Below are 57,671 nucleotides of genomic sequence, written 5' to 3' on the forward strand. Positions count from 1 at the left end.
TCCGCATAACGTCTCAACTCCATTTTATGCGTTACCAGCGGGCTAAAAATTCCGTCCAGACCGTTCTTCAATGCCAAGGCACGGACAGCTTCACGGTCATTTATCGTTTGCATGTGGTGCCCCCTCTATTGCTTGCTCAAATAAGTGTAATTTAGAATACCCCACAAAAAAAGGACATATGTCCTTTTTTGAAAATATAAACCGCATTAAAAATTGCATCGTCCAGCCGATTGATGGCAGCATTTACAACACGAACGAGGTGATTGCGAGGAATATCTTCTTCTAAATCCATAGGCAGGAAAAGTTGATCCATGGTATATTTAATGTACAAAAAAATCGCTCCTTTGGAAATGGTTGGGTGGTACCTTCATTTTACCAAAACGGGCGATTTTTTTGTTTTTTTTTTGAAAGAATGAAGAGACTATTTCCGCTTAAACAGCGGAGAGAACGGACTGATTGTGGAAGAGCGGAGCGTTCGCCTTGCTCTCCGGATTTTCACCGCTAAGAGGAATAAAAAAATCTGGGGAGCACAGCGATTGTAACAATAGTCCGTTCGCGGAGCGTCCACCTAACCGCCCACAATAATCCTAGATAAAAAACGAAGCTGTCCCAAGTAGCCATTTTCATGGCTTTTGAGACACCCCCTTATACTCGTAAGGATTTCCTAAAATACCTTACATCACAACAGAGTCCACACTATATCGGATCATATTCACTTTCTGATCTTGTAACCAAAATTCTAAATTCCGATGATTGATTTTATCCACATACCCGATAATATCTGTCCCTTGTTCCCCTCTTTTATAATAAGAAGAGCCGTAAGCTTCAATCAAATCATCGGCAGAAGACCCCACATGAATACCTCTCGTAGTGCACTTCTTCTGATCGGAATAGACGCTGATTAGAATGATTTTATCATCACCACGCGCTGTGGCTACTGTTGTCTCGTTATCCAAATTATAATATTGATATCGTTCAATATCTTCTCGGGGTTTAGGCGCCTGGGTGAGCGATTCGAGGCTCTGAAGCAACTGAATGTCTCCCAGACGTTCCTGCTCTAGATTGCTGCTGGATACGCGAGAGTAATGACTTTGTCTTGGGGCATTGTATAAATAAATATGATAGATCCCATAACTTAAACCTACCGTAATAAAAATGAAGATAAATAACCAGCCGTTACTAAATGACTTCTTTCTCACTTTCCTCTCACCTTCTTCTAACCTTTACTGTGCAAAATACTTCTCCAGCTCACGCTGCGCCTGATATTCCGGGAAATTAAAAGACTGCCACTTCCGCTCTCGCTGAGCACCGTCCCACCATTTGTTTTTCAAAAATTGATCTAGCATCCCGTCTTCCTTACGACTGAATTTAATCAGAGAAGGGATGACTTCCGGTGACAGACCAACCAAATAATCTGCATCCAGCTTACCGCTCACCTCATAACGCTCCATATTCTTATTAGCTATAATGACATCCATACCTATATAGTTCATAACAACATAAGAGATCAGACCTAGCACAATATAACATTTAGCCAACGGCAAACGGGTTACAACAATCCGTACAGCTGCAAGAATCAACAGCAAACCCATAAATATCATAAATGCATGAACTAGGAATCGAATCGTAGTATAACCATACGCCTCTTCATATAGGGTTAGTCTAGTATAGGCAGAATACAACATGACAGTTGAACAGCCAACCAAGATATACAACATAATACTAATCACTTTTCGGAGCAGTCCGCCCCTCTTTCCTTCTGATCCCAAACCCAGCATTAGAATCACGAAATTAATCGCGGTCACCATAATTAACTCGAAGAATCCACTACGAGCGTAATCAGCATAGGAACTACCCTCTGGTAACATTCCTTCCCAAGCTCCAAACAAGTAAGAAAATTGGACGATTACGAACAGAACATATACTGTGTTAATGGCTATAAGAATTGTCGTCATAATTACTGGATCAACCTTAAAGGTCAGAGGCGCCCGCACAGGTCCATACTCCCTTGGTTGCACATTCCAGTCATAGACCTTCGAATCTACAAAGCCCCATACTAAGCCGAACAAACCCATTCCTATCAAGAGTACCCACAACGTCCGCACAATAATTTCACCAAATGAAATTCGATCCAGCATATTTGGCAGCCATATTAGCACATGATGAAATACACCATCGGCCGAAGCCAGCAGGGTAATCACAACAAGCAATATCGGTAAAGAGATCGCAAGTCCTGTGAACACTTTCCCCAGCACTTGCTTGCGTTCATCCTTCACCTTACTATCACTGCTACTTTTGACGTCCTTGAACACAGTACTCCAGTGGCGAAAGTTCTGTGGAAGCAAATGCTCTAGTGTATCCCAAAGTATTCTAAATTGACTCCAAGAGGGGCGTTTATCACTTAGCAAATAAGTCATATGTAATAAAATCAGCACAGGGATTACTAATAGGTTCAACCCAAAGTAGAACAGATTATGAAACAATACATAGGTCATCGAGAGTAGAAAAATCGCTCCAAACCAGAAATAACTGAGTTTGGTGAGTTTGCGTAGTTTAGCCTTTGCGTAATAAAGCATATACACATAAAACAGACAAACGAAGATAGGATAAGAAACACCTGGCAACTTTCCGTAGAACAACAACTGATGAACAATCGCCAGTAAGAAGGCAACAATTAAAGCGGCAAGTGATCGATTAAGCTTAAGCTCCGTTTCATCGGTCATGGTAAACACCCCCATATTCTTACTTTCTTATCCTTATTCTAAGTGATAAAATAAGAAAAAAAAGAGAAAGAATTTTTTAATAATTTCCTATTTTCTGAAAGGGACTTAACCATGAAGCTGCATAGCCAATATTTAAAGCTGCACTCTCAGTTTGGGGGAGCTACAGAAATCTCAGTTACGATGGATGAGCTAGCCTTGACCTTCGGATGTACACACCGCAATGCCATGCATATTGTGAATAAAATGATGCAGCTCGAATGGATCCAATGGACGCCTAAGCGCGGACGTGGAAGCCGTTCCTTATTACAGTTCCTTGTCCCCTCTGAAGAAATTGCGCTTCAATCCATGATGCAGGCCATCAGCCGTAAAGATGTTCACAAAGCTATTGAAGGCATCAAAACCCATGCCAGCTCTTCCTCGCTGCAGGATACCTTACAAGGTTGGCTGCTGACCTATTTTGGTCATCATTCCGAAATCCGTAGTGACAAACAGATTGATACTCTGCGGCTTCCCATCACCCAGCAGCTACATACCTTCGACCCGCTTCATATGAATCTATTGGCAGAGTCTTTCGTTTCCAGTCATGTCTTCGACGGATTAGTGAGACGCAGCGGGGAACGGGATAAGATTGTTCCTAGTCTTGCTCATGCCTGGGAAGTGGATGAGAGTCGGACGATTTGGACTTTTTTTCTACGCAAAGAAGTGTTGTTCCATCATGGAAAAGTACTGACGGCAAAAGATGTAGTCTATTCCTTGGGACGGCTGATGCAAACCTCAAAGCGGACGCTCTATAGCTATATTTTCAAAGAAATCCAGCGAGTTACGGCGCTAAACCCATCCACCGTTCAAATTACGCTTAAACAGCCCAATGAGCTATTCCTCCCTTTCTTGTGTACGAGTAGAGCGGCAATTGTTCCGCGTGATTTAGAAGGAATGGACGAACCGAGCTTTGGCCGCAGGCCGGTGGGGACAGGACCATTTAAGGTTGTGGACATGAACGAGGACACTTGTGTGCTGGAGGTTTTTCCTTATTATTTTCTAGGAAGAGCTCATTTAGATCGAATCGAAATAATGTATGTTCCGTGGGATACTGAGTCCGATTCCTCAGATACTGGCTCGGCTTTTCATGTGATTCAGAATCCTTCATCCACCAATTCTTCTTCTTGGAGTCGGATTCATTCAGAGTCCTACATTCGTAAATTCGTTACCTGCAACACACAAAAAAAAGGACCGCTTAGCGACCCCCTTCTTCGGGCAAAGATCGTATCCTGTTTAAAAGAAGACTCAGCGTCTGTAACGCATAAGCCGATGGAAGACCATGAGGTCACCTTGCAAATAACCACCATTCCGCAATATGCTAACGATGCTGAATGTATTGCTACTAAACTAGAGCGTCAAGGTTATCCGTGTACGGTTGTTTCCGTGTCTCCAGAGGAGTTCAAGGGCCCGATCCGGCTGGAGTCTGATCTGATTGTTTTCTCATTATTTCGTGACGAGGATGAACAGCTTCGCTTATTTGATCTATATCTCACGCTTTCCCAGCATATAGAACCGCATACTCGTGCGGATATTGAAGGCTGGCTCTATACCATTGCACGAGAACCTAACCCTAAGGCTAGATCCGAGAGCTTTAGTATGATCGAGAACCGTCTTCTTGAGGAACATCATCTGCACATTTTGTATGAAAAGCCCACCCAAACCGCTTATCTTCCCTCGGTCCGAGGCGTAAGCTTCAATAGTCAGGGCTGGGTTGATCTTCGTCATTTGTGGTTCCCGCCGCTGCTCTCCAGCGACATCCCTACATGATATACGCCATATTCCTTCGATTCCCGAATCATCGGAGCCCTTTTCCAATCAAATTAGCAGAAACTGGCTCCTTCCCGATTTTCCTTGCCCAAACGGACAACTGTCCGACATGATGAATTTCATGAGCAATCACATGGCGCATTACTTCACCCCAAGTATCTGTCACGATCCGGCCATCCGCCAGATGATCCTCAAACATATTCCGCTCCAAACCCGCATGCCAAGAAAGTACAAAGGGCTTTACATCGGGCCGGAATTTCGCATCCAGTTCTTTTACCTGCTGTAAGGACTTGTAATGTTCGAAATCCTCCTGAAAATCCGGTTTACCTTGCAACACTTGTATCCAGCTCCACTCCACATCAACAATGTGAAAAAGAGTCTTCAATATGCTGCCTACACCACCAGTACGTGCCCCAAGTAGCTCTTCCTCAGAAATATTCTCACACCACTCGTACCATTGTTCACGAACCATCCAGTTATATTGAAAGAATGTTTGCAGATCAAGGCCTCCTTTTAATGGGAACTTAGATGTTTCCGGTAACCTTCAACCTTCTCATCTCTATACCCTAACGATTCATAAAAAATATGCGCTTCCTTACGCTTCTCTCCAGAGACTAAAATGATATAAAAGCAGTCTCTCTCGTGAGCCATTTCTTCAATGGCAAGCATTAGTTTTTTGCCCACACCTTGACGACGGGCCCGTGGTGAAACTACCACATTCTCAATCACCATAAACGGTTTACAATCTCCTACCAGGTCATGACAGACAATCCCCATCAAAGACCCCATTAACTCTCCATCCACAAAAGCACCCAACAATATGTACCGACGATCTGCCTTAATTACTTTAAATACTTCTTCTAGTTTATTAAGATCCGATGGTTGATCCATCAGCTCCTGATATAAATCACCAAGTTCATGGAGAGACTCCAATTCTATTTCTTTAATAACGACCATGAATGTTCAACCTGCTTTCTTTAATTTAAGAATCTTTTTCATATATATACAATTCACCATTCCGTGGATAAAATATCCGCTTTCCATTATAACCTCTGAGGGCTAGTTGTTGTGCTAATACCTTCATAAAAGCGCCATGCGTGACTAATAATACATTGGATGATCCAAAGTCACGTTCTAAGCGCTCAATAACTGCTTGTGTGCGAAGTAAAGTTGACCCTCTACTCTCAGGCTGGGAGGAATGACCCATATACCAAGCGATTCGCCCCAGTGCTAACCAAATCGAACGATGTAGCTTCATTCCAGTCTGCGAGGTCGCAACTATCTCGATTTCTCTTAGCTGCTGAGTGTATATAATATCACCAGTATAGATTTGAGTCGCCGTGTGAATAGCTCTAGGAAGATCACTGCTGAAACATGCCTCCCAGACTTGCTCTGAGCTGCTAAATTCCCCAGACTCGATATTTGATTGATTATACTCTTCTGCCCATGCGTTGAATTGCTCCCCCGACATTCGCCCGCTCACCGGTTGATGCCCCACTTTAAAATGTCTCACTAAACCAATTTTCATAATGAGTAACACATCCAATTTGGTCTGATTTATGGAAACTCATTCAAAATCCTTTATTTTTGTACCTTCAGTTCAAATTCATCCTTCTGCCCATCCCACTCAACAATAACCTTAATAATCGAGTCCTCATGTTCAAACGCCCCGCTTCCAGCTCTCTCGGACTTCAACTCACTTTTTCTTACTCCCTTAACATCTTCTAAGGTTTTACTTCCTCCACCTGATGTTCCCTTGAAGCTATATTTAAAAGAACTGATCTTATCAAGGTCGGTAAGTTCACCTTTATACTTAAGTTCGAAGGTTGAATCAAACCAGGTTTCATACTCTGACCTTACACCCTTTTTATCGATGAACTTTTCTGTTGCCTTTTGAACATATTCAGCCGACCATACTTTTCCTTCACCTGTAAATGTGTAATTGTGTTTATAGGTAGTTGTATTGCAAGCAGCAAGAAGAACTATGATTATTCCAGACAGCATCAGTGCGGATAGCTTCTTAATCAGTATAGATCCCTCCCGATTCTGATAAAAAGCGAATAGTAACTGTTGTCCCCTTACCTTTAGAGCTATTATAATAAATTTCCCCACCATATTTTTCTACAATATTAAAGCAAATCATTAACCCTAAACCAGTTCCATTACTTTTTAATGAATAAAAAGGTGTGCCCAGCGACTTAACCTCAGCCTCGGACATTCCACTTCCTTCATCGGTGATCATGATCTCGATAAAATTATTATTTCTATTTGCTATGACTGAGACGGATTTCCCTACATCCGAGGCTTCTAGCGCATTTTTTATAACATTAATAAGTAACTGCTTAAACTCAATTTTATTAATAGAAATATAACAATCTTCCTCAACCTTTATATCGATTTGATTATCAGATAGCATGGCATAGGAATGAAGCAGACCCGTAACACTTTGAAGGACATCCTTCACATCCACTTTCTCTAGTCTTTGATCTCCATTTGGTTTGGATAGGGTTAGAAATTGAGAGATAATCTGTTCTACTGTGTTTAATTCATCAATCATTAAGTTAAACTTACTTTTTTTAGAATCATCAAATGAATCATCCTCTTTGAACAATTGCAAAAAACCTCTAACCACTGTTATAGGATTTCGAATTTCATGTGCAACAGCAGCTGTTAATTGTCCTACCATCTTTAACCGCTCGGATTGCTGTAATTGTTCATAATACAGTTGCTGCTTTTTCATCCGTTTAAAAGATAAATGGAAAATGAAAAATAATAGTGCTTGAACAGCTATTATATTTATAATGTTGCCTAAAATGTCATGATGTAAATAAGTATATAATTTACCTTTATCAATAAATATGACATAACTAAAAGTAATTACCATCAATATCCCATTTATAATAAAGGAAAAGTAGAACAATTTTAAATCGAAAAATAGAATAGAAAGTGCAGGAATAAGGCAAATCAAAATATAGGTGGTCCAAGTTTGAGGATATAAAAAGAAAAGCGTATAGAAATAAGCAAATCCAAAAAGAATGATGATCTTCCTAAAGGTATGTGTCTCATACTTTGGGTAGATCCATAAACAAACAGATAGAAACATTACACACAAAAAATGTACAATGTAACCAAAATCAATCCCATTCAACTCTGTTGTAGATAGTATTAATCCAGATATCATAAGAATAATGTTTAATAACATTGCAATATAATAGATTTTTCGATTCACCTGACTGTAAAACTCTCTCATGAATTCACCACTTCTAAATTAATTTAACCCTTTTTTGGATACTACCCTCTCAAGAGGCAAAATTTAAGGGCACCCACTTGGATGCCCTTTCTACATCTCATACATTATTGTAATTATATCAGTCACTTTACTAAAATGGGAATAAATACTTTTAGCCCTAATTATGATACGCCTCTCAGTTATGTGTCAATGTATAAAAAAATAGACTGCTCTCTCACTAAGCAAAGCAGTCCATTTATAGTATCGCTTTTATTCCGTATCCTTATCAATATCCTTAGGGATCCGGCGGGCTACATCGGTCGCAATAGCTGCATGGATCACTGCCAGACGCACTAACTCTACCACTTTTTCGTTAAAAATACTCGGGATTACGTATTGCTCATTAACCTCATCCGGATGAACAACTGAAGCAATCGCTTTTGCCGCGGCTAGCTTCATTTCAAGATTCACTGTTTTTGCTCTGCAATCCAGTGCGCCACGGAAGATACCCGGAAAACACAGCACATTGTTGATCTGATTCGGATAGTCACTTCTACCTGTCGCTAATACGCGAACAAAAGGCTCGGCCAATTCTGGTTCAATCTCCGGTGTCGGATTAGCCATTGCAAACACAATGTTATCGCTGGCCATACTCTTGAGATGATCAACAGATAGAATCCCACCACGTGACACCCCTATAAAGACATCTGCTCCCTGCATAACCTCCGTCAGTCCACCTTCGATACCTTCCGGGTTAGTTGCATCAGCAAGCTTCCGCCATTCCTGATTATCATACTGAAGATCTTTTCTAAGAACACCTTCACGATCTACCGCGTAGATTTTGCGAGCTCCTGCCGCCAGAAGCATATTACAGATGGACACACCAGCCGCACCTATACCCACAACGACAATTCGAACATCTTCGATAGATTTATTTACTACTTTAAGCGCATTCAAAAGACCTGCCAACACTACAACAGATGTACCGTGCTGATCATCATGAAATACCGGAATATCCAGCTCTTCGGCAAGCCGACGTTCAATCTCGAAACAGCGCGGAGAACTGATATCTTCTAAGTTGATTCCCCCAAATCCAGGAGATACTGCTTTTACGATATTAATGATTTCATCTGAATCTTTAGTATTTAGGCATAGTGGAAAAGCATCGATGTTCGCCAATTGCTTAAACAGCATAGCCTTACCTTCCATAACAGGCATAGCCGCTTCCGGTCCAATATCCCCTAGTCCAAGCACAGCCGTACCATCTGTAACAACGGCTACTGTATTCCGCTTCATCGTCAAAGAATAGGCTTTGTTCGGATCTTCGGCAATCGCCGTACACACTCGGGCAACTCCCGGGGTATACACCAGCGATAAATCCTCCCGATTTTTAATAGGCATTTTAGGTGTGATTTCAATTTTTCCGCCAATATGAGCTAGAAAAGTTCGATCTGACACATTAATTACTTTGACTCCTGGCATCTTCGATAGTATAGACATCATTTCTCCATTCGAGGCATCTTGCACGTTTATTGTTATATCTCGAGTTGTTACATCCTTACCTGCACGGATTACATCAATAGCAACGATATCTCCACCTGCAGTGGCAATTCCTGAAGCAACATCACCAAAAGAAGCAACCGATTTCCGAATTTCGAGCCTGACAATCATCGTTGTTGCAATAGCCATGAATTAGCCTCTCTTTCTTCAACCCTAAGATTTCAAATACACTATACTATACCATTTAAACAAACTTTCTCCCTATTGAATAGATCACCTTAGTATTTTTCTTAAAATAGTATTCCCTTCGGCACCCGGACCAAATACATCAGGGATTGTACCGACTGGCACAAAACCATTTTTACCGTAAAAAGCAATCACATCATAAACTTCTGCATAGGTCAGCATAAGTAAACAGTAAGCTCCCCTACCCTTAACAACCTTTTCTACATGCTGTAGTAAAATACCTCCTATTCCTTTTCTACGATGCCAAAAGCATCATCTTGTTCATTCTCATGATAGGCATAAAACTATGCCCCCCTCTGAAAATGTGATTGTATGCTGCGGGAGAGTTTGATTATAGTGTTCCAATACGCAATCAAAGAGTCCTAACTACGTCTCACTTGCGTTATATCATAGACAATGACAAGTTGACTGATCAGAATAAATATTATATACATGTCTTACCTATACCGTAGTTGAAGGAGCTTACACTTATGACAGAATCATTTCAAGCATTAGTTGTCGACAAAACAGAATCATCGTTTTCCGTCACTGTTAAGCCGGTTACCTTAGAAGAACTACCCGCAGGAGAAGTTGTAATTAAGGTTGCATACTCCAGTGTGAATTATAAAGACGGATTAGCCAGTACCCCTAACGGAAAAATTGTAAAATCCTATCCTTTTATTCCAGGCATCGACTTATCCGGTACTGTGGTGTCTTCTACAGACGAGCGGTTTCATGAAGGGCAGCAAGTTATCGCTACAGGGTATGGAATGGGTGTATCTCACTTTGGAGGATATAGCGAATATACACGTATTCCTGCCGCTTGGATCACCCCACTTCCGGATGGACTTACACTAAGAGAAGCTATGATCTATGGTACAGCTGGACTAACTGCCGCCTTGTCCATTCAAGCTCTGGAAGACAATGACTTAGCACCAGACAAAGGCAAAGTACTCGTAACGGGAGCGACCGGTGGTGTGGGTGGATCGGCTATCGCTATGCTTAGCACAAAAGGCTATAGCGTAGTAGCCAGCACTGGTAATTCCGAAGCTAACCAATATTTGAAAGCTCTTGGCGCGGAAGTAGTCATTTCACGCGAAGATGTTACGGGCGGATCTAGCAAACCATTAGAGAAACAGCTATGGCAAGGTGCTGTAGATTCCGTTGGCGGAAACTCACTTGCGTCGATTTTGAGTAAGATCTCCTACAGAGGTTCTGTTGCTGCAAGCGGCCTGACCGGTGGCACTTCTGTTCCAACTACCGTACTTCCCTTTATTCTTCGTGGGGTTAACCTGCTCGGTATTGATTCCGTAGAGTGTCCTGCAACACTTCGCGAAAAGGTGTGGGCACGGATGGCGACTGATTTGAAGCCTGCACAGCTTGAGAATCTTGTAGATCGTGAAGTAACCTTAAATGAACTGCCACAAGCATTGGAAGATATTCTGCTAGGAAACACACAAGGCAGAGTGCTTGTCCGTTTATCTTAAGCCCTAACAAGTAAATCTCCCGAGAGATATAATCTCGGGAGGTTTTGTGTAGTTACTCTTGATTATTCGAATATTGATAATTCGGTTGTTGTTGTACATAAGGCTGTTGCCGATAGTGTTGCTCATAGCCTTGATTGTAGTATCCTTGCATCGGGTAAGGCTGGTAGTTAAATGCTTGCGTCGCTGGAGGCATTTGTGAAGAGATAGGAATAGGTTGAGCTTGCATATGAGCGTACGGCTGCATGTTTGGATGCATATTCGGTTGCATGTTAGGTTTCATATTTGCATGCATATTCATATTTGGTGCCATATTTGGGGCCATATTATTGACTCCCTTTACTTTATCCTCCTCACAACAGTCGGCAGGTGGACCGATAAAGGTTCCAGGTTTAATAGGCGCTAAGGCTTCCTTTACCAAGGCTTCATTCAAACAGTAAGTATGTGCTAATACATTCGCAGGGGTTTTGCTCAGGATATCCGAACCTAAGATGACCTCAGGAATAGGTGCATCAAAAATCGCGAGCAGATGTGTATTATCGACGGTTGCCACCTCATAATGCCACCAGCCTTGCGGCACATTCGCCACTTGACCTGGACAAATTGGGAAATGTAGAAGTTCATTGGTAAACGGATTAATTAAGGACACTACCGCTGAACCGCAGATACAATAGACAAGCTCTGCCGCATTTTGATGATAATGAGGCTCCACCACATTCGATTTGCTAAGAAAAATATCAAGGAGCGAGGTATTCTCCAGTGTATTCAACTGCTTTACCGACAGAAAATTAATATAGTTATTGGCATCCTTTTTAATGAGAGTATTAGTATTCACATCGAAAGTAAATTGTGTATTAGGGGATGTATAATCCATGTATGAAGTCACTGTTTATTCCTACCCTTCTGTTCCTGTAATTTTTTGATTTCATAGAACAACATATGCGTTTGCCTATGCCTAGGTGCCGGAGATTCACAGACTCCAATGAAAATTCATCTTTCCTGTTAAACGGGGCATCCTCTATAATGTTAAATTCTCACACTATACAGGAGGCAAAGTATGAAATCGATTCACATTAAAATAGTATTAGCGTTATGTATCTCTATCTTCACCATTATGGGGTTGCAGCCATTGAATCAACACTCTACGGTTGCAGCCGCTAACCACAAATCATCTACCAAACAGACTCCATTTACCTTTGTTCTGATTCATGGGTCTTGGGCTACAGCAGGTTTTTGGGATGAAACAGCCGCTGAGCTTCGTAAGTTAGGGCACACCGTCTACACGCCGGAATATGCAGGACATGGCGCGGATAAGAATAATAATGTAACACATGAGCAAATCACAAAGTCCGTTGTCGACTATATCAAACAAAAAGACCTGAAGGATTTTATCCTGCTCGGACATAGCTTTGGCGGATCAGTCATTCAAACGGTTTCCCAGCAAGTACCTGACCGGATCAAACGGATCGTGTTCTTTGATGCCTTCGCGCCACTCGACGGACAAAGTGTGGCAGATCAATTTCCTGCTGAGTCAATTAAATCTTTTGAACAGCTAAGAGATGCTTCCGGAAATAACACCATCACGCTCCCCTTCCCGCTCTTCCGGGATACCTTCGTCAACACTGCCAGTCTTGCGCAAGCACAAGCCTTTTATAAACAAGCTCCGCCTGAACCAGCTACTCCGCTATTTGAAAAGCTGGATCTCAAGAAATTCTACAGTCTCCAAATCCCTAAAAGTTATCTTTATCTGACGGAAGACACGGCTATCCCACAAGGCCCATATGGGTTTCACCCGACTCAGTCCAGTCATTTGGGCGTTTTCCGCTTCATCGAGGGCAAAGGAGATCATATGACCACTGTCCGGACCGAGCCAAAAATGATGGCGGAATTGATGGTTAAGGCGGGAAGAGATTAGTCGCGTAATAGCGGAATAATGCATTCAATCAGTAAAAAAAGAGCAAGCGTACGGGAATGTTCCCTAATACGCTTGCTCTTTTTCCAATTCCCCACAACCTTTAAGGATTCGGCTTCACTCCGGTAATGACCCAGCTATTATGATCTTTAACAAGTGCGATCGTCAGTAGCATGGATGGTTCCGGACCATTTGAGGTCGCGGAATCTATGCGCATTTCTATGACCTCTGAATTTTGGTCAATTACTGTTTCTTTAGTAACCTCGTACTTTGTAATCCATGGGCTGGATACACCAGTTACCCAGTTCAGTTCAACAAACTGTGGATACATAACCTTTTTGAGTTCTTTGGAAAAGATCGAATATTGAATCGACGCGTTCCTGTGCTGTAAACCGAATCCGTATAGCTCAGCCGCTTGAAATGCAGTTGGCAATATGATTCGTTTAGACTCCGGGGCTGGCAAAGGCATGGCTGAGAGCAGCTTTCCATTAGACTGAATCACCGTTCCGTTGTCAGGGGCACCTAATGCGATTCCTGGCAGAAGCAATACGCCTGCGATCAGGGTAGCCGCCAATTTCCTTTTACTAATCAGAATCACCTCATAGAAAGCTTTTTCACCTCATGTGAAATTGAATTCTAATTATTCCCCGTTACCGCTAACTTTTATGTATATAAAGAGCTCTATAATGCCAACAAATAAAGCGACCCTGACAATGACGGAATCGCTTGTGAGAAATAGAATTCTATTATCGTTCTACCGATTGTTTAAGACGTTGATCAGGCGTGAAAAAGAGTCGGTAGCTCAGTACACTTAGCAGTATACTAGTTATGGCCGCAGAAGCGGTGAATGAGAACACAATCAGAATCTGGTAGCGAACAGCGATTACTGGATCAGCCCCTGCTATAATCATACCCGTCATCATACCTGGAAGCTGGACCAGTCCTACTGTCTTCATTCCGTCGATGGTAGGGATCATGCTGAATTTCACAGATCTTTTTCTAACTTCATGGATCGCTTGTGGAACCGTTGCCCCCAGTGACAGCAGGGTCTCGATTTCCCCTTTGCTCTGCTGTATTTCGTGCTTGATATGGTTAATGAACAAACCCGAGACAACCATAGCGCTACCAATGGTCATGCCACTAATGGGAATGATATATTGTGGGGTCGCCTCAATAATATGTAAGCCGAGCAGAATCCCCATCATAAGGAGCTCCATAGTAGCGATCGCAAGTCCAATTCTCCAGACTAATCCACGTAGACCTTTTCCTCTCTTCGCTGCATTCCATGCGGCTACACTTATCATGAAGATTATTATCAAAATAACATAAATCATCTGATCGGTTTTAAAAATAAATTGCAGTACATATCCGACCGCAAGCAATTGAATCGCCGACCTTATAGTGCCTACAATAATATCTTTTTCTAGTCCGAGCCTTTGCCATACCGAGACCAACATCGTCCCTAGCACAAACAGAAGCGTGAAACTTAGTGCAGTATAACTCATATGAATGACGCTCCTTCTAACGGTCGAATAAACCTTTTTGCCAAGTCTTCCGCAGATTTAGCAAAAAAAGATTCACTCACGTGTTGTTCCAGCTTACCATTCCCCATAAACCATGTAGTAGTGCTTATTCGGCTAGCCTGCTTAAGGTCATGGGTCACCCAAATCATTGAAGTCCCTTCTTCTTTATGCCACTGTTCTAGTAGATCCTCTACCCTTTGAGTGCTGTCAATGTCTAGTGATGCAGTGATTTCATCGAGCAGTAGAACATTAGGTCGCAGCAGCAATGACCGAATCAGGGATATCCGCTGCTTTTCACCGCCAGAGCAATCTGCTGCTTTTTTACTTAAATCCAATTGTTCCAGCCCTAGTTGTTCCATTAGCCGCTGTACTAATTTAAGGTCATAGGGTCTGTCATGCAGCTTGCTGACGGTTCTTAGGTTATCCTCCACACTGCCAGGCAACATAACCGCTTGTTGAGCCATGTACCCGATTTTCATTCTCCACAGCCTTGAATCCATATTTTTGAATGAAGTCCCCATAACAAGCATATCCCCTTCATCTGGAGCATCCAGCAGAGCCATAATTCTAAGTAGTGTGCTTTTACCTTGACCCGAGGCACCGATCAGAGCGATCCGGTCCGATTCAGATATTTCAGCGGAGATGTCCGAGAATAGATATTTCGAAGCTTGTTCGCTGCTTTTCCAGTTCAATTTTGCAAGTCTTTGAATTTCAAAAATACTACTCAATGCCTTACCTCCTATTGCCACGCAAAATATCATACCGTCTCGTATTATAGCATTTTAGCTAACAAAAAAAGAGAAAGACATCTTCTCTAAGAGAACGCCTTTCCCTTCAGTGAAATGAAATTATTGATTAAACCGAGCTGTAACGAACACTGCAGGTGAATTCCAGTAGATCGTTACCTCATTCGTAGAATAACTAAGTTCATGATCGGCAAAACACTGAGCAGCTGGTTTTCCCTGTAAATGTTCTACTACATATTCATCATGAAGCCCACGATCCGGCCCCCCAGATACAAGACCCGGCACAGGATCAACCACATGGTCACCAACAGATGGACGATGATGCGGATGCATCACTGGATGATCGCCAAATCCGGTAACATAACTGATATCCAGTACGTTGCGTCCCATCAGATAGTGCAAATGATCTAGCGCACAGTCCGCAAAGCTCGAATCGCCACTAAAATATTCAGCCACCACTAGCAGCATAGCATTGTTCATTACGAGCATATTGCTACCCCAAATATAGTCGTCCTCTTTTAAGGAGATCCTATAACCATCATCACGACTCTGTTCCACTAACCGTTCCGCTTCAGCTAGAAGTCCTTCTCTTAAGGAAGCATACAAAGCACGGTCTGCTAGATCTTCACCATTTAACAGATACGCAAGTGTGCCGTAGCCCCCCATATCTGCCCAGCCTAGACTGTATTTTGAAAAAGACAACTGCACCAGTTGCAGAACAGCTTGATGGTATTCTTCTTTCCCCGTCGTACGATAGAGCTCCGCAGCTGCCCAATACCGCTCATCCTTGTCGTTCCCATCTCCATATTCTCCGGTGCTAATTTCTGGCGGATTCGTAAACCCTGGTGCAGTTGGATGTTGAACAAGCCATTCCCAAGCTAGTGTTGCGGCATCCAGACATTTCTTCGCATAGGCTGAGTCAAAGGGCTCATATATCCGTGCTGCCATGGCCATGACTCCAGCAAAATCTCCAGTGGCGGTTGCTGATACCGGTGAGAAGTATAGATCTGCTGTATCAGCCTCTGGCATCACATCCAAATCTGGGAAGCTCAGCGTAGTCAGTTTATGATACACTCCACCTGTTCTATAGTCTTGCATTTTGAACAACCAATCCAGCTCCACTTTGCATTCCAGCAGTACATCAGGCGTCCCCCCATCACTCTCAGGAATCGGGATAGCGCTTACAAAATCAGATGGATATAACTCATAGGCTAGTAATAGATCAGCGATGGCCTTGGCTCCGGGTCCGCTATATTTACCATAATCACCTGCATCATGCCAACCTCCAGAACAATCTAGCCGGCGCTCCGTTTCACCATATACAATTCCCTCAGCTGTATGACATGCCTTATGTTTCCAATCTCCAGCATACTCTTCAGTTAACTCAACTCCGCAACGATAATAATAAAAGGCCTTCAGCAAGCCCTGTTGAAGCTCGTGATAAGGTTTATCTGAGATTATAAATGATGCTGAAGCTATCCCCTCACCTTGCTCAATCCGGTATGTGCCCACTGCATGAACCTCAGAAAAATCACCTGTATGTACAGTTACTCCGCTTGTCTCATCAAATCTGGGAGTACCTGTCTGCCCTTCGAATACAACATTTCCATGATCAACATCAACAACCTGAAAGTCATGTCCAGCACCAGTAAACACTGCAATCTTTTCTCCACCCACCGGATATCCGATTTGATTTACAGTAATGGTCCGGAGTCTACGCTCACTCATCTTCATTCTCCTTCATATCAATTTGATGAAGCCAATGATTACAAGTCTCTCTTTCAAGTTGAGAATACTCTATTCTAGTTGTACGCTGCAATGATAACTACAATAAAAAAACCTAGAGTTAACCAAAAACGGTAACTCTAGGTGATATGATTAGCTTATTTGTCTCCAAGCAGCTTAATAAAGTTAGCTGGAAGTGTGAATTGCTGATTGTGAATCACTATACGGCGAAGCTCCTCAAAGGAACTAAGATCATCATCTTCATCGTCGTCTTTGATTTCTTTAATGTCCCGATGCAGTCGCTCCATTTGCAGATCAAGTGCATGAGCGGCATCCGCTGCATTTTTCAATTCACGCGTCATACTCTCTGGTACTGACTTATTATATTTATAGAAAATTTTATGTTCGAGACTTGCCCAGAAATCCATAGCAATGGTACGAATTTGTACCTCAACGCACACTAACTCCTGACGATCTGACATAAATACAGGTACCTGAATCAGCAAATGCAAACTTTGATATCCGTTAGGCTTGGGATTCTTAATATAATCCTTCACTTCAAGAACCGTTAAGTCGTCCTGCTTCTGAAGCATTTCACTTACATGATAAATATCTGAGATAAAAGAACAGGTAATTCGTAGACCTGCAATGTCTTTAATACAATTTCTCACAGAATCTAGAGATAATTCTCCATTTTTGCGGAGCATTTTGTTCATAATACTCTCGGGAGACTTGATTCTCGATTTGGTATGTTCAATAGGACTGTAATCGTGAAGAGACTGAAACTCCTGTTTGAGGATCTCAATCTTCGTCTCCATCTCATCAAGTGCAAATTTATAAATCAACATAAATCGGGTGATCTCGTGCTTAAGCTTCTTAAATTGTTCGATTTGATTCTCGGGGTTCATTATCCATTTCTCCTCTTGTAGCTTTTCTCTATATTTATCATAGCCAATCCACTAGTGAAATTCAAATTCAGCCTCCCCATATTCTACCACATCTAATGATTCGCAGAAAAAGAGCTCCCTCTCGGCAGCCCTTTCATCTGTTACAATAACTGTTCTCTAGTTAAGCTGTTTCCACTTTTGTTCCAACGTTTGAGGGACATAGCTTTCTAATTTTTTTAATAGTTCCAAGGGTTCTTGATTTATATTTAACAAACTAAGATGTGAAGCGTTAGAAAATCCCTCGTTAATGCTGTGTTGAATTAGATTCATCAGAGGATCAAAATAATTCCTGATATTTAAAACCCCTACCGGTTTCTTATGTATACCGATTTGTGACCAGCACAAAACCTCAAACAGCTCTTCATACGTCCCAAAACCGCCGGGTAAAGCAATAAAGCCATCCGCTAATTCCCCCATTTTTGCTTTTCGTCCATGCATATCGTCCACTTCTATCAGCTGCGTTAATTCTCTATGTACCATCTCTCCATTAAACAATCCCCTAGGCATAACCCCGATTACCTCACCTCCACCGTTCAAAACAGCATTGGCGACTTCACCCATTAATCCAATTCTTGATCCCCCGTAAATTAAGCGATAATTGTTCATAGCCATGTAGTTTCCGAGTTCAACAGCTTTAGCTTTATATTCCTCATGTCCCCCTAAATTCGATCCTGCAAAAACACAAATTGATCTCAATTCCTCATCTCCAAACTATATATTGATAATATCCGACATCTAATATACTATATGTTGGAGAATAAATCATATAAAAGATTAAGGAGTGCTACATAATATGGAGATCAATGAAGTGCAGAAATGGATTAAGAGTTATTATGGACAAAGAGGCTGGACCGATTATGGTCCTTTTATACGGGTTGGATTTCTTATGGAAGAGACCGGTGAGGTTGCACGGGCAGTACGCTCCTATGAAATCGGAAGAGATCGCCCAGATGAATCTACCCCTCCACCAGAGCAACTGAAACACGACTTGATTGAGGAAATTGGTGATGTGCTAGGAAATATAGCCTTGTTAGCCGATTTGTATGGCATCACTTTAGAAGAGGCATTTACTGCACATAAGGACAAATTAGTTAAACGCTTTAATTCCTAAAGTGAAGTAGAAAAAGGGCTACAATCGGCATCACCGAATTGTAACCCTTTTTTATCTAACTATTTAAGCTTCTTTAAGCATTACCGCCTAAAGTATGACTCGAAATAACATTAATTATTATTTCCCAATCATCAGGGTGAACTTCATGACCCGTTCCTTCTAGTGTAAGTAGAGACGTATTAGGAATGTCATTAGCAAGCGCTAGACCATGCTCTAAAGGGAGCACCGTGTCTGCTGTACCATGGATAACTAATGTAGAAACCATGATATTTTTCGCCTTGCCCTCGTAGTCATCCACCCCTGTAAGAAAAGCATGATTAAACATGCCGCTTCTTCATCTGACCAATCCAGAGTAGCTCCATCCGCATGAAAAGCCAAAATTCTCTTATCCATTGGAGGCAAATTCCGATCATTATCATCAGATTCAAAAATGCTAGATGCTATTACAAATAGACTATCTCCCCGACCTTAGCAATCAAAGGGATAGCCTATTTTTGCAACGAAAATATTTATTAAATAAATACTTCCTCAACGGTTAAATTTCGTTCCTTGGATAAATCCCTAAACGTAGTTTCATCTACTTTCACTAACGGTTTAAAAATATCCAAAGGGTTGTTCATAATAATCGTACCTTGCTCTCCGTTGCTAAGCTGAACACTTTTACCTACGAAGTTCGGCAGTAAATGTCCAATCAAAGCTTGTACCGCATTTCCATTCAGCTTGCCAAAGCCCAACTCATGCACCTTACGCAGAACGGTAATCAGCCCTTGTTTGGGTTGATTCACTCTTACAGAGGTCATCCCAACATAGGCATTAGCGACAGCCACAATCAGTGTATACGGGTGCAGGTCCGCCTTACGAAGCATATTAGGATAACCAGTCCCATCCTCGAATTCATGATGCTGAAGCGCCACCAGAGCGGTCTTCTCGTCATTCATAGATTTAAGAATAATATCGTATCCATATGAAGTGTGACGCTTTAGTTCTTCAGTTTCCTCAGGAGTTAAGATCCCCGTCTTATTTAAGATAGATGGGTCGATCTGACTTTTTCCTATGTCGTGTAAATACCCAGCCCGGCTAATTTCGTAGCGTTCTTCTTTGGTATAACCTAACCAAGTCGCTATGTAAAATGATAGCAATCCGACCTGTAATGAATGATTGTATGTACCAACGTCTTCTCGTTCAAGCAACAGCAATAAGGAAACTACATCCTTATGTTCATCCATTTTTTCCAGCAAGGGCTGCAACGTAAGATCTACATCTGACTGCGTGAAACTGCCCTTGCTGAGTGCTTCTAGAAAAATAGATTCATAGTTTTGGATCGCTAGATCAAAGTTTCCATTCAGGCTTTGCTCCAGATTCGTTCCCTCATTATCCATCGCAATGCTGCGAGGTTCAATATCGACATAATCGATACGATGTCTCATCAGGAGGGTGATTTCTTCTTGGTAAACAATTGTCCCTTTTGGGAGCACGTGTAAACCAACACTATTAAAAGTGTCCAACATAAGGCAATCGCCATGTTTGAGATCTGTGACATGAGCTTTCAAAATTCTGCACCCTTCCTATCAATAGGTATATTTTACCTTAAGGATAGCTAAATTATTTCAAAGTCACAATATGGTTAAAGTCTCATTAACACTCTCAATTAGTTCAAAAGACCCCCGCTACATCACCTAAAAAGGAATACTAAAGTCTGCTATCACTTTTCCAATCAACTGATCCTTCGCTACAAAAGGAGTAGCCCAGAGATGAGCATCGTAGCTTATATTCCGGTTATCTCCGAGAAAAAAGTAATGGTCCGACGGAACCGTAACGGGTCCAAAAGTATAGTCCATCCGCTCATTAAGGTAGGGTTCATTGATCTCCGTTCCATTTCTGTAAAGGGCTCCATCTTTAATTTCAATGGTATCACCTGGTAACCCTATCAACCGCTTTACATATCTTTTATGCTCATCACCTGCTACCGGGGGCGTAAACACGACGATGTCTCCATGATCGAGTGTCGTCATCCATAACATTTTTTCAACGATTAGACGGTCATTAATTTCAATTGTAGGAATCATAGAGCCAGTAGGAACCCTCATCGCTTCAGCAACATAAGTTCTTACAAATAAAGATAGGACCACTGCGATAGCAACACTCGGGAAATATTGTTTGATAAATTTCAACATAATTGCTCACCTCATTTTAATTTTATAAACTTTTTGATCGTTGCAGAAGCTTTTTTCGCTCGTTCATATTCAGTTCATATTGTCGTCATGTATAGTTCATCTTCATCGGGTAAGCTTCCTTTAGCAATTCGTTAAGATAGCTAGAATAAAGCGATTAGAACAGGAGAAGATGCGAGTGATACCAGAAGAAGAGGTTATTAAAAAAAGGATGAATAAACCGCTTAAAATTATACTTATTTCCTTAGGGGCTTTAGCTACTGCAATAGTGCTTTTTCTAGTGACTGTTTTTGTCGCTAATATTTTCCTCAATAAATCGGACCAAGCTAAAATAAAACCCTATGGTCAGACTGTAAGCGTCGATGGTAAAAATATGAATGTTTTGATTCAAGGAAAAGGTGAAGAGACAGTCGTGCTCTTACCTGGTTATGGAACAGTGGCACCGGGACTTGATTTTAAGCTGCTAATAGATGAACTATCTCCATTTTACAAAGTTGTCACGATTGAGCCTTTCGGTTATGGATTAAGTGATAGAACGGACAAAGAGCGAACCACGGAAAATATTGTGAGTGAAATTCATGAAGCTGTAAAGCAGCTTAATATTGACCGTTATATTCTAATGGCACACTCTATTTCCGGTATGTACAGTTTGAATTATGTGAACAAATATCCAAACGAAGTGAGTGCATTTGTCGGGATTGATAACAGCATTGCAACGGAAGACAGAATAGGTGTTAAAATACCAACAGGAAAATTAAAACTACTTAGAAAATCAGGCTTGGGCAGATTGTTATTGAAATCAAGTGGAAATCCCTATGCTGAATTGCCGTTTGATGATGAAACTAAAGAACAATTGAGATTGCTTACGCTTAGAAACACTTATAATTACACTAACTTAAATGAAGTGGAACATATGTCTTCTAATTATAAAGGGGCTCTAAATTCAACTTTTCCAAAGGATCTTCCCCTTTTGCTCTTTGTACAAGGAGATGATACTCTCTTAAAAGATTGGATATCATTGCATGAAGGGCAAGTCAAAAATTCTAAACAAGGAAAATTGGTAAAACTTGATGCAGGACATTATCTGCACCATACCAAATCAAAAGAAATCGCCGAAAATTTCAAGACATTTATGAAAGAAATAAAATAAGTATAGATTGTATCGCTCAGATTGTCTAAACCGTTACTTCTATTCTCCATGCTGCTGCATCATGTGCAAGCTTCCTTGCATTTGATGCCGCAGCATTTTTTTCTTATTCATACTTCGTTAATATTTACGTACCCTCACTTCTAAAACCGCTCAATAATGCGGTTCATTTCCCCATCTACGTCGATCAAAGTATTCTTAGGAATATGAATGACCAACAAACCGCCAAAGATCTGTTCACATTTCCCATCATTCTCTGTGATCCGTTTTTTAAAAGCAGAAATGGCTGCTGAATCAACAGCCTCTTTACTGAGGAGCCAAGCGTACCTTTTGAAATGAGATTTCTGTAAAGTTTCCTGATAGTAATAGATCCCTAGCTCTTCTTTCACCCTTATAATATCCCCCATAGTAACACCTGGATTAAAAATCGGTGTCTCTTCGATGCGGTATTTATCTTTACCCACTGGAGTAACATCAAGGATTTCAATTTCACGGCCCGCTGGATCAAAGCAAATATGTAGTCCTGACGAATCTTGCATTTGCGCACCTCAATTCTATTCAAAATCTGATCTTGATGATTCTAAATAACACAAAACACAATAAATACATTAAGCTTGTAATCCCGAACAACCTGAAGATTCCCGGCGTTAAAAACATATATAAACTGTATGGAAAACTCCAAATAAAGGCGATAAGCATGAGAAGACTTCTGTTTAAAGAGACACCTATCGCTAGTAATCCGGCAGGCAACACCAACATTACCATACTAATTATAATACTGGATTGATTCGTAACCTCAGCATAAGGATTAATGAATATAAATATAAACCATAAAAAAACGGTCATCAAACTGGATACATATCCAATGAGTTTAATGATTGTTAAGTTTATGGATTGCTCCATGCCATCACCTCAATTCTTTCGCAATCATTCTCTCCAGCCATTTCCACGGGAGCAGCGTTTTGCCTAAAATCAAGATCCAGGTGCCTTTGCCGATAGGGTACCGAAGCCTTGGTGACTTCATTTCAGTAATACGACCGATGAGATCTGCCACTTGCTTTGGATCAGGTGCAGTTTCAGCGGTATGCTTGGAATATCGTAGCACAGCGTCCAGACGGTCTCTATAAGGAGAACCCTCGGTTTGACGAATATGTGCCATTCCTTTTTCCCAAATCGGGGTACGGAAGGAGCCAGGTTCAATTAACACTACACGTATTCCATAAGGAGACATTTCATGACGCAGACTTTCACTGAATCCTTCTACTGCAAATTTGGAAGCTGCATATGGTGCATACCCTGGGAAACCGGACAAACCGCTTATACTCCCCACGTTAATAATCGTACCACTTCCCTGTTCCCGCATAACTGGCAGTACAGCTTTTGTCACCGCTACTAATCCGAAAAAGTTCGTCTCCATTTGCTGGCGCCATTCCTCCATGGATATCTCTTCTATGAAGCCACCGATAGCAAAGCCTGCATTATTTACCAGAACGTCAATTCTTCCGAATGTTTCGTGTACTGAGGATATAGTCGCCTGTATAGAATCACTATCGGTAACATCCATGGTCATAAAATGAAGCTGCTTCAAGAGTCCTGCTTGCTCTGCCTGCTGTTCAAGCTCACCTTTACGACTCAATTCGCGCATCGTTGCTACAACTTTGAATCCCTGTCCAGCTAGTTTGAGGGCTGTGAGCAGTCCAAATCCACTAGAGGTTCCGGTTATTAAGGCCACTCGATCATGCATTTGATCTAGATGTGAATTCATCTTTGATTCTCCTTATGTTTCAGCATTTCAAAGAAGCAAACAAATGTTCCATTTCGGATTGACTATCCATTAATTTCAAGTTATAGTAAGTGTATCATTTATATTTCTGCGGGAGAAGCACCTCGCAAGATAGGCATTCATGCCTATCTTGGAGGTGCTTTTTGCGCGCATAGACTAATTAAGGAGCTGACATGAATGTTTATTCACAATTCTAGTTATTTAAAGAGGTTTGTCCAATTAATTCTAGTAGTAGCTCTCTTCAACATTAACCTTACATTAGCTTCTGCAGGTACAGATTGGGATTCAGCCTTAGATGACATTAACGGTCTCCATGGTAATTATACCTCGCTTCAAGTAGCACTCAAGTCCGATAGCTCAAAAATTCAAATGCTGCGTAAGCAGAACAATGAAACACTGAAATCTATTCACTCTGTCATAGAGTCAACAGATAAGGCTCTGCTGAGTCGCTTATCATCTGAAGCTACGTCAGCTCAGAAGAAACATGCACCCTTACTGGAACAATACAGCACACTCAGTAAGCAGTCTACCGCAGCCAAGAAAGCTAAAGACTTGAAAACAGTCACATTGCTGGACCTGAAGCGCAATAAACTAAAAGCTGCTGTAGCCCTTGCCCGAGCCGAAATTAAGACGAAGACAACCGCTTTGGCAGCCGCTCGCAAGCAAACCGCTGCTAAGCTTAAACCCGTCAAAGATGCGTTGGTACCCATCGCTGCTTTAAAGAAACAAATAACTGCCGAAAGTAAGAATCTCACTGCCACGCAGAAAGTACGCGCGGAAGCTGACAAACAATATAAAGCAGCTGTTAAGCAAGGAGATGCAGTTAGAGCCGCTACAGAATTGAAATCATCCTATGAGCAAATGAAACGAATTCATTCCATGCAGCAGAATATTTACAGCTGGGAACAGAAGATTTCGCTAGCACTACGAGCAGCAGAATCTAAACTTCCCTAATGATTCGCCCCCACCGGCTCAAATCAGCTTCACTAACATACTAATTAGTTGGGCTGCAGGCACTATTAGGAGCTGAGCAAATATAGTACCTAGAAATCGTGAACCCATCAATACCACATATATTTTTCCTAGCTGATCACGGTATTCTACATTTTCAGTGGCTTTATGGGTAATAAGACCAAGCTGCGGGTCGATAAATATGGTCAGCAGTATAGTCGCCATTCCGTTAATCAATCCTGAGGCTTGAGAAGCAGTCGTACTATATTGAGGCATTAGGTGAGCAGCATATAAAGATGATATGACACCTACGGTGTAAAAGGCTGTAACAAAAACATTCATAACAATAAAACGTTTAGGAATCCCCAGGTATCTGAAGTTATATAGATTCACTTTTGGTTTTCTTATGTATTTTCTAGTATTCTTTAACTGCCCGATCGTTACGCTCGTAAGCAGCTTGGGAATAGAACCCTCGATTTCAAGCTTTGAGATGATTCTCCCAAACAAGCCTACAAAGGTAGGGAAAATAGCAATGGCTATTAATGTCCCTAAGGAAGAAGCTAATAATATAATTCTCAAGTAATTAAGAAGTGGGAAATCAGAATGTATTTTGGAATAATCTACGAATTTAGCCGTCAGTGGAGCTTGAATCATGTTTGCAGTTCTTGACACGAGAACAATAATGCCTGTCAGAGACAGAGCAATTGCAATCTTATTCAGCTTCACTCCGGCGTATCTTACCGAATAGGATAAGGTTTCAGCTGTATGAATAATCATTGTAAGCAAGCATACTACAATCAAGCTATTTAACATTTGAGGTTCATCTCCAATGAAAGCTATTCATCTATTCGGTGCAATTTTGGACGGAAGTATTGATCCAGTCCGTAAGAAAGCGTAATTCCAACGGTATATCGAGCAAGGTCAATCCATAGGAATCCCTTTCCGAGAATCAACCCACCGGGTACGGTAGCACGGATGCTGTTGATCCACTCTGCTTGATACAGTTGGCTAAATTCTATACCGAAGCTAAACATTAGGCTCCACACAAAAGCGATCCACAGCTTCCGTTTCACTAGCAGAACGCGAAACATAAAGTAAACCATGCTGCCCCAAAGCGCGTCTCCAAAATGTCTCGTTACAAACAAGGGGAGCTGTTCCGAGAATGCTCTAGAGCATAACCCAAGTACAATAACAATTAGGCAGATGCATCCATAAATAACTCTTTCTTTTAAAGCATTGACTCTCATTTCCATCCTCTATCCTGCGTCTGACTTGAAATTTATGCTTGCGAATATTAATAAAATAGTTTCATTTACTCAGTACTTCGGGGTTCCACATTCGTTCCACACTAGTAAGCTCTAATTCATCAAATTCCAGCCTATAAATATCTGGTTTCGAAGTCTGTTCAAAGAACTCATAACCATACTCTTTATTGAAGTAATTCAGGATAATGGTCATGATATTCCCGTGGGTACCTAGTGCAATTTTGCCGCCTTTATTTTGCTGGATCAATTGCTTCATGATGGGGATCGCACGCTCTTGCGCTTCCTGAGTACTCTCTCCATCTGGCATTTTATATTGTAAGTCTGTGAATGAAGTCCGGATACCTTGTAGGAATTCTTGTTCACTGATCTCAATTTCCATGCTTGCGATGGCTCTTTCTCTAAGTTCCTCATACAGCTCAATTTCTTGATCCGATGCCTCAGCCAAATACTTAATCGTATCTATGGCTCGTCTATAAGGACTGGAGACAAAATGTGTGATCTCTTCCTCTGCCAATATTTCTTTAATTCTATAAGCGTCCTCATGCCCTTTATCAGATAATCCTCGTTCTCTCTCATCCCCAAGCACAAAAGGTGATATTGCATGTCTAATCATATAAATAAAAGTCTTCATGAATTACTCCTCTCCAGCTCATTCAAATATCGTTTTTGCCACTTCGCGGTCTTTCTTGAAGATCTCCACTGGATAGGGAATGGCCATCTCGGGCAGCTCACTCTCTTTAAAGAACTTAAATTCTTCGACTTCTCCATCCATTGCTCTTAGCGTTCCACGGATGATAGAACACTCAAATACGATGACTGTATATTCAATCTGATCTCCATTGTTATATTCGTATCTATATCTCCCTCCACCAAAAACTCCAAGAATGGAAGTAGGATTCACCATTAATCCAGTCTCTTCATATACTTCTCTGCGTATAGTTCTTCCCGGCCGTTCCCCTGGCTCGATGGCACCTGCTGGCAATCCCCACAAGGTCTCTTCAGGTTTTCGAATAAACAGAATTTCATCTTCTTTATTTCTTATAACTGCAGCTACGGAAGGCATCATTAATAACTCCGAACCCACTTTTCCTCGGATCTCCTGATAATACTCAGACATCGGCACGCTATTCATCCATCCTCTCACACCGTTTTGTAGAACATCATCCTGTTTTCCTCCGGCTTCCCAAAAAACCACATTATGTATATATTAGACATCTCTGTGATGGAATCCTTTAGATTCGGTAATATGCTTAGCGTGGAACAAAAAAAGCTTCCGAACGGCTCAATACTTTCTGAGGTCCGGAAGCAGTTACAATGAGGTGAGACTTTGAACTTAATGTTTCCCTTTGTAGCCGGCAAGCTGTACGATCATGATGACAAGAACAAGCAATGAAATGAGCTGATCAATACTCATCTGCGTCCGCCTCCAATCCCAAATGAAGGATGGCTCTTCGGACGGCATTTCCTCTCCCAAGGACACTGCTTCGTTTCCCTTATACACACTATGTAACATGAGTTCCAATTATTACTTAAAGAATGACTTCCCCCTCCATACGAGCAAGTTCTTTCTCCACTTCATCTAGTTGATCTTCGCCGAACACCTTAAACCCATTTTGCCGTAACAACTCCGTAGTTGTACCTTCTCCTGAAATCTTCGTATCCATAAAAGTACCATCATAAATATAAAGACTACCACAAGAAGGACTATCCTGTTTTAATATCGCCAATGTAACTTGATGTTCTGTAGCCAGCTTAAGCGTTGCTTGAGCACCTTTCATAAAAGGTTCCGTAACATCCATACCTGCACCTGTTACTAACCGCTCACCTTGCCGTTGAGCATCTGGACGAGGCGTTGATAACCCTCCGACTACCTCAGGACAAATGTGGACAAAACGCCCTTTACAATTGAATGCTTATTATGTCTATATAGACATCATTAATCTTGATATTGGGGGATCTTTTCACTTCTATACCGACTCCAGCAAGTCCACAATAAATCAGCCATTAGGTAGAGTCCTACGAAAGGAAAAATAATTCCCCAAACATTATGGACTTGTGAATACAAACGCTCCATAAACGGCTGAATCCCATATACACAAGCTAGCGATAGCGCCCACCAATATAGAGAGAATCGAAGGCAAATATGCCCTTGCAGTTGATAAGACATCCCTGAGTAATCCCACCATTGCTTTTGAAAGACAGTCTTCAGCAACCAACCACTTACATATTCAACAGCTGAAGGAACGACTAACGCAAGCAGGAGGAAAATTGGGAAAGGCAGGGTTAAGTCTCTGGAAATCAGTAGAAGCAGTGGTGCGAATCCATACATTGGTTTAAAAGGACCTTTTAGAAAGCCTTCTTTGCGAAAGCTTCCATTACTATATAAATTGTAAGTACCTTCCAATACCCAGCCTAAAAAAGAATAGATCATAAAATAAAAGAAATATTGGCCCGCCACTGCCATCGCAGAATCTCCGCTTGAAGAAAATATAGAAGTCATCATGTTTATACACCGCTCCTAGTTGTCATTATTTTCTTAAATATCCATCCGGCCCTATTATGCCTTAATCCTTCAGGGGATATGCGCAACAAAAAAGACATAACCCAAAGGTTATGCCTTCATTACAAAAATATTAGGAGTAGAGCGGTTTCTCTATCCAACCACGCTTATGGTTTAAGCCGTTCTTCATGATTATGAGCCGGTATCAGCGACTGATCATCTTGTTGTTTCTTTAAGTTATCCGTTGTAAGTTCACTACGTACGCCAAAGTTTGAACCATACTTTTTCTCAAAGTTGCCAGCTAGAGCCTCACCACGTTTTTGCCGATATCGGCTGTTCTCATTCCGACTACGCATTTCATTTCCTCCCTGCTACAAGAATGGCTGAGATCTGTGAAATTTGCGAAAAGCTACTAAGAACTTGGAGAAAACTCTCTGATGAGGTTGTACCTGAATTCATTATACAATAATTGCTAAATTCGTCTCAAGCAAAACAGACTGCCCGATGAAGGACAGCCTGTCTTCCGAATCATTTAGTCCAAATCGTTAGGAAGCGGATCAGGATGCGAGGACTCTGCAGGCTTGGCTACCCAATCGTCTGCTTCCGGCTCGATGTCCACACCATTCTCCATCTTCTTAATTTCAGCTAATGAATCGCCGTCTTTATTTTCCTTGTTGCGGATTTCCGCTTCATCTTGAGAATAATCTGACATGTGAAATCCTCCTCAGGTACTTTGCTTTATTTGTTCCTTAGTTATAGTTACCCGATGGAGTGTTTTGCAAACATAGTTATGATGAATGAATTTAAGGGTACATGATCCAAGCTACCACCGGACCGATACATGAACCGACAATAGCACAAACGGTCATCGCTACTGAGCTCATTGAAACTGACTGTTCTCCGTATTCCAGTGCCTTTGCAGTTCCAAGTGCATGAGAACCCGTTCCTAATCCGATCCCAATCCCAACTTCGCTTCGAATCTTAAACAGTTTAATAATGAGAGGACCGCCAATCGCACCTGTAAATCCGGCAATCATTACAAATACGGAGGTTAGCGAGGAGTCCCCACCTAAACCATTTGAGATCTGAATCGCTACAGGTGTTGTGATCGATTTTGGCAATATGGACAGAACATACAATTTAGAGAATCCTAGACCAGCCGCCAAAAGCAGACCACTAAACATCCCTAATAACAGACCTGCAATCGCTCCCCCCAGGATGGCTGGAAGATTCTCAACTAACACATTACGTTGTTTATACAATGGGTAGGCTAGCGCCACTACAGCAGGACCGAGTAACTGATTGATCCACTGACCGCCTATCATATATGTATCATACGGAATATGAAAATATAGAAGGATTGCTACAACAAGGACTGTTGCTGTTAACGCGGGAATCAGTACAGGAAACCGAAAACGTCTATATATTACGGACATCATCAAATAAATAGCAACATTAAGCAGGACAATTCCTGTCGCGATAAAAAACATTATAATTCCTTCCCCTTTTCGCTTAAGCTCTTGCTGCTCCAGCCCGCCTTGCTCTTTCCTTTCAAGGTTGAAAGCCATTGACTCGTATGTGCCGCTGCTGCAATTGTGAGGACGCTGCTAACGATAAGAATCAAGATTAAGAGCAAACCTCTTCCACTAAAAATATCCATATGCTTCACGATCCCAGCCGTCGCTGGAATAAAAAATAACGGAAGGTAAGCTAATATTGTTGTTGCACCATCTTCAATCCACTTCACTGGTACAACCTTGAACAGCAATAAAACAAAGAGCAGCAGTAATCCGACGATACTCCCAGAAACGGGAAGATGCAGCTGCTTTTGCAGGAAGTCTCCAGCCAAGTAGAACAAATAAAGCAGGAACACTTGGATAATTATGCGAATGATTTTCATGATGCAGGATCCCTTCATTATTAAATTGACTCGATAAAGCTTAAAATGGGTCACCTCAATAAGAGTATCAGAGTTTTCATGAAAATTTCAATTACTTTTCGAATCTTGTAAGAATTAAACAAAAATAACCTGCATTATCTCCAGAATGTCGGAGACTTTGCAGGTTAGTTATTTTCGTTATGCTGCTCAAAATTGAAGTCCCAGCTTATTTAAACCCACTGAACGACTTGCTCTGCGCTTTGTCTTGTTTTTCCACGTGGTTCATTCAAATGATACCCAAAGGCTACCATGCAGGAGATTCCAAAATGTTCGGCATCCATAATCCCCTCTTCGGTAAGAAGCTGCTCAATCTTCGCCTTATTGAAACCTTCCATTGGGCAAGAATCGATTCCAATTAAAGCGGCTGATGTCATCATATTACCAAGTGCTATATAAGTCTGTCGGCAGCTCCATTCGAACATTGCACGCTCATTCTCCATCAATCCAAAATCATCCTTCAAGAACTTATCGTACATATTACCTTTCCCTTCCATCACTTCTGGAGGTAGCTCCTGCACATGCTCCATGATCCCTTTAATATAATCAGAATCAGCAGCCATATCTTTAGGAAGACGGGAGAGAATAAGTACAAAGTGACTTGCAGTTGACAATTGCTTTTGTGCACCCCAAGCATAATCACGTAATTTCTCACGTATTTCTGGGTTTTGCACTACAACAAAACGCCAAGGCTCGAATCCGAATGAACTTGGTGACAGACGTCCTGTTTCCAGAATAAACTGAAAGTCTGACTCACTAATTTTTTTTTGGCTATCAAATTCTTTAGTTGCATGTCTGAACTGGTAAGCAGACAGGATTTCATTCTTGTTTAATGATAAAGTATTCATATTTAACACTCCTTTTGTTTGTGTAGAATCAACGATCCATTTGACTGTTTGCCGTTCTCATGCTTAATATTAGAATATATATCACTTCTTTAAAAGTACGCACATTAATGTTATGTAGTATACAAAATGATACTATGGGAGTTGAACGTCTATGCGTGATCGAAAAGGTGGATTCGGAGATTACCCAGGAGGCAACAAGGAAGCTTGTCCTGTGGAATTTACGCTCGATGTTATAGGAGGAAAATGGAAGGGGATTCTCATCTATCACTTGATAGATGGGACGAAACGCTTTAACGAATTTCGCCGGATATGCCCAGGAATCACTCAACGTATGTTAACCTTGCAGCTTAGAGAGCTGGAAGAGGATGGAGTTGTTCACCGTGAGGTCTACCATCAGGTTCCCCCGAAAGTCGAATACTCGTTAACTGAATTTGGCAAGACACTAACCCCTATTATTAAACTCATGAAAGACTGGGGCGAGGTTTACAAAACAAAACAGCTTTCCGCAGAAAGCTGTCCAGAAGGTACAAATATTACGGTGTAGCTCAAAGCTGCACCTTTTATTTTTCAAAAAACGCCTCGGCCTTTTCCTTATGTTCATCCGTAACCTGACCTGAGATCGCTTTGATGCCTGCTGCAATAATTGCGGCATCATCCGTAAATCCAAGTCCGAGAAGCGCATCCGGTATCGCATCAATCGGGGAGATGAAATAAGCCAACGCTCCGAAGGCAATTCCTTTTGCCCATAAAGGGGTCTTTGCGTCGACTGCGCAATAATACATCGCAATAGCATCTTTAGTAAATGGGATCTTGCCTGCGAACTTTTTAGTTTTTGTCCAAAAATTCCGCTTCACCATATCCTCATTCTCTTTACTGTATGGAAACTTCTCTGCTGTGAGTTCCGCAGTGATCTTATCATCATCTTTCTTCATTAGATTTTCCCTCCGGAAGGTTCATATGAAGTACACACATTCAGTATACCCTAAGCTATTATTTATATCTTTAAGATAAAGATAAACTATAGCTCGTTCTATGAAACTTACACAATATCATTTAATTTCTTTGATTTTATTCAAATCACTGCTGCATAACGTTTCAAGATTCTTAAAGATTCGCTCGGCATCCCAATCCCACCACTTAAGCGCTTCAAGATATTCGATCAATTCATCATCAAAACGTTGTCTAATCACTTTACAGGGATTTCCTCCAGCCACACTATACGCCGGGATATCTTTCACAATTGTTGAATTGGCTGCGATGACGGCTCCATTCCCAATATGTACACCCGGCATAACCGTAACATTCTGCCCAATCCACACATCGTTGCCGACCACCGTATCTCCTTTTAAGGGTAGATCTGATCGTTCTGGAACCGCATGCTCCCAGCCATTAGACATGATATTAAAAGGGTACGTCGTAACAGAATTCATTCGATGGTTCGCACCATTCATAACAAATTCAATACCTTTGGCAATTGCACAAAATTTTCCAATAATAAGCTTGTCACCAATAAAATCATAATGATGAGTCACATGCTCCTCAAACTTTTCCGCACCGTCTATATCATCATAGTAAGTATAATCGCCAACCATAATATTGTTCCTTGTAATCACATTTTTAATATAACAGATGCTTTTGATCTGTTCATTCGGATAGAGCGAATTCGGATTCGGTCCATATTTCTCCATAATAACGCCTCTCTCTTTTTGATAAAACATAGCAGAGATCACAGATCTTTTCAAATAAGTACGAATCATGAACATAAAAAACGGCTACCGTGTGGTAACCGCCCTTACAAATACTTTATCGTTTTGATAAAACATCTACTTCGTATTGCTTCACATCGTTCAGCCAACTTTCACGGACAGGCACACCATTCGTCGCGCAATAATAATCCCAAATTGCTCCGAACGGATAAGATTTTAATTCCTCTACCAGTGCAAGTCTAGTAGTATAATCCCCATCCAGTTCAATTTGCTTCAATAGCTCTATCGGTTCCAGCATCGCACGTAGCAGGGCTTTGATTGTGTTACGTGTTCCGATCACCCAAGCGGCAATGTGATTAATACTTCCGTCAAAGAAATCGAGTCCAATATGAGTTCTATCTAGGAATTGACCTCTAACTAGTTCACGAGCAATCTCCAGCAGTTCATCATCCATAGTCACGACATGATCACTGTCCCAGCGTACTGGACGGCTAACATGCAGCAGCAATTGATCACCAAACAGCAGCCATGAGGATAGTTTATTCGAAATGGTCTCGGTCGGATGGAAATGCCCAGCATCGAAGCAAACCGCTTTGCCCCGGCTTAGTGCATAACCCATATAAAATTCATGCGAACCTACCACATAACTTTCTGAACCAATCCCGAACAGCTTGCTTTCTACAGCATCAATGTTATATTGCTGATCGATCTCCTCGCTGAAGATCTCGTCCAGTGATTGCTGAAGTCGCACTCTCGGTGACAGACGGTCGATCGGTGTATCCTTATATCCATCTGGAACCCAGAAGTTGGTTACACAAGGCTGACCTAGCGCCTGACCGAAAGATTCGGAGATTCGGCGTGAAGCCTTGCAATGAGCAATCCAGAAGTTGCGGATTTCAGGATCTGAGTGGCTTAGTGTGAAGCCATCATTAGCTTTTTCATGAGAGAAGCAAGTGGGATTGAAATCCAATCCAAGTCCCTGCTCCTTAGCCCAGTTCACCCATCTTTCAAAATGCTTAGGCTCTAACGCATCAAGATCTACAGTTTCTTCCGTATCAGCATAAATAGCATGTAAATTAACTTTATGTCGTCCAGGGATAAGTGCTAGTGTTTGCTCCAAATCTCGGCGCAGCTCCTCCGGATTTCTAGCTCGCCCCGGGTAACTGCCCGTGACCGCGATCCCGCCACTTAATTCCTTTTCCTTATTCAGGAAGCCCTTTACATCGTCTCCTTGCCAGCAGTGCAATGAAATTTTGATTGCTGCAAGCTGCTCTAATACTTTATCTACGTCGATGCCATGCTGTGCGTAGAGCTTTTTCGCCTCATTATAGCTCGTTTGAATGCTTTTTAAGCTTTCTGTATTCTGCTCCATGCCTGAGCCTCCTGATATTGTCTTAGTGATTTCATTTAGGGGCATTTTTGTCCTTCTTTGGCACGGTTTCCGCTTTTTGCGCTCTGAGGGGGATTTATACCCTTCTTTTACTTGTTTTCCGTATTAGTTACTCTTAAACGACCTGCAGCCGAGCAAACTCAGCCAATGCCGCGGTTTTTAGGGAAGAGTCCATCTCTTGTGGAATGTAGATTGTTACATCAAATGAACGATATATAATTTCTCTTGCTTCTTTAATATCTGCGATCGTACCCACACTGATCATTTGTATAACTACGTTACCTAATGCGGTGGATTCCGTTGGACCAGCGTAAATCTCTATCTCTAGCAAATCCGCCGAAATTTGGCATAGCAATCCATTGTTCGCCCCTCCGCCTACGATGTGCAGCCGTTCCCACTTCTCGCCGGTCAATAGCTGAAGATCCTGAACATAGAAATAGTAAGAAAGAGCAAGACTGTCAAACACACATCTGGCTATCTCCCCTGGTGTCTTTGGTACCAACTGTCCGACTTCCGCACAATAGCTCTGTATCTCGCTGATCATGTTGGATGGATTCATGAATCGTTCATCATTGCAGTAGATGATGGATCTAAAAGGAATCTCTTGCTTTGCCAGCTCCACCAGTTCGCCGAAGCTGTATTGACCACCACATTCCTCACGAACCTTTTGGATCAGCCACATCCCCATAATGTTCTTAAGAAAACGGAACGAGCCGAAGGCTCCCCATTCATTCGTATAATTGCGCTCCATCGCTTCTGGACTTATGATTGCTGAAGCTCGTTCCACCCCGATGAGTGACCAAGTACCACTACTGAGAAATCCCCATTTGTCGCTACTTGCAGGAACGCCTAGCACAGCTGATGCTGTATCATGAGTAGCAACTGCTATGAACTCACAATCTGGCAGATCACCGCGTGCCGCCAAGTCATCAGTCAATTCACCAATTTGTTCCCCAGGTTCCGTTAAGGGGGGAAATTGCTCTTTTGAAAGACCAAGCAGTGCCAGTAAATCAGTATCATAATCCCGAGTTTGCAGATTCAGCAGACCCGTGGTTGAAGCATTCGTGACTTCACTAATTCTGCGTCCCGTAAGCCGATAGTAGAGATAATCAGGGACCAACAGGATTGAATGTGCTGCTTCAAGATCTGCCTGATCATGCACAAACAGCTGGTACAACGTATTAATCGGGAGAACTTGTATCCCCGTTTTTTCGTAAACGCTTTCAATTGATATATTGCGATGTAGGCTTTGTACCGCTCCATCTGTTCGGGAATCACGATAAGAAAAAACTTCATGAATTCGTGTACCCTTCTGATCTAGAAGTACGTAATCCACGGCCCAAGTATCAATTCCGACGGTACAATGCTCAATTCCTTTTGACTTCGCCTTCTGCAAGCCTTTTACAATTTCAGCAAATAAATAATCTACGTCCCAATAAAGATTACCATTCTTCTCAGAGAATCCATTACTAAAACGGTGAATTTCTGTTAATGATAAGGTTCCTTCCGGTTCTTGCAAGGTTCCGCAAACGACTCTCCCACTAGAGGCTCCAATATCAATAGCGATATGATTCTGAACCTGTTTATGCGCCCCAGCATTCATTCTTAAACAACACTCCTTATCTCCTCATCAGCCTACCAGCAAGGCGAATACGATTCCTGGGCCATGCACCCCTATCGTCAGATCATTCTCAATATCCGCTGAACGGCTAGGTCCAGAGATAAAGTGAATACCTGCAGGGAGACCCGATTGTCCCGCTTCATCAAAATCAATAAGCACCTCACCCAGACGAGTCTTCAGCCGCTCCAGCGGAATGATGGCAATTAATGCGGTTGGCAACAGGCTGACAGAGCGCCCTTTATCCGCAGAAGATAACACTGTAATAGAGCCTGTATAAGCAACTGCATAATCCGCGATCACAATCCCAATATCGGCTTCCGCCGCCCTAGCTTTCCATGCTTCTTGCATATCCGTATTCCAGACAGATACCCGCGTATCTACAAGTTCTTCTTCTAGTCGAAGTGCCGCAAGCTCAGCTACATTTTGCCGAAGAATATAACGGGCGAGCATATCACTCGCTTTTTTGACGATAAAAGCTTTAGCTTCATCCATCGTTGCCATACGAAACACATGCCCACCTGCACTTTGAAAATTCGCAGTAAATTGATCAATGCGTTCGGCTGGACTCCACTGGAATTCTTGCCAATAATCTGGAGCGCCGCGATAAGGATGTACAGGAGCCATAGTCGTTCTTGGCCGCTTCAGGCGACGAGCGATATCGTTCATGAATACCTGCTGTTTCCCACGAGAATCATGTTCCATACGCTCCAGCCATTCTCTGTGCGTTTCCTCAGTCATATCCGGGCTCTCCTTTCAGTTCTTCCGCCTTACGCTTCGCTAATAAATCTTCCATCCGTTTCTGTATCGACGGGTCCATCTCGCGACTATTTTTGTCTAACTCCTCCTGCAGCTCTTTCCAGCTCTCGCGGAAGGATTCATCCGCCAGCTTCGGAGCGATCCGGTAGTTATTCCAGCCTTTCAGCGGCCCAAGCTTTGACGTAATTCCACCGTCTCTCACAAGTAGCTTTTGTCCGAATCTGCCTACTTTCATCACACTACTGAATCGCTGTGACTTCCCCATAATCGCACCAAAACCTTTCATGCCAAGACCTTCCGCTTTGTCTCCATAACCTCTCTCTACCTTACGTCGCCGTAAATAGATAAGCATATCATGCAGAGGGATTTTGACTGGACAAGCTTCATAACACGCACCGCACAGACTCGATGCACCTGCGATATCATCCCATTGATCTACATTTTTGTTCAGCGCTGGGGTCAACACTGCTCCGATCGGTCCGCTGTAAGTTCCACCATAGGCATGACCACCAATATGACGATAGACAGGGCAGGCATTCAGACAAGCTCCACAGCGGATACAGTTCAGTAGCTCCTGAAATTCTGGATCGCCGAGTTGCTCAGATCGACCATTATCAAGGATAATAATATGCTGCTCTTCCGGCCCATCCCCATCATCATTTCTACGGGGGCCTGAAATACCGGACATATACACTGTTAGCTTCTGGCCAGTTGCTGAACGAGGCAATAACGTAGCCATCACCTCAAGGTCGCTCCAAGAAGGAATAATCCGCTCCATCCCCATCAAAGTGATTTGCGTCTTCGGCAAGGTGGTTACCATGCGAGCATTGCCCTCATTCTCGAATAGCACCATGGAACCTGTCTCTGCAATCGCAAAATTGCATCCCGTCATCCCAATATCCGCTTCTAGGAATTTCTCCCGTAGCTTGCGCCGTACAAATCCTGCAAGGATTGTAGTCTCAGGCAAAAGCTCCTCCCCTGCCTCCTTGGACAACAGCTCAGCAATCTGATAGCGGTTCTTATGGATGGCTGGGATAATGATATGAGACGGAGTTTCTCCGGCAAGCTGGATAATATATTCGCCAAGATCTGTCTCAATCGTCTCCACGTCAATAGATTCAAGCGCCGTATTCAAATGCAGCTCCTCTGTCACCATCGATTTGGATTTGACCACGGAAGCCGCTTGTTTTCGCTGCGCAATCTCTAAAGCAATCTTCACTGCCTCTTCACCCGTTGCCGCAAAATGAATATGCGTGCCGTTCGCTCTTGCATTGTCCGCAAATAGATTTAAATAATAATCGAGATGAGCGATCGTATGCAGGCGAATTTGCCGCCCACGTTCGCGCCATTCTTCCCAGTGTCCATGATCGTTCGCCGCTTTCTGTTTCCCGTCACGCAGCCTTTCCGTAGTAAAGCGAACCGCCTTGCGCAAAAAGTCATTATTCAGCGCCAAGTCTGCACGCTCTTTTACCGTAGCTGGCTTCACATTAAACGATTCCGATTTAGTCTGAGCGGCATTCTGACTCATTGTCCACTCACCCCCTCATACAGTAGCTCTGCTAAATGCATGACTCGGACCGGTTTGTGGCGATAGCGCAAATTCCCAGCAATATTCATGAGACAGCCCATATCCAGACCCGTTAAGACTTCAGCTTCCGACTCCAGCACATGATCTGACTTCTCGGTGACCATCGCCCCGGAGATATCAGACATCTTCACGGCAAAGGTTCCGCCAAACCCACAACAGTCCTCAGCAAAAGGTAGTGGTACAAGCTCCATCGCCTTCACATTCTGCATAAGTAACATAGGCTCATCACGAATCCCCAGAATCCGAGTGCCATGACAGGAAGGATGATAGGTAACTTTATGCGGAAATACTGCCCCTAGATCCGTTACGCCAAGCACCTGTACCATAAACTGGCTGAACTCATAGGATTTACGCTGCAAATTCTGCGCCTTGACCAAATTAATCGGATCATCCTGAAACAGTTTCGGGTAATGATGAAGCATCCCGGTGCAAGACCCGGAAGGAGCAATGACAAAGTCACTGTCTTCGAACGCCTGCAAAATCGTAAGCGCAGCTTGACGTGCCTCATTCCAATAGCCACTATTGTACGCAGGCTGTCCGCAGCAGGTCTGCACTTCGGGAAAATCCAGCTGTACGCCATATCTCGCAAGCAGACGTGCCATCGCTTCTCCGACCTTTGGGTACACAGCATCACTGATGCAAGTAATAAACATCGATACCTTCATGTCTTCACCTCCTGCAACACTATTTTCTACACGGTTGTTATTGCGATGTTCAGCTCCTGTAGCTGCTTTAGCTGTTCTGTGGCAGGGCTGTAATCCGTTATTACAACATCCAGTTCACTAGTCGTGGCAACATGTGTGAAAGCTTGAATTCCGAATTTGCTGGAGTCACAAAGTAGGATCACCTGCTCCGCGATAGAAATCATCTTTCGCTTCACCATCGCTTGCAGCTCATTCGATTCACTGGCGCCGCGTTCGAGATGAAATCCTTTGCAGGAAAAAAACATCTTATCCACGTGATACAACTCAAGCGAACGCTCGGCTAAATGTCCAACAAAGGACATCGATCTGCGGCTCAGTTGACCGCCTGTTGAGATCACATCTATTCGTTCCTTCCCACTTAACTCCGCAGCTACCCTAATAGAGTTAGTCAGTACAGTTAGTGGCATATCCGGCAAATGTGAGGCCATATACCATGCAGTTGTACTAGCATCCAGCAAAATCCGATCTCCCGGCTTTATCATCATCACTGCCTCACGAGCAATCTGCTGCTTCTCCGCTGCGTTCATAATTTCACGTTCCGCATATGGCGTCTCTGGCTGACGATCACGCAGACTGACTGCACCGCCGTGAGAGCGTAGCAGCCTCCCCGCCTTTTCCAAGCGATCAAGATCCCTGCGGATGGTCTCCTCCGTCACTTGGCATAATGTACTCAGCTCCGAGACACGAATGCTGCCACGTTCATTCACTAGTTCTACGATTCTTTCATATCTGTCTGCAATCAGCATGGCTTCCCTCCGTTATATCTATCTATATTCCATCTTCCACTTATCTAGTAAAAGCTACCGGCACTCCACCGTCAATCGTCAGCATACAGCCCGTAGTCTTCTCTGACTTGGATGACGCGAAAAAGGCAACGCCTTCAGCAATATCACGTGGATAAATATTTACAAGCAGTGTTGTGCGTTTACGATAATGTTCCTCCAGTTGATCCGGCTCAATCCCGTAAGCAGCCGCCCGTTCATTCCGCCAGTTCGAATTCCAAATCGCTGAGCCTTGTAGAATGGCATCCGGCAAAATGGTATTGGCGCGAATACCGAACTCTCCACCTTCAGCTGCAATACAGCGAGCCAAATGTGCTTCTAGTGCTTTGGCAGAACTGTAAGCCGATACGCTTTTTCCAGCAAATATAGCGTTCTTAGAGCCAATAAATACCATGCTACCGCCGATCTTTTGCTCCTTCATCATCTTGAAGGCTTCGCGTGCAACAAGGAAATAACCAGTTCCCAGCACGGAAATGTTCAAGTTCCACTCTTTTAATGAAGTCTCTTCAAAAGGACTGGAAGTCGCAAGCCCAGCATTGTTCACAATAATATCTACTCCGCCATAAAAAAGTGCTGTATCTGCATAAGCTGCGGTAACTTGCTCCTCCTGCGTTACATCCATTTTAACAGCGAACGCACGATTCTCACCGTATTTATCGTTAATCTCCGCAGCAATTTTCTGTGCGCCCTCCAGATTGAGATCTGCCAGCACAACATGCGCCCCTTCGGACACTAGACGACGAGCGGTTTCGCTCCCGATTCCTCCTGCGCCACCAGTAATGAACGCAACCTTACGCGAAAATTCTGCTTCTGCTGGTGCCAGCGATAATTTATATAATTCCAATGGCCAATATTCCACATTGTACGATTCGTTCTCACTTAGAGAGACGAAATCTCCCAATGCGGTAGCTCCGCGCATAACAGCAATCGCCCGGTGATACAAGGCTCCGCTAATTTTGGAGTTGCTCCAGCTTTTGCCTGTATTGATCATTCCCACTCCGGGAATCAGGATCACACGCGGCGCGGCTTCGAACATTACATCTCCCTTATGCTTATTCCGATCGAAGTAAGCTCTGTACTGCTCTTTGTACGCGGTGATCGCTTCGTTCAGCTTCGTCTTCAAACCATCAATATCACTGGCATTTGGTTCCCAATTCACAAATAGTGGCAGCATTTTGGTATGTACCAAATGATCCGGACAAGCTGCACCTACACTGGATAAATTCTCCGAGTTAACTCCACCTACAAAACGCAACACATCCTCTGCATCATCGAAGGTCAGTATCATTTTGCGCTCATCACTAACTGCGCCTCTAATCAATGGCATCACCGCAGCTGCTACAGCCCGCCGTTCTTCTTCCGGAAGCGCTTCCGATTTGCGACCTCCGAACAGGTTCTCATCTTCAATTCTATCTTGGATGTAACGCTCTGCTTCATTAATGATAGAGATCGTCTTCGCGTAACAAGCTTCCGGCGTATCTCCCCAAGTCACGAGGCCATGTTTCTCCATCAACACCAATTCTGCTTGCGGATTAGCAAGTACGCCTTCAGCGATCATTTTGGATAAAGTGAACCCAGGACGAATGTAAGGCACCCACACGAAACGATCCCCATAAATTTCCCGCGCAATATCTTTACCGTTATGAGCACAGCATAAGCTGATAATCGCATCTGGATGCGTATGATCTACATGTTTGAATGGTAAAAAAGCATGCAGCAGCGTCTCAATTGAAGCACGTGGATGCTTAGGATCAATCATACAATTCGCGAGGTAAGCCACCATTTCCTCATCAGGCATTTCCTCCCGATCAAACAAAGGTGCAATATCCTCAAGCCGCAATCCGGTAAAATTGCCTGCTTTCATCGTAGCTAGGTCAGAGCCGCTACCCTTCACCCACATTACTTCTACCTCACGACCACGGAAATCCAATTCTATTGTCTTACTAGAGGTATTCCCTCCTCCAAAATTACAGACTCTACGATCTTCACCCAACAGATTGGAGCGATAGATCAATGCATCCAGACCTCCGTTGATGACTTTTTCCCGTGCAGAATCCCATAAACTTTGTACCATTTGTGAATACCTCCGTTTTTGAATGTTTATTTTTTTATTTTTTTTTGTTTGTTTTGATTTTAATCTATTTGTTTGTGTTTGAATAGAGCGTTTTCAACAAAATTCAAAATTTATTTCACAAATTAGACGAATCCTCCTTGGATGAACTGAAATTCCATTGCGAAAAAACAAAAAAAGAGTTGCCAATTAGCAACTCCTTCACCTCCACTATTCAGCACACCGACTCATAGACTAATCCAGTAGTTACATTTTCCATCCCCGATACCGCTAAGTATTCCTCTGTTCGCTTCAATGACCTTTCTCGAAGCTACATTGTTCGGATCACAAGTCAGCATGACCTTATCAATCCTCAGATCCGCTGCTTTTTTTAACAACTCTGCTAGAAAAATCTTGCCAAAGCCCTTTCCTCGCTCACTAGGCCTGATGCTATATCCGATGTGTCCACCTGATTTTCTTAATTGATCATTTAAGGAATGTCTTAGCTTTCCAACACCAACAGGATAAGAGTCAATCAGTAACCAATAGTTGGTTTGAGGGACATAGTTTGGTAGGAGATTATCGCCTCTTGAGAGTGCTATCCGATCTCTGATGAAATCAGGAAATTCACTGTAAGCCAAATCAAACCCGTTGTTAACGAATCCATTCTCCCCAGGGCCTATCTCCATAATCATTTCAAAAATATCGCGTCCATCTGACAAACTCGCTTCCTTTAGCTCAATCAACATCATAGTCCCCCCTAGAACACAAAAATTGCTTACCGTATCAAAAAATTCTACCGCAAAAAAGAGCCGTCCGCATTATTTAATTGCACTTTCTACAACTAAAATTAACTTCAGCACACCTGTCTATCGTTAAGTGTACTTTGTGCAACTAAATCCCCCCAATTAAGCTGTATCCGCTGATTTCCAGAAATATAGTTGTACAAAGTACATCTATATCACAATAACGGGAGTAAAGTAGCTGTTTAATTGTATAAAATACACTTATCTGCTCCCACCCTCTTTTTCAGAGTAATGTTTCTATTTCTATCTCCTCCTTGCGAACTCTCGTAGTATACTAATTGGAATAAGATACAGTTGTTTTATTTTTGGATAAGGAGGTTTGTGATGGTAAATAGCTTTAAGAATGCCAAGGGGCAAGAACGAGTGTGGCACTCCTATGAGCAGATGGTTGAGCAGTGGCCCATTCCACTTAAGGAGATCGATGTTCCAACCACATATGGACTGACACATGTATCCTTGCTGGTCAAAAGAGTAATCCACCTTTACTACTGTTTCATGGTGTTGGCGATAACTCGGCGGTCATGTGGATCTTAAACATCGAGAAATTATCGAAGCATTTTTTTTGCATCGCAATTGATACTTTGGGTGGACCCGGAAAAAGCATACCTAACGAGCAGTTTAACAAACAGAAGTTTTAGCAAGTAGAATGTATTAATGAAATAGCGACGTATCTGAATATAGACGTCTTTAATATTGCTGGTGTGTCCAATGGCGCCTATTGCTTTTAATTATGCGACCAAGCAACCGGACAAAGTGAACCGTGTCGTTTGTTTGGAGGGCGGGATGGTCACTGCACCGATTAAAGCCATGATCCAAACTTTAATGATGATGTTCCTGGAGATTCTGATTCCAACGGATCGCAATTTACTGAAAGTTCTGAAGAAGTTAAGCGCACCTAAATCCCCTTTATTTGACAACCATCCAGCATTAGCTGCTCATCTGATCCTTTTAATGCGGATCCTGTTATTCGGAGATTAGAAATAGCTTTCCTGAGCAGACTCCAAAAAATTAAGCCTATGATCGACGTATCTTTAGAAGATATAACGAACCTTGGAGATTAATGAGACCGTTGCTTTACTGAAGAATATTGCTCCTATGGAAAAATAGTGCTTTTCAAATCAGATAAATGGTACCTTTCTATGCGGGTTGAATAAAATAAGAAACAGAACGATTGAGTAACATCGTTTGACGATTAAGCCCTAACTTGGAAGGGACGGGATTACCGATGAGATTCACATTCCCTATTCTGACCTTATCACATGGTGGAGCTCAACGCATGCTGGTAGAACTCACCAATGGGCTAACAGCTATGGGGCATCAGGTTACTATCCTCATGCCTGTGGATGGGGTTGTTTCCTATGATGTCCGCTCCACCTTAATCCGTTCCACACATATGGAGCTTCAAGAACAGGACTATCCCTCAGGCGATGTTATTGTTTCTAATTTTCATACGACAGTCCCTACCTCTCAAGCAGCTAGCAATCAAGGAAAAGGAATTCATGTCAGATTGTCATTATGTTATGAACCCCCCTTTTTACCAGATAGTTCGCTGTCGTTCCCTTCTTATCATGTCACAGAGCATCTAATTGTTTTATCGCATTGGCAGCAGGAGCTGATTCGTTTAAATCATGGGATCACAGGAAAAATCGTGCCCATTGGCATTAGCTCCTCCTTCAAGAATATGAATATCCGTTACAGTCTTCAGGAGCCTTTAAACATAACCGCTATATTAAGAAAAGCAGAACGTGGTTACTCATGGCACCGTGAGCAAGACTATCTTATAGAGCAGCTGGATCACGTGAAAAATCAATGTCCCAATGTAAACATTAACTTTATCAGTCCGCCCGATGAGTTCAACACTTCAGAAGTTCTCCAAAGAATGAAAGCCACCGGCAAATATCGATTCTTCACGCCGGCGAATGATGAGGAGCTCTGTTACCATTACAACGGTGCGGATATCTTTGTTAGTTCAAGTATTTTTGATACGGGTTCTTTACCGGGGCTTGAAGCCATGCGGTGTGGCGCAGCTCTCGTCTGTGTTTATTCAGGTGGAAATATGGAATACGCACGTCACGAGAAGAACTGTCTGCTCTCTTATCGGTACGAGAATCGACTAGGTGAAGATGTCATCCGCTTATTTCGAGACCCAAACTTAAGAACAAAATTAGCAGTACAGGGTGAAAGATCCTCACACAAATGGACATGGGAAAATAGTGTCAAGTTATTTGAGCAAGCGATTAGAAATATATTATAAAAAACAGCAAGTCTCTGGATGAGATTTGCTGTTTTTTCGTCTTTTAGACCTACACTTACTCTCTCTTACGATAGTTACCCGGCGAGACGCCATAACGTTCCCGAAATACCCTGTGGAAATAGGTATAGCTTCCAAACCCCGTCTCCTCTGCTATTCGCTCTAAGGTATAATTGGTGTTGTCCATTAATCGAAGTGCCATAGCAAGCCGAATTTGCCCAGCATATTGCATAATAGAGTAGCCAAATTGAATTTTGAATACATGTACGGCCCTCGTTACACTAATTCCGGCATGGGCAGCTACATCCTTTAGCCTGATTTCTGATGTAGCATGCTCCTCTACATAACTCTTCATCTTAAGCCCGTGTAGTAGTGAGGCTGATGATGATGCAGGTGCTTCTTCCATAGCCCGATCTAACAGCAGACATAGCGCTTTAAACAGTGCCTCAAGTATTTCAGGGCTACCCCCATCTAATCTTCTATTCTCCAGATCAAGCTGTTGCCATATACTTTGCAGCTTGCCATCATCCGCAATTCTAACCTTCTTCGGTCTTTCGCGCAGGTTCCACCACTGATCCACCCATTCCCCTGTACACATTACAAAATAGTCTACACTATGTCCCAGCGGACTCTTCTTTTCACCGATTCTCAGATCATATATATCTTGAGGCTTAAATAACAACAGATCACCAGGCACCACGGTTACCATGTCCCCATCGATCAGTACTTCACACTCCCCTTCTGCTTGCAGCCTGATGATATAGGTATCCAGCCCACTGCGATATAATTGCCGAAAAGGCTGAGTATGGCGAATAAAGCCGCATAGGCTTATTTGGACACTATTAGTTTCCATAGCATTCACTCCTCTTCTCTAAGTAGTCGATGACCAGATCGTTGAGGTTCTTAGCCATATTGTTTCTTCAAAGAGCAGTGAATCTCCTTCTATAATAAAGACAGAATTTATATGTACAGGAGGTTACCAACCACTATGAGTAAAATTGTCCGTGTCATTCAAACAGCAAAAGAAACTACCGACCGTCTGACAGAAAAAGACCCTCTGATCTTCCTCCCCGATACATCAGGCGTCGAATCAGAGCTCATCAATATTTATGATGATCTGGAGTATCAGGAAATGGAAGGTTTCGGTGGTGCACTTACCGAGGCTTCTGCTGTTACCATCGCTAAACTAAGTGAAGCTAAACAAAAAGAAATCATCGACGCTTATTTTGATCCTGAGCACGGAATTGGGTATACCCTTTGCCGCTCGCATATTCAGAGCTGCGACTTCTCACTTGGTAACTATGCTTATGTAGAAGAAGGTGATAGAGAGCTCCGTTCGTTCGATATTTCCAGAGATCAAGAGTCAATTATCCCCTTAATCAAAAATGCTGTAACAGCTGTTGGTGAAGATTTCCGTTTGTTCTCTTCTCCTTGGAGTCCACCTGCTTTTATGAAAACGAACGGTCAAATGAACGGTGGTGGAGCTCTTAAACCTGAATACCGTGAGGCTTGGGCCAACATGTTCGTAAAATATATTCAGGCTTATGCGGCTGAAGGCATCGATATCTGGGCTGTTAGTGTTCAGAATGAGGCGAAGGCTGTTCAAATCTGGGATTCTTGCCTTTATACTGCTGAAGAAGAAAAAGATTTCGTTCGTGATTACTTGGGGCCAGCCTTGGAACAAGCCGGTTTGGCTCATGTAAAGGTTATGATCTGGGATCATAACAAGGAGCGCGTGTATGACCGTGCCAAGGTTGCTTTCGAAGATCAAGAAGCCTCCAAATACATTTGGGGAATTTGCTTCCACTGGTACTCCGGCGATCACTTTGAAGCCTTATCGGCCGTACATGATCGTTTCCCAGACAAGAAGCTGTTCTTCAGCGAAGGCTGCCAAGAAGGTGGCGTTCATCTAGGCTCATGGAACACAGGCGAACGTTACGGCCATGATATCATTGGTAACCTGAACAACTGGATGTCAAGCTGGACGGACTGGAATATTGTCTTGGACGAGCAAGGCGGCCCTAACCATGTAGGTAACTACTGTGATGCTCCAATTATCGGAGATACGAAAAACGATGAAATTATATTTGAGAGCTCCTTCTATTACATCGGGCATTTCAGTAAATATATTCGCCCAGGTGCTAAACGAATTGGGCATTCTAAATATACAGATAAGCTTGAAACAACAGCTTTCCGTAACCCAGATGGCACCATTGCTGTTATCGTTATGAACCGCACGGAACAAGAGCTTCCTTTCACCCTGCGCTTCCATAACAACTTAGCTGAGAACATGATTCCGGCTCATGCCATTCAAACCCTGCTAATTAAGTAAAAAGATAAGGAGGTTCTCTTTATGCCAATCGCATAGAGTGAACCTCCTTTGTTTAAATAAGTGAAATAGGATGTTACAGCCTAACCGCCAGTATTTCACATAATGCTCTATTCTACATTCATATAACGACTGTAAGCATCGGTACGAATTTTAACCAGCTTATCCAGCCCCATTCCCCGCAACTGTTTCACATAATCAGCCCAACCCTCGTCGATTTTACCTGTAATTATAAACTGAGCACGCATTGTATTTACGTAACTATCGATGTCCGTAGTCAAAGTCGGCAGCATCTGAAACTCTTCTGCGGTGTACATTACATCAGGGAATGGTGGCGTTGTATAATCACTTCCCAGCTTATCGAGCTGCAGCTTCAGTCCATCTCCGGTTTTTGGGTTTAGAAAGATGGATTTCTCAAATACTGGACTGACATATTTCGGCCCGAAATCCCGGAGTGACTGATCCCAATACCAGGCATCAGCGCTGGTACCAACCGGTGGGTCCATCAATGTATACGAACCGTTGTCATTTTTCTTAATAACTGTGCCTATCGCTCCCCAAAAATTTTGAATGCTTGCTTCATTGGTATAGAACTGATCAGCCAAGCGGGCTGCAATCTCAGGATATTTGCAAGAAGTGGTGATAAGCAGCTCGTTGCGCTCCAGATTCATTCCATATGGATTTCCTATGGTGTAGCGCTTACCATCCGGCCCTGCAATCGGAGGAATCGTGACATATTGATCGCTCCATTTGCCAAACACGGCATCCGGCGTCCATTGATACGAGAATCCTACGATGGGAGCATCCGGATTGAGAAACTTGGCTGATCTCATCGTTTCATCTTGCGTGAATAACTCTTTATCAAGCAACCCGTCGGCAAATAATTGATGCTCCCATTTGAGCCCTTCTTTGTACGCTTCTGAAACAGGGTAATATACCGCATTTCCGTCCTGTACGACCATAAAGTTATTGTTCAGATCCGTGATTCCGAAGGGACTGATGAGATCATTACTTACTTCGATAACAGGTATCTCATCCAGCCTTCCATTCCCATTAGGGTCACGTTCTTTAAATGCTTTTAACACGTTGTATAGATCATCTGTCGTATCGGGAACCTTCAATCCCAATTTATCCAGCCAGGTTTTGTTAATCACGGGTTGGCGCGAGCTTTTAGGACGTAAAGGTAATCTTGCAGGTAAAGAGTAGATTTTCCCATCAGGAAAAGTACTGATTTTTTTCAATTCAGGCTCTTCCTGCATGGCTGCTTTGAGGTTAGGCATATACCTTTCGATATAGTCATCAAGCGGCCTGAATAAGCTTAAATTATTGACGATATCCGAATCTCCGAAGGTCTCACTCCCTAAAATGATATCTGGAAGTGAACCGCTTGCCAGCATAATGGACTTACGTTCACTCCAATCATTAGCAGACATCACCTGCCATTCGATTTTGACATTCGTATTTTTTTCCAAATCCTTCAGCCATTGATTCTGGATATAGTTATCTCCCATGCTTCCCCACCGAACCGTCAGAACTTTCAGCGTCATGGGCTTATCCACGATTGGCAAACCTTCTTTATGAAAATGACCCGGATCAGATTCAACAGAGTTCACCCCTTTCCCCCCTTTACAGGCTGTAAGGCCAGCAAGCAACGTTGTAACTAGAAGAATGACGGTGATTGTTCTATTGATACTGTTTTTGGGTTGTTTTTTCATTACGGTCTTGCTCCCTCACAAATGTTAGTAGAAAAGTAGAAGAACTTATTCCTTCACTGCGCCGATCATTACCCCTTGGTTAAAGTATTTTTGCACAAATGGGTATACACACATAATTGGAACAGTTGCTACGATAATAACCGAATACCGCATCATATTAGCGAGTCGTAACGCGATTTGTGCGGCTTCTCCGGTCCCCATACCAGACTGCATCTGATTAGTGATCAGAATATTTCGAAGTATCAGCTGTAGAGGATACATATTTGGATTTTTTAAATAGATCAAGGCATTAAAATATGAATTCCAATAACCTACAGCGATCCATAAACCTAACACTGCAATAATTGCCTTCGACAACGGTAGAACTATCTGTGCAAAATAACGGAGATTGCCACAACCATCAATTTGCGCTGCTTCCCATAAATCGCCCGGAATACTAGTCTGGAAAAAAGTTCGTGCCACTATGATATTAAAAACTCCAACTGCGAAAGGCAGTACCATAACCAAGAAAGTATCATAGAGATGGAAATCACGAATCGTTAGAAAAGTCGGAATCAATCCCCCGTTAAAAAACATCGTAAAGATAAAAAACAGTGATATATATTTCCGCCCCACAAGGTCCTTTCTTGACAACGCATAGGCTGCTGAGATATTTACAACTAAACCAATTGCAGTCCCAACCGCCGTGTATAGGATGGTGTTCCAATACCCGATCCAAATGTTCTCATGACGAAGCAGCTCTTTATAACCATCCAATGTAAACCCTTTAGGAAATAGCCAAACCTGACCTCCAGCTACCGCGGAAGGATCACTGAACGAAGCAATGACGATAAAATACAGCGGATAAATCAAGATGACTAAAAAAATGGCCGATATTACATACATTACAACTTCCATTATAGTATCTGAAGAACGATTCTTCTTTATTTTTCCTACATTCCCTTTAGGCGCTGTTTCTAGTACTCCCATTTCAATTCTCCTCCCTTCTACCACAAGCTATTTTCACTTAATTTTTTCGAAATCTGATTGACCATAATTAATAAAATAAAGTTAATAACGGTGTTGAACAGATTGATCGCCGATGAAAAGCTGTACTGACTGCTGAGTAAGCCAATTTTGTAAACATATGTGGAAAGAATTTCGCTTGAAGTGATGTTCAAGTCATTTTGCATTAAGTACACTTTTTCAAATCCAACCCCAAGCAGTCCCCCGACCCGCAGGATAAGCAATGTTATCGCTGTTGGCATCAACATCGGAATATCGATATAACGAATTTTATGCATCCGACTGGCGCCATCAACGGTTGCAGCTTCGTACAAGCTAGGGTCAACAGCGGAGAGCGCAGCAATAAAGATAATACTGTCCCAGCCGACATGCTGCCACACATCCGACCAGACATATACACTGCTGAATAACCCGGCAGAGCCCATTAGATCAGGAGCTTCTTTTCCAAAAAGACTATACATATTACCAAGCAGTCCGGTGCTAGGTGAGAACAGAATCATCATTAAGCCCACCATAACTACCGTGGAGATAAAGTGTGGCATATAGGATACCGTCTGGAAAAACCGTCTGAAACGGTTTGGTCTCATCTGGTTAACCATCAGCGCAAGTATAATCGGAATCGGAAACGTAATCAGACTGTACACGCTAATGATCAATGTGTTCTTAATCGTTGATGAGAATTGATAGGAATTAAAGAACTTCTCGAAGTATTTGAATCCAGCCCATGGACTTCCGCCAATTCCTAATGCCGGGCTATAATCCTTAAAGGCAATAAGCACCCCATACATTGGTTTATATGCGAATAATAACGTAAGGACTACTGCAGGAAAGAGCAAAGTATACAGACCCCAGTTTTGTTTAATTTGTCCGAATTTCCGACTGAAATGAATTGGATCAGACTTCATGACATCCCCTCCTTATTAAATAGAGAATGCTACCCTACAGATTTATGCAGGGCAGCACCTTTTTCGAAAGACGAATGGGTTATTTCACACTCATATAACGACTGTAAGCATCGGTGCGAATCTTAACTAATTTTTCAAGTCCCATTTTATTAAGCTGCTTGACAAAATCATCCCAGCCTTCGTCAATTCCGCCTTTGCTAATAAATTGGGCGCGCATTGTATTCACATAGCCATCGATATCCGTGGTCAAGGTTGGCAGCTCCTCGAACTCCTCGGAGGTGTACATAACGTTAGGGAAAGGTTCTGTTACGAATTCACTACCCAGCTTATCTAGCTGCAGCTTCAGTCCATCTCCACTTTCAGGATTAAGAACGATTTTCTGTTCAAAGGACGGGCTCACATATTTCGGTCCGAAATCTCGAAGAGACTGATCCCAGTACCAGGCATCTGCGCTGGTTCCAGCAGGTGGATCCATCAATGTATAGGTGCTGTCATCATTCTTCTTAATTACAGTTCCAATCGCACCCCAGAAATTCTGAATGCTCGCTTCGTTCGTGTAGAACTGATCTGCCCAACGTGCAGCAACCTCTGGATACTTACTTGAAGTAGTAATCAGCAGTTCATTACGATGAAGACTCATCCCAATTGGATTACCAATCGTATAACGCTTACCATCCGGTCCGGCAATCGGTGGAATCGTCACATATTGATCGCTCCATTTACCAAATACAGCGTCCGGGGTCCACTGGTAAGTGAAGCCCACAATAGGAGCATCCGGATTTTGGAACTTGGCTGATCTCATCATGTCATCCTGTGTGAATACCTCTTTATCCAGCAAACCTTCCGCATACAATTTATTTTCCCATTTAAGACCTTCTTTGAACTCCTCCGAAACAGGGAAATATATCGCTTTTCCGTCCTTGATGATCATATTGTTGTTATTCAAGTCGGCAATTCCGAAAGGACTGATCAAGTCATTCCCAATTTCAATAAAAGGAATCTCATCTTGTTTGCCATTTCCGTTTGGATCTTGTTCTTTGAAAGCTTTAAGTACGTTGTATAATTCATCAATCGTTTCAGGTACCTTCAGGCCCAATTTGTCGAGCCAAGTTTTGTTAATCACAGGCTGACGTGAGCTTTTTGGGCGCGATGGAAGTCTTGTTGGCAGAGAGTATATTTTGCCATCGGGGAAGGTACTAATTTTTTTCAGTTCAGGCGTTTCTTCCATGGCCGCTTTAAGATTTGGCATATTTTTCTCAATATAATCATCTAACGGGCGGAAAAAGCTTAGATTATTAACAATATCGGAATCTCCGAAGGTCTGATTTCCTAGGATAACATCTGGAAGAGTACCGCTTGCCAGCATAATGGACTTCTGTTCAGCCCAGTCATTGGAGGACATAACCTGCCATTCAATTTTTACATTTGTATTTTTCTCCAGGTCCTTCAGCCATTGGTTCTGCGTAAACGTGTCTCCCATGCTTCCCCAACGAACCGTTAACACCTTAAGTGTCACAGGCTCATTAACAATCGGCAGACCTTCTTTGTTGTAACTGCTCGTCTCACTTGTCGCTGCATTATTCCCGTCTTTTCCACCGCAGCCAGCAATTCCAAATACCATCGCCGCCGCTAGCAGACCCACCGTCCATTTCTTTGCAGTCTTTTTCTTACTATGTTGACTCATCTCTTAATCCCCCATTTCAATTTATTAAAGTGCATCTGAATAGCTTTATATTAACTTCTTATTTTTCCGTATTCCGGACACTTTAAGATGGTTATCCAGACCTTTGAATCCGCTTACAAAAAAAGACAAAAGTCAAAAACTTTCCTTGAGGAGATTTAATAACAGTATTCCGACTTCTGTATGTGCTTTCCGGACTTTGAGGTAAATCACTAGTGAGTTCTTATGTTTTTTTCACGCAGAGGTTTTATAATGATTTTATGACCAAAAAAACAGTGGAACACAAAACCTACCCCATTCGTCATTATATTAAAGTCATGATGTTGGTTTCGTTCACAGTCCTTATTCTGGATTTAGCGATCAGCATCGCTTCCATATCCATTGTTAAGCAGCAGTCCACTCGAAATTTGCAGGATACCGCGGCACTCTACATCGATCGTATTAATCATGATTTTGCCTACATTAATCACTATATGGGCTGGACGCTTGGAAACGATGAGAGCTTGCTTGTGATGAATACTTACGGGGTCAACAGTATCGAGTTCTTAAAGGCAAATGATAATCTGCATAAACGCTTTACCGAGCTGCAAAAAAACTACGGACATGAGTACAACTTCTTTTACTATTTGAAAAATGAGAACTATTTTTTAAACTGTGCACCGATCAGCGTAACCTATACAGATTACAGGCAGCTCAAAACGAAGATTATTTCTTATATTGATGATAAGGAGATGTATGAGAAGTTTTATTCCAAATGGACGCCTATCCTTATAAACAACCACTACTATGTGATTAATATTGTTCCCTATTACAATCGTTATTTAATTGGACTGATCTCCGCTGATAATCTGATCCGTCCTCTACGCCAAATTAATCTGGGTGCCAATGGTTATGTATCTCTAGTAGATGAGAATCAACAGCCTTTATCGAGCCCCATATCGAACAGCGGAAAGGTGATGACGGAAGAAGGAGGATTCTCAAATCTTTTGCAATCTCGTACAACAATCAACAGCGCCTTCTCAGACACAAATTTCAGCACAAAGATGGTCATTAGATATGGCATATTTGAAAAAATCATGATTGCTCAGCTGCTTATAATGCTACTCTTCTTCATTGTGACCTCCACTTTATGCATCGTTCTGCTCTTTTTCAAAAAAAGAGTACTGGGCCCGATTCAAAGCTTCTCTGAGAACCTTGCTTTCATTAATGAGGCAGGGCAACCCGCAGATTTTAAAAGCAGTGAGATCATAGAGCTGGAACAGGCAAACACACAGTTTAAAGGCTTAGTCGAACAAATCAAAACTTTCAAAATCGCTATATACGAGCAGGAACTGGAGAAGCAGCGGATACAGCTGGATTATATGAAGCTACAGATCAAGCCCCACTTTTTCTTGAATTGCCTGACTAGCATCTATAGTATGGCCCAAATTGAAATGTATAAAGAAATTGAGAACATGACGTTATCTACGTCCAAATACTTCCGTTATATTTTTCAAAATGGCGAAAATTTTGTTCGACTGGAGGATGAAATCGAGCATGTCCGAACCTATCTGGAGATTCAAAAGCAACGTTATCAGGACGCATTTATTTATTATATCGAACAAGAGGATCAGGCAGGCAGTGTGGAAATTCCACCGTTAGTGCTGCAAACCTTTATCGAAAATTCAATAAAATATGCGATTTCACGAGAACATGAAGTAGAGATCAGACTTACAGTCCAACGATTACGGATTGAAGAGGAAGACATGCTCGTTATTCAGCTCACCGACACCGGACCCGGTTTTCCACCGCAAGTGTTAGAGAAGCTTAATCTTGGAGAGCCTTTGGATCAGAGCAAAGGTACGCAGATCGGCATTATGAATACGCTTAAAAGACTGGAATACCTCTATTTAAAAAGAGCTGCCATCACCTTCTCCAATTTGGAGAGCGGCGGCGCTAGTGTAATCTTATCTCTTCCGGAGCTTCCTAATAAAATCTAAATGGATGGAGGGCTAACTATGAATGTACTGCTTGTTGATGATGACTTTTATGTTATTGCCGCATTGCAAAAGAGAATAGATTGGGAATCGTTACACATTGATACTGTCTATACAGCAAATAATGTCGCTCAGGCACGTGAAATAATAGAAAAGCATTCTATTCAAATTCTGATTTCGGATATTGAAATGCCTCAGGGTAGCGGGCTGGAATTACTGGCATGGATTCGCGAGGGGAATTATAGTATTCAGACTATACTTCTTACTAATTATGCGGATTTCAACTATGCGCAGAAAGCGATTGAATTGCAAAGCTTTGAATATTTTCTGAAGCCTATCGAATTTGATAAGCTGATGCTGATTATCCATAAGGCTGTCACACAGGCAAAAGAGCAGCAAAGAAATGAAAAAGCCATTCAAGGCGGTTACTTTTGGCAAAAAAACCAGGCGAAGATTCTCGAGCATTTTTGGCGTAAGCTGGTTAGTGGGAGCACATCATTTCCGATTAAATTAGCGGACATCACCCATGCCATTGAAGAACAGAACCTCTCCTATCAAATGAGCGACACCCTGCAGCCTTTGATCTTCAACTTATTTCCTTACAACGGCAGTATGGGAAAAGATGAAAAGGATCTTTTTGATTTTGCCCTGCTGAATGTATTATACGAATTATTACAGAGTCCTTGCTTTACTATCGAGAGCATTCTGGAGTATAAAGATTATAATTGGATCGCCATATTAAAATGGAACCAGACGCCAGACACGCCCTTGCTTGAAGAATTATGCTCTTCCTTTATTCAAAAGGCGATTCCTTATTTAAAATGCGACGTCTGCTGCAATGTTGGTTTATACGATAAACTGAATCATGTAGGGAATGTTCTGAAACAATCGCTTCGCATGGATGAGGAAATTACGAGATGCAGAAATCAGACTTTTTTAGTGGAAGCCTATCTCTATCAAAATAAAACTGGCTATACGCCACCGGATCTAGCCTATTTGGAAGAGCTGCTAAACCAAAATCAATTCACTACTTTTCTTGAGGAAGTTACGCAATATTTAAAGGTTATGCTGAACAATAGAACACTAGAGACCTCTGTCCTTAGCTTGTTCCGCTTAGATATTGTTCAGCTAGTTTATTCATTTCTCAACCTCAAAGGCATACGGTCGCATAAGTTATACTCCGGCAAAACTAACGATAAGTTAACCATGCACTCTCTGAATTCAATCGAGGATATGGAGGAATATCTTAAATATCTAGTCACAACCGCCATGAAATATCGTGACTTTGCAGCGCAGACCAAATCCGTCGCAGAAGAAATCAAAGCATATATTCACTCGCATTACGGCGATGATCTGACACGAAATGATTTAGCCGAAATTGTCTATCTCAATCCTGATTATCTGGCAAGAATATTCAAACGAGAAACGGGTGTTTCATTAGGTAGCTACGTCATCCAAGTTAGAATTGCGGCTGCGAAGCATTTATTGGAAACCACAAATATGTCTGTATATACAGTGGCAAACAAAGTTGGATATAACAACTACTCCTATTTCTCCAAGCTGTTCAAACAAGAGGTCGGACTCCCTCCCAACGATTACAAAAAAGAACAACAATACAATCCAGCATATTAAAAAGAGGGTGTCTCAGCGACCATGCGGTCTTAACGACGAAAACCCCCAGAGTCAAAATCATGACGACTGGGGGCTCTTTTGTTAAGCTTGAAACGCTACATATTTGTCGCCAAGCAGATTAATAAAATAATTGCGATTATATAACATGCTAGGATGGGACGGGTAAAAGTTCAGCGCCGTTTCATTATGATAATTCGCTAACTCGTGTTGGCCAAGGCGATCATAACAGAGTGCCAATTGGAGATGCGGCAGCCAGGTATAAAAAATCCCGTTTTTCATCCCCATCGAATCGTTAGCCCGTGGCAGCTGTATCGCAAGCTCATACCAGTATGTCGCTGGGTGCAATTGACCCTTTTCCAGAAGAAGGGCCCCAAGTCGGCAGCAGAACTCTGAGCGTGGTTTATCGTACTGTAACGTTCTGCATAGTGCTTCAAATGCACCGTCTTTATCCCCCAACCGTTCCCGGCATTCGGCAAGCCTTAAGCAAGCTTGAAAATTATCTTCTATCCAGCCCTGTCCACCCGCTAAAAACAGTTCGTAGTATTTGCATGCCTCTTCATTTATAGCATGATCCCTTAATTCATTCGCATAATAATACTGATCCCTTGGAGAGAATGTTTCACCCTCAGCCACTCTTTTTTGGTAAATCCGCAAATTACGGTCCGTATATTCCTTATCCTTCTCATGGGTAATACAGACATCACTACTAAAGGAAGGTCCACTTACCTCAAGATACTCATGTACTGGGCCAATCCATTGAAAATTACAGCTCCGGCGAACTAGCCGATTCCGACGCAAGCTAGCTGTGACATTCCCCGCCTCGTCAAAAGCCAGATTATACTGCATGTTCACGCTGTGAATATGTTTTGGCAGAATCTCTTTTAGCTTTTTAAAAAGAATCTGATCCGCTTCCTTTATATAGTCATCGGCATCCAGCCACAAAATGTACTCCTGAGTAGCTTTACTGAAGGCAAAATTACGTGCGGCACTAAAATTATCGATCCATTCGAAATCGTAAATCACAGCTTCGTAGGACAATGCGATCTCTTTCGTCTTATCCGTCGAGCCTGTATCCACGATAATAATTTCTTCTACAAGACTTGCAATGGTAGACAAACATCTGTGTAAGCTTTTTTCTTCATTTCGTACTATCATACATAAACTAATCGTAACCATACTCGCCCTCCTACACGCTTTTTTTGAAATTCTTTCTATATTGATATGCAGGGTTTATGAAACGGA

At 42.4% G+C, this 57,671-nt stretch carries 62 protein-coding genes and 2 pseudogenes (1 of these 64 cut by a window edge); 13 read left to right on the top strand and 51 right to left on the bottom strand.

Translation table 11 applies throughout. The annotated features are described in order from the left end of the window. From L1028_RS10955 to L1028_RS10970, 4 genes are all read right to left on the bottom strand, one after another. A protein-coding gene (locus L1028_RS10955; RefSeq protein WP_234533717.1) for a Crp/Fnr family transcriptional regulator crosses the window boundary here: on the bottom strand, positions 1 to 113 show its 5' portion. The gene continues 586 nt to the left of window position 1, outside the view; only the first 113 of its 699 coding nucleotides appear in the window; its start codon is at positions 111 to 113; its stop codon lies off the left edge, out of view. Between the two features lie 38 nt (positions 114 to 151). Continuing rightward, the gene (locus L1028_RS10960; RefSeq protein WP_234533719.1) at positions 152 to 331 is read right to left on the bottom strand and encodes a hypothetical protein; all 180 of its coding nucleotides are present in this window, start codon (positions 329 to 331) and stop codon (positions 152 to 154) included. Between the two features lie 343 nt (positions 332 to 674). After that, a complete protein-coding gene (locus L1028_RS10965) occupies positions 675 to 1,199 on the bottom strand; it encodes a hypothetical protein (protein WP_234533721.1) in 525 nt (174 codons plus the stop codon). 24 nt (positions 1,200 to 1,223) lie between these two features. After that, positions 1,224 to 2,723, bottom strand: coding sequence for a DUF4153 domain-containing protein (locus tag L1028_RS10970; protein ID WP_234533723.1), 1,500 nt, complete (start codon positions 2,721 to 2,723; stop codon positions 1,224 to 1,226). A gap of 111 nt (positions 2,724 to 2,834) precedes the next feature. On the opposite strand from L1028_RS10970, the gene L1028_RS10975 reads away from it, so the two are divergent. Then, positions 2,835 to 4,529 (top strand): ABC transporter substrate-binding protein, encoded by a 1,695-nt coding sequence (locus L1028_RS10975; protein WP_234533725.1) that lies wholly within the window; start codon positions 2,835 to 2,837, stop codon positions 4,527 to 4,529. 28 nt (positions 4,530 to 4,557) lie between these two features. Here L1028_RS10975 and L1028_RS10980 read toward each other — a convergent pair whose 3' ends face one another. The 7 genes and pseudogenes from L1028_RS10980 to L1028_RS31265 all read right to left on the bottom strand — a co-directional run. After that, positions 4,558 to 5,028 carry a DinB family protein gene (locus L1028_RS10980; RefSeq protein WP_234533857.1) on the bottom strand — a complete coding sequence of 157 codons (471 nt, stop codon included), beginning with the start codon at positions 5,026 to 5,028 and terminating at the stop codon, positions 4,558 to 4,560. A gap of 14 nt (positions 5,029 to 5,042) precedes the next feature. Further along, entirely contained in the window at positions 5,043 to 5,486 is a 444-nt protein-coding gene (locus L1028_RS10985; RefSeq protein ID WP_234533726.1) for a GNAT family N-acetyltransferase, read from the bottom strand. A 25-nt stretch (positions 5,487 to 5,511) separates the two neighbouring features. Further along, the gene (locus L1028_RS10990; protein ID WP_234533729.1) at positions 5,512 to 6,042 is read right to left on the bottom strand and encodes a histidine phosphatase family protein; all 531 of its coding nucleotides are present in this window, start codon (positions 6,040 to 6,042) and stop codon (positions 5,512 to 5,514) included. A gap of 68 nt (positions 6,043 to 6,110) precedes the next feature. Further along, positions 6,111 to 6,533 carry a hypothetical protein gene (locus L1028_RS10995; protein WP_234533731.1) on the bottom strand — a complete coding sequence of 141 codons (423 nt, stop codon included), beginning with the start codon at positions 6,531 to 6,533 and terminating at the stop codon, positions 6,111 to 6,113. Positions 6,534 to 6,549: 16 nt separating this feature from the next. Beyond that, on the bottom strand, positions 6,550 to 7,779 hold the full coding sequence (locus L1028_RS11000; protein ID WP_234533733.1) for a sensor histidine kinase: 1,230 nt from the start codon (positions 7,777 to 7,779) through the stop codon (positions 6,550 to 6,552). Positions 7,780 to 8,028: 249 nt separating this feature from the next. Next, entirely contained in the window at positions 8,029 to 9,447 is a 1,419-nt protein-coding gene (locus L1028_RS11005; protein WP_234533735.1) for an NAD-dependent malic enzyme, read from the bottom strand. An 84-nt stretch (positions 9,448 to 9,531) separates the two neighbouring features. Beyond that, a pseudogene (locus tag L1028_RS31265) lies at positions 9,532 to 9,735 on the bottom strand (N-acetyltransferase); the annotation flags it as partial. 239 nt (positions 9,736 to 9,974) lie between these two features. On the opposite strand from L1028_RS31265, the gene L1028_RS11010 reads away from it, so the two are divergent. Further along, the gene (locus L1028_RS11010; RefSeq protein ID WP_234533737.1) at positions 9,975 to 10,970 is read left to right on the top strand and encodes an acrylyl-CoA reductase family protein; all 996 of its coding nucleotides are present in this window, start codon (positions 9,975 to 9,977) and stop codon (positions 10,968 to 10,970) included. A 52-nt stretch (positions 10,971 to 11,022) separates the two neighbouring features. Here L1028_RS11010 and L1028_RS11015 read toward each other — a convergent pair whose 3' ends face one another. Then, the gene (locus L1028_RS11015; RefSeq protein ID WP_234533739.1) at positions 11,023 to 11,841 is read right to left on the bottom strand and encodes a cupin domain-containing protein; all 819 of its coding nucleotides are present in this window, start codon (positions 11,839 to 11,841) and stop codon (positions 11,023 to 11,025) included. Between the two features lie 183 nt (positions 11,842 to 12,024). Here L1028_RS11015 and L1028_RS11020 point away from each other — a divergent pair, with 183 nt between their 5' ends. Then, a complete protein-coding gene (locus L1028_RS11020) occupies positions 12,025 to 12,882 on the top strand; it encodes an alpha/beta hydrolase (RefSeq protein ID WP_234533741.1) in 858 nt (285 codons plus the stop codon). Between the two features lie 100 nt (positions 12,883 to 12,982). Here the strand turns inward: L1028_RS11020 and L1028_RS11025 are convergent, their stop codons facing one another. The 6 genes from L1028_RS11025 to L1028_RS11050 all read right to left on the bottom strand — a co-directional run bounded on the left by L1028_RS11025 (position 12,983) and on the right by L1028_RS11050 (position 18,516). Then, entirely contained in the window at positions 12,983 to 13,477 is a 495-nt protein-coding gene (locus L1028_RS11025; RefSeq protein ID WP_234533743.1) for a hypothetical protein, read from the bottom strand. 148 nt (positions 13,478 to 13,625) lie between these two features. Next, positions 13,626 to 14,384: an ABC transporter permease gene (locus L1028_RS11030; RefSeq protein ID WP_234533745.1), complete on the bottom strand. Its 759-nt coding sequence runs from the start codon at positions 14,382 to 14,384 to the stop codon at positions 13,626 to 13,628. Further along, the gene (locus L1028_RS11035) at positions 14,381 to 15,130 is read right to left on the bottom strand and encodes an ABC transporter ATP-binding protein (RefSeq protein WP_234533747.1); all 750 of its coding nucleotides are present in this window, start codon (positions 15,128 to 15,130) and stop codon (positions 14,381 to 14,383) included. Before L1028_RS11035 ends, L1028_RS11030 begins: the two co-directional genes overlap by 4 nt. A gap of 120 nt (positions 15,131 to 15,250) precedes the next feature. Then, positions 15,251 to 16,876 (bottom strand): glycoside hydrolase family 9 protein, encoded by a 1,626-nt coding sequence (locus tag L1028_RS11040; protein WP_234533749.1) that lies wholly within the window; start codon positions 16,874 to 16,876, stop codon positions 15,251 to 15,253. A 155-nt stretch (positions 16,877 to 17,031) separates the two neighbouring features. Beyond that, positions 17,032 to 17,781: a GTP pyrophosphokinase gene (locus L1028_RS11045; RefSeq protein WP_234533752.1), complete on the bottom strand. Its 750-nt coding sequence runs from the start codon at positions 17,779 to 17,781 to the stop codon at positions 17,032 to 17,034. 156 nt (positions 17,782 to 17,937) lie between these two features. Further along, positions 17,938 to 18,516: an LOG family protein gene (locus L1028_RS11050; protein ID WP_234533754.1), complete on the bottom strand. Its 579-nt coding sequence runs from the start codon at positions 18,514 to 18,516 to the stop codon at positions 17,938 to 17,940. A 97-nt stretch (positions 18,517 to 18,613) separates the two neighbouring features. On the opposite strand from L1028_RS11050, the gene L1028_RS11055 reads away from it, so the two are divergent. Further along, positions 18,614 to 18,931 carry a MazG-like family protein gene (locus tag L1028_RS11055; RefSeq protein WP_234533756.1) on the top strand — a complete coding sequence of 106 codons (318 nt, stop codon included), beginning with the start codon at positions 18,614 to 18,616 and terminating at the stop codon, positions 18,929 to 18,931. Positions 18,932 to 19,004: 73 nt separating this feature from the next. Here L1028_RS11055 and L1028_RS11060 read toward each other — a convergent pair. The 3 genes and pseudogenes from L1028_RS11060 to lepB form a co-directional block, all read right to left on the bottom strand. Continuing rightward, positions 19,005 to 19,387 (bottom strand): annotated as a pseudogene (locus tag L1028_RS11060) (alpha/beta fold hydrolase); the annotation flags it as partial. 56 nt (positions 19,388 to 19,443) lie between these two features. Then, a complete protein-coding gene (locus tag L1028_RS11065; RefSeq protein WP_234533758.1) occupies positions 19,444 to 20,481 on the bottom strand; it encodes an HD-GYP domain-containing protein in 1,038 nt (345 codons plus the stop codon). Between the two features lie 126 nt (positions 20,482 to 20,607). Next, a complete protein-coding gene (lepB, locus tag L1028_RS11070) occupies positions 20,608 to 21,105 on the bottom strand; it encodes a signal peptidase I (protein WP_234533760.1) in 498 nt (165 codons plus the stop codon). Between the two features lie 169 nt (positions 21,106 to 21,274). On the opposite strand from lepB, the gene L1028_RS11075 reads away from it, so the two are divergent. Next, a complete protein-coding gene (locus L1028_RS11075; protein ID WP_234533762.1) occupies positions 21,275 to 22,252 on the top strand; it encodes an alpha/beta hydrolase in 978 nt (325 codons plus the stop codon). 140 nt (positions 22,253 to 22,392) lie between these two features. On the opposite strand, the gene L1028_RS11080 is transcribed toward L1028_RS11075, so the two are convergent. Continuing rightward, on the bottom strand, positions 22,393 to 22,788 hold the full coding sequence (locus tag L1028_RS11080) for a DUF4265 domain-containing protein (protein ID WP_234533764.1): 396 nt from the start codon (positions 22,786 to 22,788) through the stop codon (positions 22,393 to 22,395). Positions 22,789 to 23,156: 368 nt separating this feature from the next. Continuing rightward, positions 23,157 to 24,014 (bottom strand): SDR family oxidoreductase, encoded by an 858-nt coding sequence (locus L1028_RS11085; protein ID WP_234533766.1) that lies wholly within the window; start codon positions 24,012 to 24,014, stop codon positions 23,157 to 23,159. Positions 24,015 to 24,209: 195 nt separating this feature from the next. On the opposite strand from L1028_RS11085, the gene L1028_RS11090 reads away from it, so the two are divergent. Then, the gene (locus L1028_RS11090) at positions 24,210 to 24,986 is read left to right on the top strand and encodes a hypothetical protein (RefSeq protein WP_234533768.1); all 777 of its coding nucleotides are present in this window, start codon (positions 24,210 to 24,212) and stop codon (positions 24,984 to 24,986) included. 18 nt (positions 24,987 to 25,004) lie between these two features. On the opposite strand, the gene L1028_RS11095 is transcribed toward L1028_RS11090, so the two are convergent. From L1028_RS11095 to L1028_RS11145, 12 genes are all read right to left on the bottom strand, one after another. Next, positions 25,005 to 25,796 carry a lipid II flippase Amj family protein gene (locus tag L1028_RS11095; RefSeq protein WP_234533770.1) on the bottom strand — a complete coding sequence of 264 codons (792 nt, stop codon included), beginning with the start codon at positions 25,794 to 25,796 and terminating at the stop codon, positions 25,005 to 25,007. A 23-nt stretch (positions 25,797 to 25,819) separates the two neighbouring features. Further along, positions 25,820 to 26,230, bottom strand: a complete 411-nt coding sequence (locus L1028_RS11100; RefSeq protein ID WP_234533772.1) for a ribosomal maturation YjgA family protein — start codon at positions 26,228 to 26,230, stop codon at positions 25,820 to 25,822. Positions 26,231 to 26,291: 61 nt separating this feature from the next. Continuing rightward, a complete protein-coding gene (locus L1028_RS11105; RefSeq protein ID WP_234533774.1) occupies positions 26,292 to 26,879 on the bottom strand; it encodes a histidine phosphatase family protein in 588 nt (195 codons plus the stop codon). A gap of 18 nt (positions 26,880 to 26,897) precedes the next feature. Then, positions 26,898 to 27,371 carry an NUDIX domain-containing protein gene (locus L1028_RS11110; protein ID WP_234533859.1) on the bottom strand — a complete coding sequence of 158 codons (474 nt, stop codon included), beginning with the start codon at positions 27,369 to 27,371 and terminating at the stop codon, positions 26,898 to 26,900. A 210-nt stretch (positions 27,372 to 27,581) separates the two neighbouring features. Then, positions 27,582 to 27,710 carry a hypothetical protein gene (locus L1028_RS31270; protein WP_279306850.1) on the bottom strand — a complete coding sequence of 43 codons (129 nt, stop codon included), beginning with the start codon at positions 27,708 to 27,710 and terminating at the stop codon, positions 27,582 to 27,584. A 67-nt stretch (positions 27,711 to 27,777) separates the two neighbouring features. Then, positions 27,778 to 28,131, bottom strand: coding sequence for a 2-thiouracil desulfurase family protein (locus L1028_RS11115; protein WP_234533861.1), 354 nt, complete (start codon positions 28,129 to 28,131; stop codon positions 27,778 to 27,780). A 53-nt stretch (positions 28,132 to 28,184) separates the two neighbouring features. After that, positions 28,185 to 28,751, bottom strand: coding sequence for a putative ABC transporter permease (locus L1028_RS11120; protein ID WP_234533776.1), 567 nt, complete (start codon positions 28,749 to 28,751; stop codon positions 28,185 to 28,187). A gap of 164 nt (positions 28,752 to 28,915) precedes the next feature. Then, entirely contained in the window at positions 28,916 to 29,104 is a 189-nt protein-coding gene (locus L1028_RS11125; protein ID WP_234533778.1) for a hypothetical protein, read from the bottom strand. Positions 29,105 to 29,280: 176 nt separating this feature from the next. After that, complete coding sequence (locus L1028_RS11130) at positions 29,281 to 29,460, bottom strand: hypothetical protein (RefSeq protein ID WP_042126589.1); 180 nt, start codon at positions 29,458 to 29,460, stop codon at positions 29,281 to 29,283. A gap of 91 nt (positions 29,461 to 29,551) precedes the next feature. Continuing rightward, entirely contained in the window at positions 29,552 to 30,238 is a 687-nt protein-coding gene (locus tag L1028_RS11135; RefSeq protein WP_042187114.1) for an LrgB family protein, read from the bottom strand. After that, positions 30,238 to 30,648, bottom strand: a complete 411-nt coding sequence (locus L1028_RS11140) for a CidA/LrgA family holin-like protein (protein ID WP_076283039.1) — start codon at positions 30,646 to 30,648, stop codon at positions 30,238 to 30,240. Before L1028_RS11140 ends, L1028_RS11135 begins: the two co-directional genes overlap by 1 nt. 209 nt (positions 30,649 to 30,857) lie before the next feature. Next, a complete protein-coding gene (locus L1028_RS11145; RefSeq protein WP_234533780.1) occupies positions 30,858 to 31,532 on the bottom strand; it encodes an NAD(P)H-dependent oxidoreductase in 675 nt (224 codons plus the stop codon). Between the two features lie 151 nt (positions 31,533 to 31,683). On the opposite strand from L1028_RS11145, the gene L1028_RS11150 reads away from it, so the two are divergent. Next, a complete protein-coding gene (locus L1028_RS11150) occupies positions 31,684 to 32,076 on the top strand; it encodes a winged helix-turn-helix transcriptional regulator (protein ID WP_234533782.1) in 393 nt (130 codons plus the stop codon). A 16-nt stretch (positions 32,077 to 32,092) separates the two neighbouring features. Here L1028_RS11150 and L1028_RS11155 read toward each other — a convergent pair whose 3' ends face one another. The 10 genes from L1028_RS11155 to L1028_RS11200 all read right to left on the bottom strand — a co-directional run bounded on the left by L1028_RS11155 (position 32,093) and on the right by L1028_RS11200 (position 42,881). Then, positions 32,093 to 32,464: a YkvA family protein gene (locus tag L1028_RS11155; RefSeq protein WP_234533784.1), complete on the bottom strand. Its 372-nt coding sequence runs from the start codon at positions 32,462 to 32,464 to the stop codon at positions 32,093 to 32,095. A 117-nt stretch (positions 32,465 to 32,581) separates the two neighbouring features. After that, positions 32,582 to 33,220, bottom strand: a complete 639-nt coding sequence (locus tag L1028_RS11160; RefSeq protein ID WP_234533787.1) for a Vat family streptogramin A O-acetyltransferase — start codon at positions 33,218 to 33,220, stop codon at positions 32,582 to 32,584. Between the two features lie 115 nt (positions 33,221 to 33,335). Continuing rightward, a complete protein-coding gene (gene rhaA, locus L1028_RS11165) occupies positions 33,336 to 34,610 on the bottom strand; it encodes an L-rhamnose isomerase (RefSeq protein WP_234533789.1) in 1,275 nt (424 codons plus the stop codon). 133 nt (positions 34,611 to 34,743) lie between these two features. Continuing rightward, the gene (gene rhaB, locus L1028_RS11170) at positions 34,744 to 36,231 is read right to left on the bottom strand and encodes a rhamnulokinase (RefSeq protein ID WP_234533790.1); all 1,488 of its coding nucleotides are present in this window, start codon (positions 36,229 to 36,231) and stop codon (positions 34,744 to 34,746) included. 27 nt (positions 36,232 to 36,258) lie between these two features. Further along, entirely contained in the window at positions 36,259 to 36,987 is a 729-nt protein-coding gene (locus tag L1028_RS11175; protein ID WP_234533792.1) for a LutC/YkgG family protein, read from the bottom strand. After that, positions 36,980 to 38,533, bottom strand: coding sequence for a LutB/LldF family L-lactate oxidation iron-sulfur protein (locus L1028_RS11180; RefSeq protein WP_234533794.1), 1,554 nt, complete (start codon positions 38,531 to 38,533; stop codon positions 36,980 to 36,982). The genes L1028_RS11175 and L1028_RS11180 overlap by 8 nt, the downstream gene beginning before the upstream one ends. Then, a complete protein-coding gene (locus tag L1028_RS11185) occupies positions 38,530 to 39,258 on the bottom strand; it encodes a (Fe-S)-binding protein (RefSeq protein WP_042187093.1) in 729 nt (242 codons plus the stop codon). The genes L1028_RS11180 and L1028_RS11185 overlap by 4 nt, the downstream gene beginning before the upstream one ends. A 26-nt stretch (positions 39,259 to 39,284) precedes the next feature. After that, on the bottom strand, positions 39,285 to 40,043 hold the full coding sequence (locus L1028_RS11190; RefSeq protein ID WP_042187090.1) for a DeoR/GlpR family DNA-binding transcription regulator: 759 nt from the start codon (positions 40,041 to 40,043) through the stop codon (positions 39,285 to 39,287). A gap of 40 nt (positions 40,044 to 40,083) precedes the next feature. Then, a complete protein-coding gene (locus L1028_RS11195; RefSeq protein ID WP_234533796.1) occupies positions 40,084 to 42,153 on the bottom strand; it encodes a bifunctional aldolase/short-chain dehydrogenase in 2,070 nt (689 codons plus the stop codon). Positions 42,154 to 42,377: 224 nt separating this feature from the next. Next, on the bottom strand, positions 42,378 to 42,881 hold the full coding sequence (locus tag L1028_RS11200; protein WP_234533798.1) for a GNAT family N-acetyltransferase: 504 nt from the start codon (positions 42,879 to 42,881) through the stop codon (positions 42,378 to 42,380). A gap of 378 nt (positions 42,882 to 43,259) precedes the next feature. Between L1028_RS11200 and L1028_RS11205 the strand changes: the two genes are divergently transcribed. From L1028_RS11205 to L1028_RS11215, 3 genes are all read left to right on the top strand, one after another. Then, a complete protein-coding gene (locus L1028_RS11205) occupies positions 43,260 to 43,469 on the top strand; it encodes a hypothetical protein (protein WP_234533799.1) in 210 nt (69 codons plus the stop codon). A gap of 174 nt (positions 43,470 to 43,643) precedes the next feature. Further along, positions 43,644 to 43,913 carry a hypothetical protein gene (locus L1028_RS11210; protein ID WP_234533800.1) on the top strand — a complete coding sequence of 90 codons (270 nt, stop codon included), beginning with the start codon at positions 43,644 to 43,646 and terminating at the stop codon, positions 43,911 to 43,913. A gap of 247 nt (positions 43,914 to 44,160) precedes the next feature. Continuing rightward, positions 44,161 to 45,189 (top strand): glycosyltransferase family 4 protein, encoded by a 1,029-nt coding sequence (locus L1028_RS11215; protein WP_234533802.1) that lies wholly within the window; start codon positions 44,161 to 44,163, stop codon positions 45,187 to 45,189. A gap of 55 nt (positions 45,190 to 45,244) precedes the next feature. Here the strand turns inward: L1028_RS11215 and L1028_RS11220 are convergent, their stop codons facing one another. Next, entirely contained in the window at positions 45,245 to 46,039 is a 795-nt protein-coding gene (locus tag L1028_RS11220) for an AraC family transcriptional regulator (RefSeq protein WP_234533804.1), read from the bottom strand. 135 nt (positions 46,040 to 46,174) lie between these two features. Here L1028_RS11220 and L1028_RS11225 point away from each other — a divergent pair, with 135 nt between their 5' ends. Next, the gene (locus L1028_RS11225) at positions 46,175 to 47,518 is read left to right on the top strand and encodes a glycoside hydrolase family 30 protein (protein WP_234533806.1); all 1,344 of its coding nucleotides are present in this window, start codon (positions 46,175 to 46,177) and stop codon (positions 47,516 to 47,518) included. A gap of 107 nt (positions 47,519 to 47,625) precedes the next feature. Here the strand turns inward: L1028_RS11225 and L1028_RS11230 are convergent, their stop codons facing one another. The 4 genes from L1028_RS11230 to L1028_RS11245 all read right to left on the bottom strand — a co-directional run bounded on the left by L1028_RS11230 (position 47,626) and on the right by L1028_RS11245 (position 52,824). Continuing rightward, complete coding sequence (locus tag L1028_RS11230; protein WP_234533808.1) at positions 47,626 to 49,230, bottom strand: extracellular solute-binding protein; 1,605 nt, start codon at positions 49,228 to 49,230, stop codon at positions 47,626 to 47,628. Positions 49,231 to 49,275: 45 nt separating this feature from the next. Beyond that, complete coding sequence (locus tag L1028_RS11235; protein WP_234533810.1) at positions 49,276 to 50,199, bottom strand: carbohydrate ABC transporter permease; 924 nt, start codon at positions 50,197 to 50,199, stop codon at positions 49,276 to 49,278. 17 nt (positions 50,200 to 50,216) lie between these two features. Continuing rightward, positions 50,217 to 51,140 (bottom strand): ABC transporter permease, encoded by a 924-nt coding sequence (locus L1028_RS11240; RefSeq protein WP_234533812.1) that lies wholly within the window; start codon positions 51,138 to 51,140, stop codon positions 50,217 to 50,219. A 79-nt stretch (positions 51,141 to 51,219) separates the two neighbouring features. After that, positions 51,220 to 52,824, bottom strand: coding sequence for an extracellular solute-binding protein (locus tag L1028_RS11245; RefSeq protein ID WP_234533814.1), 1,605 nt, complete (start codon positions 52,822 to 52,824; stop codon positions 51,220 to 51,222). Positions 52,825 to 53,081: 257 nt separating this feature from the next. Here L1028_RS11245 and L1028_RS11250 point away from each other — a divergent pair, with 257 nt between their 5' ends. Together L1028_RS11250 and L1028_RS11255 are read left to right on the top strand one after the other, a co-directional pair. Further along, the gene (locus L1028_RS11250) at positions 53,082 to 54,800 is read left to right on the top strand and encodes a sensor histidine kinase (RefSeq protein ID WP_234533816.1); all 1,719 of its coding nucleotides are present in this window, start codon (positions 53,082 to 53,084) and stop codon (positions 54,798 to 54,800) included. 18 nt (positions 54,801 to 54,818) lie between these two features. Then, a complete protein-coding gene (locus tag L1028_RS11255; protein WP_234533818.1) occupies positions 54,819 to 56,429 on the top strand; it encodes a response regulator transcription factor in 1,611 nt (536 codons plus the stop codon). Positions 56,430 to 56,510: 81 nt separating this feature from the next. On the opposite strand, the gene L1028_RS11260 is transcribed toward L1028_RS11255, so the two are convergent. Then, positions 56,511 to 57,605 carry a glycosyltransferase family 2 protein gene (locus L1028_RS11260; RefSeq protein WP_234533820.1) on the bottom strand — a complete coding sequence of 365 codons (1,095 nt, stop codon included), beginning with the start codon at positions 57,603 to 57,605 and terminating at the stop codon, positions 56,511 to 56,513. Positions 57,606 to 57,671 lie beyond the last annotated feature (66 nt).

It is taken from the genome of Paenibacillus pseudetheri (assembly GCF_924513355.1).
GTDB classification, from domain to species: Bacteria; Bacillota; Bacilli; order Paenibacillales; family Paenibacillaceae; genus Paenibacillus_AQ; species Paenibacillus_AQ pseudetheri.

Bases quoted from the DNA above. Each gene is read 5' to 3' on its own strand.
- L1028_RS11080 (WP_234533764.1), bottom strand. From the start codon at position 22,788: ATGCAAGATTCGTCAGGACTACATATTTGCTTTGATCCAGCGGGCCGT.
- L1028_RS11255 (WP_234533818.1), top strand. From the start codon at position 54,819: ATGAATGTACTGCTTGTTGATGATGACTTTTATGTTATTGCCGCATTG.
- L1028_RS11185 (WP_042187093.1), bottom strand. From the start codon at position 39,258: ATGAAGGTATCGATGTTTATTACTTGCATCAGTGATGCTGTGTACCCA.
- L1028_RS11130 (WP_042126589.1), bottom strand. From the start codon at position 29,460: ATGTCAGATTATTCTCAAGATGAAGCGGAAATCCGCAACAAGGAAAAT.
- rhaB (WP_234533790.1), bottom strand. From the start codon at position 36,231: ATGAATGCTGGGGCGCATAAACAGGTTCAGAATCATATCGCTATTGAT.
- L1028_RS11145 (WP_234533780.1), bottom strand. From the start codon at position 31,532: ATGAATACTTTATCATTAAACAAGAATGAAATCCTGTCTGCTTACCAG.
- L1028_RS11180 (WP_234533794.1), bottom strand. From the start codon at position 38,533: ATGAGTCAGAATGCCGCTCAGACTAAATCGGAATCGTTTAATGTGAAG.
- lepB (WP_234533760.1), bottom strand. From the start codon at position 21,105: ATGTTGAAATTTATCAAACAATATTTCCCGAGTGTTGCTATCGCAGTG.
- L1028_RS11095 (WP_234533770.1), bottom strand. From the start codon at position 25,796: ATGTTAAATAGCTTGATTGTAGTATGCTTGCTTACAATGATTATTCAT.
- L1028_RS10995 (WP_234533731.1), bottom strand. From the start codon at position 6,533: ATGCTGTCTGGAATAATCATAGTTCTTCTTGCTGCTTGCAATACAACT.
- L1028_RS11215 (WP_234533802.1), top strand. From the start codon at position 44,161: ATGAGATTCACATTCCCTATTCTGACCTTATCACATGGTGGAGCTCAA.
- L1028_RS11200 (WP_234533798.1), bottom strand. From the start codon at position 42,881: ATGATGTTGATTGAGCTAAAGGAAGCGAGTTTGTCAGATGGACGCGAT.
- L1028_RS11205 (WP_234533799.1), top strand. From the start codon at position 43,260: ATGGTAAATAGCTTTAAGAATGCCAAGGGGCAAGAACGAGTGTGGCAC.
- L1028_RS10975 (WP_234533725.1), top strand. From the start codon at position 2,835: ATGAAGCTGCATAGCCAATATTTAAAGCTGCACTCTCAGTTTGGGGGA.
- L1028_RS11225 (WP_234533806.1), top strand. From the start codon at position 46,175: ATGAGTAAAATTGTCCGTGTCATTCAAACAGCAAAAGAAACTACCGAC.
- L1028_RS11140 (WP_076283039.1), bottom strand. From the start codon at position 30,648: ATGAAAATCATTCGCATAATTATCCAAGTGTTCCTGCTTTATTTGTTC.
- L1028_RS11005 (WP_234533735.1), bottom strand. From the start codon at position 9,447: ATGGCTATTGCAACAACGATGATTGTCAGGCTCGAAATTCGGAAATCG.
- L1028_RS11220 (WP_234533804.1), bottom strand. From the start codon at position 46,039: ATGGAAACTAATAGTGTCCAAATAAGCCTATGCGGCTTTATTCGCCAT.
- L1028_RS11075 (WP_234533762.1), top strand. From the start codon at position 21,275: ATGCGAGTGATACCAGAAGAAGAGGTTATTAAAAAAAGGATGAATAAA.
- L1028_RS11190 (WP_042187090.1), bottom strand. From the start codon at position 40,043: ATGCTGATTGCAGACAGATATGAAAGAATCGTAGAACTAGTGAATGAA.
- L1028_RS11175 (WP_234533792.1), bottom strand. From the start codon at position 36,987: ATGACTGAGGAAACGCACAGAGAATGGCTGGAGCGTATGGAACATGAT.
- L1028_RS11085 (WP_234533766.1), bottom strand. From the start codon at position 24,014: ATGAATTCACATCTAGATCAAATGCATGATCGAGTGGCCTTAATAACC.
- rhaA (WP_234533789.1), bottom strand. From the start codon at position 34,610: ATGGAGCAGAATACAGAAAGCTTAAAAAGCATTCAAACGAGCTATAAT.
- L1028_RS11120 (WP_234533776.1), bottom strand. From the start codon at position 28,751: ATGATGACTTCTATATTTTCTTCAAGCGGAGATTCTGCGATGGCAGTG.
- L1028_RS11105 (WP_234533774.1), bottom strand. From the start codon at position 26,879: ATGAAGACTTTTATTTATATGATTAGACATGCAATATCACCTTTTGTG.
- L1028_RS11155 (WP_234533784.1), bottom strand. From the start codon at position 32,464: ATGAAGAAAGATGATGATAAGATCACTGCGGAACTCACAGCAGAGAAG.
- L1028_RS11090 (WP_234533768.1), top strand. From the start codon at position 24,210: ATGTTTATTCACAATTCTAGTTATTTAAAGAGGTTTGTCCAATTAATT.
- L1028_RS11045 (WP_234533752.1), bottom strand. From the start codon at position 17,781: ATGAACCCCGAGAATCAAATCGAACAATTTAAGAAGCTTAAGCACGAG.
- L1028_RS11240 (WP_234533812.1), bottom strand. From the start codon at position 51,140: ATGAAGTCTGATCCAATTCATTTCAGTCGGAAATTCGGACAAATTAAA.
- L1028_RS11250 (WP_234533816.1), top strand. From the start codon at position 53,082: ATGACCAAAAAAACAGTGGAACACAAAACCTACCCCATTCGTCATTAT.
- L1028_RS11015 (WP_234533739.1), bottom strand. From the start codon at position 11,841: ATGGATTATACATCCCCTAATACACAATTTACTTTCGATGTGAATACT.
- L1028_RS11010 (WP_234533737.1), top strand. From the start codon at position 9,975: ATGACAGAATCATTTCAAGCATTAGTTGTCGACAAAACAGAATCATCG.
- L1028_RS11040 (WP_234533749.1), bottom strand. From the start codon at position 16,876: ATGAGTGAGCGTAGACTCCGGACCATTACTGTAAATCAAATCGGATAT.
- L1028_RS11055 (WP_234533756.1), top strand. From the start codon at position 18,614: ATGGAGATCAATGAAGTGCAGAAATGGATTAAGAGTTATTATGGACAA.
- L1028_RS11100 (WP_234533772.1), bottom strand. From the start codon at position 26,230: ATGAGAGTCAATGCTTTAAAAGAAAGAGTTATTTATGGATGCATCTGC.
- L1028_RS31270 (WP_279306850.1), bottom strand. From the start codon at position 27,710: ATGCCGTCCGAAGAGCCATCCTTCATTTGGGATTGGAGGCGGACGCAG.
- L1028_RS11020 (WP_234533741.1), top strand. From the start codon at position 12,025: ATGAAATCGATTCACATTAAAATAGTATTAGCGTTATGTATCTCTATC.
- L1028_RS11195 (WP_234533796.1), bottom strand. From the start codon at position 42,153: ATGGTACAAAGTTTATGGGATTCTGCACGGGAAAAAGTCATCAACGGA.
- L1028_RS11230 (WP_234533808.1), bottom strand. From the start codon at position 49,230: ATGAAAAAACAACCCAAAAACAGTATCAATAGAACAATCACCGTCATT.
- L1028_RS11245 (WP_234533814.1), bottom strand. From the start codon at position 52,824: ATGAGTCAACATAGTAAGAAAAAGACTGCAAAGAAATGGACGGTGGGT.
- L1028_RS11160 (WP_234533787.1), bottom strand. From the start codon at position 33,220: ATGGAGAAATATGGACCGAATCCGAATTCGCTCTATCCGAATGAACAG.
- L1028_RS11125 (WP_234533778.1), bottom strand. From the start codon at position 29,104: ATGCGTAGTCGGAATGAGAACAGCCGATATCGGCAAAAACGTGGTGAG.
- L1028_RS11135 (WP_042187114.1), bottom strand. From the start codon at position 30,238: ATGTTTTTTATCGCGACAGGAATTGTCCTGCTTAATGTTGCTATTTAT.
- L1028_RS11260 (WP_234533820.1), bottom strand. From the start codon at position 57,605: ATGGTTACGATTAGTTTATGTATGATAGTACGAAATGAAGAAAAAAGC.
- L1028_RS10970 (WP_234533723.1), bottom strand. From the start codon at position 2,723: ATGACCGATGAAACGGAGCTTAAGCTTAATCGATCACTTGCCGCTTTA.
- L1028_RS11000 (WP_234533733.1), bottom strand. From the start codon at position 7,779: ATGAGAGAGTTTTACAGTCAGGTGAATCGAAAAATCTATTATATTGCA.
- L1028_RS11210 (WP_234533800.1), top strand. From the start codon at position 43,644: ATGGCGCCTATTGCTTTTAATTATGCGACCAAGCAACCGGACAAAGTG.
- L1028_RS11235 (WP_234533810.1), bottom strand. From the start codon at position 50,199: ATGGGAGTACTAGAAACAGCGCCTAAAGGGAATGTAGGAAAAATAAAG.
- L1028_RS11150 (WP_234533782.1), top strand. From the start codon at position 31,684: ATGCGTGATCGAAAAGGTGGATTCGGAGATTACCCAGGAGGCAACAAG.
- L1028_RS11030 (WP_234533745.1), bottom strand. From the start codon at position 14,384: ATGAGTTATACTGCACTAAGTTTCACGCTTCTGTTTGTGCTAGGGACG.
- L1028_RS10985 (WP_234533726.1), bottom strand. From the start codon at position 5,486: ATGGTCGTTATTAAAGAAATAGAATTGGAGTCTCTCCATGAACTTGGT.